This is a genomic window from Acinetobacter sp. 197 (genome assembly GCF_048148385.1).
Classification (GTDB): domain Bacteria; phylum Pseudomonadota; class Gammaproteobacteria; order Pseudomonadales; family Moraxellaceae; genus Acinetobacter; species Acinetobacter pecorum.
In genome coordinates this window covers 1-57,671 of the sequence record NZ_JAYWZK010000004.1, presented here as the reverse complement: position 1 = coordinate 57,671, position 57,671 = coordinate 1, and the positions used below count along the sequence as shown (strand labels likewise).

At 44.2% G+C, this 57,671-nt stretch carries 54 protein-coding genes (1 of these 54 running past the window's edge); 29 read left to right on the top strand and 25 right to left on the bottom strand.

The window, feature by feature from the left end:
- From VXQ11_RS05480 to VXQ11_RS05470, 3 genes are all read right to left on the bottom strand, one after another.
- A protein-coding gene (locus VXQ11_RS05480) for a DcaP family trimeric outer membrane transporter (RefSeq protein ID WP_416705591.1) crosses the window boundary here: on the bottom strand, positions 1–361 show its 5' end (the start). It extends 962 nt beyond the left edge of the window; only the first 361 of its 1,323 coding nucleotides appear in the window; the start codon lies at positions 359–361; its stop codon lies beyond the left edge, outside the window.
- A 108-nt stretch (positions 362–469) separates the two neighbouring features.
- Positions 470–1,843 carry an MFS transporter gene (locus VXQ11_RS05475; protein ID WP_064102900.1) on the bottom strand — a complete coding sequence of 458 codons (1,374 nt, stop codon included), beginning with the start codon at positions 1,841–1,843 and terminating at the stop codon, positions 470–472.
- A 219-nt stretch (positions 1,844–2,062) separates the two neighbouring features.
- Entirely contained in the window at positions 2,063–2,977 is a 915-nt protein-coding gene (locus VXQ11_RS05470; RefSeq protein ID WP_064096722.1) for a LysR family transcriptional regulator, read from the bottom strand.
- A gap of 115 nt (positions 2,978–3,092) precedes the next feature.
- On the opposite strand from VXQ11_RS05470, the gene VXQ11_RS05465 reads away from it, so the two are divergent.
- The 12 genes from VXQ11_RS05465 to pcaD all read left to right on the top strand — a co-directional run bounded on the left by VXQ11_RS05465 (position 3,093) and on the right by pcaD (position 14,329).
- Positions 3,093–4,202 (top strand): muconate/chloromuconate family cycloisomerase, encoded by a 1,110-nt coding sequence (locus VXQ11_RS05465; protein WP_064102901.1) that lies wholly within the window; start codon positions 3,093–3,095, stop codon positions 4,200–4,202.
- 13 nt (positions 4,203–4,215) lie between these two features.
- Positions 4,216–4,506 carry a muconolactone Delta-isomerase gene (gene catC, locus VXQ11_RS05460; protein ID WP_064096720.1) on the top strand — a complete coding sequence of 97 codons (291 nt, stop codon included), beginning with the start codon at positions 4,216–4,218 and terminating at the stop codon, positions 4,504–4,506.
- Positions 4,507–4,659: 153 nt separating this feature from the next.
- A complete protein-coding gene (gene catA / locus VXQ11_RS05455; RefSeq protein WP_064102902.1) occupies positions 4,660–5,580 on the top strand; it encodes a catechol 1,2-dioxygenase in 921 nt (306 codons plus the stop codon).
- Positions 5,581–5,652: 72 nt separating this feature from the next.
- The gene (gene benA, locus VXQ11_RS05450) at positions 5,653–7,041 is read left to right on the top strand and encodes a benzoate 1,2-dioxygenase large subunit (protein WP_064096718.1); all 1,389 of its coding nucleotides are present in this window, start codon (positions 5,653–5,655) and stop codon (positions 7,039–7,041) included.
- Complete coding sequence (gene benB / locus VXQ11_RS05445; protein ID WP_416705590.1) at positions 7,038–7,529, top strand: benzoate 1,2-dioxygenase small subunit; 492 nt, start codon at positions 7,038–7,040, stop codon at positions 7,527–7,529. The genes benA and benB overlap by 4 nt, the downstream gene beginning before the upstream one ends.
- 90 nt (positions 7,530–7,619) lie before the next feature.
- Entirely contained in the window at positions 7,620–8,636 is a 1,017-nt protein-coding gene (benC, locus tag VXQ11_RS05440; RefSeq protein WP_416705589.1) for a benzoate 1,2-dioxygenase electron transfer component BenC, read from the top strand.
- A gap of 18 nt (positions 8,637–8,654) precedes the next feature.
- Positions 8,655–9,440 (top strand): benzoate diol dehydrogenase BenD, encoded by a 786-nt coding sequence (gene benD / locus VXQ11_RS05435; protein WP_262737472.1) that lies wholly within the window; start codon positions 8,655–8,657, stop codon positions 9,438–9,440.
- Between the two features lie 58 nt (positions 9,441–9,498).
- Positions 9,499–10,719 carry a benzoate/H(+) symporter BenE gene (gene benE / locus VXQ11_RS05430; protein ID WP_064096714.1) on the top strand — a complete coding sequence of 407 codons (1,221 nt, stop codon included), beginning with the start codon at positions 9,499–9,501 and terminating at the stop codon, positions 10,717–10,719.
- Between the two features lie 37 nt (positions 10,720–10,756).
- Positions 10,757–11,428 carry a 3-oxoacid CoA-transferase subunit A gene (locus VXQ11_RS05425; protein WP_086044785.1) on the top strand — a complete coding sequence of 224 codons (672 nt, stop codon included), beginning with the start codon at positions 10,757–10,759 and terminating at the stop codon, positions 11,426–11,428.
- 21 nt (positions 11,429–11,449) lie between these two features.
- Complete coding sequence (locus tag VXQ11_RS05420) at positions 11,450–12,106, top strand: 3-oxoacid CoA-transferase subunit B (RefSeq protein ID WP_416705588.1); 657 nt, start codon at positions 11,450–11,452, stop codon at positions 12,104–12,106.
- A gap of 136 nt (positions 12,107–12,242) precedes the next feature.
- The gene (gene pcaF, locus VXQ11_RS05415) at positions 12,243–13,448 is read left to right on the top strand and encodes a 3-oxoadipyl-CoA thiolase (RefSeq protein WP_416705587.1); all 1,206 of its coding nucleotides are present in this window, start codon (positions 12,243–12,245) and stop codon (positions 13,446–13,448) included.
- Between the two features lie 101 nt (positions 13,449–13,549).
- On the top strand, positions 13,550–14,329 hold the full coding sequence (gene pcaD, locus VXQ11_RS05410) for a 3-oxoadipate enol-lactonase (RefSeq protein WP_064102910.1): 780 nt from the start codon (positions 13,550–13,552) through the stop codon (positions 14,327–14,329).
- 75 nt (positions 14,330–14,404) lie between these two features.
- Here the strand turns inward: pcaD and VXQ11_RS05405 are convergent, their stop codons facing one another.
- Positions 14,405–15,292: a DMT family transporter gene (locus VXQ11_RS05405; RefSeq protein ID WP_064096709.1), complete on the bottom strand. Its 888-nt coding sequence runs from the start codon at positions 15,290–15,292 to the stop codon at positions 14,405–14,407.
- A gap of 378 nt (positions 15,293–15,670) precedes the next feature.
- Between VXQ11_RS05405 and VXQ11_RS05400 the strand changes: the two genes are divergently transcribed.
- Together VXQ11_RS05400 and VXQ11_RS05395 are read left to right on the top strand one after the other, a co-directional pair.
- A complete protein-coding gene (locus VXQ11_RS05400; RefSeq protein ID WP_081408825.1) occupies positions 15,671–17,152 on the top strand; it encodes a PAS domain S-box protein in 1,482 nt (493 codons plus the stop codon).
- Entirely contained in the window at positions 17,143–17,790 is a 648-nt protein-coding gene (locus VXQ11_RS05395; protein WP_416705586.1) for a response regulator transcription factor, read from the top strand. The genes VXQ11_RS05400 and VXQ11_RS05395 overlap by 10 nt, the downstream gene beginning before the upstream one ends.
- Positions 17,791–17,820: 30 nt before the next feature.
- On the opposite strand, the gene VXQ11_RS05390 is transcribed toward VXQ11_RS05395, so the two are convergent.
- The 11 genes from VXQ11_RS05390 to VXQ11_RS05340 all read right to left on the bottom strand — a co-directional run bounded on the left by VXQ11_RS05390 (position 17,821) and on the right by VXQ11_RS05340 (position 26,880).
- Entirely contained in the window at positions 17,821–18,813 is a 993-nt protein-coding gene (locus tag VXQ11_RS05390; protein WP_416705585.1) for a 2Fe-2S iron-sulfur cluster-binding protein, read from the bottom strand.
- Positions 18,814–18,819: 6 nt separating this feature from the next.
- A complete protein-coding gene (locus tag VXQ11_RS05385; RefSeq protein ID WP_416705584.1) occupies positions 18,820–19,152 on the bottom strand; it encodes a non-heme iron oxygenase ferredoxin subunit in 333 nt (110 codons plus the stop codon).
- Entirely contained in the window at positions 19,149–19,919 is a 771-nt protein-coding gene (locus VXQ11_RS05380) for an SDR family oxidoreductase (RefSeq protein WP_416705583.1), read from the bottom strand. Before VXQ11_RS05380 ends, VXQ11_RS05385 begins: the two co-directional genes overlap by 4 nt.
- Complete coding sequence (locus VXQ11_RS05375; protein ID WP_416680287.1) at positions 19,916–20,440, bottom strand: flavin reductase family protein; 525 nt, start codon at positions 20,438–20,440, stop codon at positions 19,916–19,918. The genes VXQ11_RS05380 and VXQ11_RS05375 overlap by 4 nt, the downstream gene beginning before the upstream one ends.
- Positions 20,427–21,698, bottom strand: a complete 1,272-nt coding sequence (locus tag VXQ11_RS05370; protein ID WP_416705582.1) for a styrene monooxygenase/indole monooxygenase family protein — start codon at positions 21,696–21,698, stop codon at positions 20,427–20,429. Before VXQ11_RS05370 ends, VXQ11_RS05375 begins: the two co-directional genes overlap by 14 nt.
- A 56-nt stretch (positions 21,699–21,754) precedes the next feature.
- A complete protein-coding gene (locus VXQ11_RS05365; RefSeq protein ID WP_416705581.1) occupies positions 21,755–22,216 on the bottom strand; it encodes a nuclear transport factor 2 family protein in 462 nt (153 codons plus the stop codon).
- An 11-nt stretch (positions 22,217–22,227) separates the two neighbouring features.
- The gene (locus VXQ11_RS05360; RefSeq protein ID WP_416705580.1) at positions 22,228–22,581 is read right to left on the bottom strand and encodes a hypothetical protein; all 354 of its coding nucleotides are present in this window, start codon (positions 22,579–22,581) and stop codon (positions 22,228–22,230) included.
- A gap of 11 nt (positions 22,582–22,592) precedes the next feature.
- Entirely contained in the window at positions 22,593–23,795 is a 1,203-nt protein-coding gene (locus VXQ11_RS05355; RefSeq protein WP_064096700.1) for an aromatic ring-hydroxylating oxygenase subunit alpha, read from the bottom strand.
- 88 nt (positions 23,796–23,883) lie between these two features.
- Positions 23,884–25,218, bottom strand: coding sequence for an acetamidase/formamidase family protein (locus tag VXQ11_RS05350; protein ID WP_416705579.1), 1,335 nt, complete (start codon positions 25,216–25,218; stop codon positions 23,884–23,886).
- Positions 25,219–25,252: 34 nt separating this feature from the next.
- Positions 25,253–26,137: a SphA family protein gene (locus tag VXQ11_RS05345; RefSeq protein WP_416680294.1), complete on the bottom strand. Its 885-nt coding sequence runs from the start codon at positions 26,135–26,137 to the stop codon at positions 25,253–25,255.
- A 299-nt stretch (positions 26,138–26,436) separates the two neighbouring features.
- Positions 26,437–26,880, bottom strand: a complete 444-nt coding sequence (locus tag VXQ11_RS05340) for a GNAT family N-acetyltransferase (protein WP_416705578.1) — start codon at positions 26,878–26,880, stop codon at positions 26,437–26,439.
- A gap of 403 nt (positions 26,881–27,283) precedes the next feature.
- Between VXQ11_RS05340 and VXQ11_RS05335 the strand changes: the two genes are divergently transcribed.
- Positions 27,284–28,351: a zinc-binding metallopeptidase family protein gene (locus tag VXQ11_RS05335; protein ID WP_312209466.1), complete on the top strand. Its 1,068-nt coding sequence runs from the start codon at positions 27,284–27,286 to the stop codon at positions 28,349–28,351.
- Between the two features lie 106 nt (positions 28,352–28,457).
- Here the strand turns inward: VXQ11_RS05335 and VXQ11_RS05330 are convergent, their stop codons facing one another.
- The 3 genes from VXQ11_RS05330 to VXQ11_RS05320 all read right to left on the bottom strand — a co-directional run bounded on the left by VXQ11_RS05330 (position 28,458) and on the right by VXQ11_RS05320 (position 33,115).
- Positions 28,458–29,954 (bottom strand): succinate CoA transferase, encoded by a 1,497-nt coding sequence (locus tag VXQ11_RS05330; protein WP_416705577.1) that lies wholly within the window; start codon positions 29,952–29,954, stop codon positions 28,458–28,460.
- Between the two features lie 125 nt (positions 29,955–30,079).
- Positions 30,080–31,255, bottom strand: a complete 1,176-nt coding sequence (locus VXQ11_RS05325; protein WP_416705678.1) for a thiolase family protein — start codon at positions 31,253–31,255, stop codon at positions 30,080–30,082.
- Positions 31,256–31,333: 78 nt separating this feature from the next.
- Positions 31,334–33,115: an acyl-CoA dehydrogenase C-terminal domain-containing protein gene (locus VXQ11_RS05320; RefSeq protein WP_416705576.1), complete on the bottom strand. Its 1,782-nt coding sequence runs from the start codon at positions 33,113–33,115 to the stop codon at positions 31,334–31,336.
- A 498-nt stretch (positions 33,116–33,613) separates the two neighbouring features.
- Between VXQ11_RS05320 and VXQ11_RS05315 the strand changes: the two genes are divergently transcribed.
- On the top strand, positions 33,614–34,219 hold the full coding sequence (locus VXQ11_RS05315; RefSeq protein WP_064096693.1) for a TetR/AcrR family transcriptional regulator: 606 nt from the start codon (positions 33,614–33,616) through the stop codon (positions 34,217–34,219).
- A 94-nt stretch (positions 34,220–34,313) separates the two neighbouring features.
- Here VXQ11_RS05315 and VXQ11_RS05310 read toward each other — a convergent pair whose 3' ends face one another.
- The 4 genes from VXQ11_RS05310 to cysK all read right to left on the bottom strand — a co-directional run bounded on the left by VXQ11_RS05310 (position 34,314) and on the right by cysK (position 38,841).
- Positions 34,314–34,508 (bottom strand): heavy-metal-associated domain-containing protein, encoded by a 195-nt coding sequence (locus VXQ11_RS05310; RefSeq protein WP_144724668.1) that lies wholly within the window; start codon positions 34,506–34,508, stop codon positions 34,314–34,316.
- Between the two features lie 49 nt (positions 34,509–34,557).
- Positions 34,558–34,965: a Cu(I)-responsive transcriptional regulator gene (gene cueR, locus VXQ11_RS05305; protein WP_064096691.1), complete on the bottom strand. Its 408-nt coding sequence runs from the start codon at positions 34,963–34,965 to the stop codon at positions 34,558–34,560.
- Positions 34,965–37,658, bottom strand: coding sequence for a heavy metal translocating P-type ATPase (locus tag VXQ11_RS05300; RefSeq protein ID WP_416705575.1), 2,694 nt, complete (start codon positions 37,656–37,658; stop codon positions 34,965–34,967). Before VXQ11_RS05300 ends, cueR begins: the two co-directional genes overlap by 1 nt.
- A 184-nt stretch (positions 37,659–37,842) precedes the next feature.
- Complete coding sequence (cysK, locus tag VXQ11_RS05295) at positions 37,843–38,841, bottom strand: cysteine synthase A (RefSeq protein WP_416705574.1); 999 nt, start codon at positions 38,839–38,841, stop codon at positions 37,843–37,845.
- 281 nt (positions 38,842–39,122) lie between these two features.
- On the opposite strand from cysK, the gene VXQ11_RS05290 reads away from it, so the two are divergent.
- From VXQ11_RS05290 to VXQ11_RS05270, 5 genes are all read left to right on the top strand, one after another.
- Entirely contained in the window at positions 39,123–39,440 is a 318-nt protein-coding gene (locus tag VXQ11_RS05290; protein ID WP_064096688.1) for an ArsR/SmtB family transcription factor, read from the top strand.
- Positions 39,441–39,623: 183 nt separating this feature from the next.
- The gene (locus VXQ11_RS05285) at positions 39,624–41,372 is read left to right on the top strand and encodes a SulP family inorganic anion transporter (protein ID WP_416705573.1); all 1,749 of its coding nucleotides are present in this window, start codon (positions 39,624–39,626) and stop codon (positions 41,370–41,372) included.
- 328 nt (positions 41,373–41,700) lie between these two features.
- Positions 41,701–42,897, top strand: coding sequence for a serine/threonine transporter SstT (sstT, locus tag VXQ11_RS05280; protein WP_064096686.1), 1,197 nt, complete (start codon positions 41,701–41,703; stop codon positions 42,895–42,897).
- 42 nt (positions 42,898–42,939) lie between these two features.
- Positions 42,940–43,617, top strand: coding sequence for a YoaK family protein (locus VXQ11_RS05275; RefSeq protein ID WP_064102923.1), 678 nt, complete (start codon positions 42,940–42,942; stop codon positions 43,615–43,617).
- A gap of 12 nt (positions 43,618–43,629) precedes the next feature.
- Positions 43,630–44,166, top strand: coding sequence for a DUF2058 domain-containing protein (locus tag VXQ11_RS05270; protein WP_064102924.1), 537 nt, complete (start codon positions 43,630–43,632; stop codon positions 44,164–44,166).
- Between the two features lie 200 nt (positions 44,167–44,366).
- Here the strand turns inward: VXQ11_RS05270 and VXQ11_RS05265 are convergent, their stop codons facing one another.
- Positions 44,367–46,160: an NAD-dependent malic enzyme gene (locus VXQ11_RS05265; protein ID WP_416705572.1), complete on the bottom strand. Its 1,794-nt coding sequence runs from the start codon at positions 46,158–46,160 to the stop codon at positions 44,367–44,369.
- A gap of 523 nt (positions 46,161–46,683) precedes the next feature.
- On the opposite strand from VXQ11_RS05265, the gene VXQ11_RS05260 reads away from it, so the two are divergent.
- A complete protein-coding gene (locus VXQ11_RS05260) occupies positions 46,684–47,937 on the top strand; it encodes a mechanosensitive ion channel family protein (RefSeq protein WP_416705571.1) in 1,254 nt (417 codons plus the stop codon).
- 113 nt (positions 47,938–48,050) lie between these two features.
- Here the strand turns inward: VXQ11_RS05260 and VXQ11_RS05255 are convergent, their stop codons facing one another.
- Entirely contained in the window at positions 48,051–48,704 is a 654-nt protein-coding gene (locus VXQ11_RS05255) for a hypothetical protein (RefSeq protein WP_416705570.1), read from the bottom strand.
- 206 nt (positions 48,705–48,910) lie between these two features.
- Between VXQ11_RS05255 and VXQ11_RS05250 the strand changes: the two genes are divergently transcribed.
- From VXQ11_RS05250 to VXQ11_RS05235, 4 genes are all read left to right on the top strand, one after another.
- Positions 48,911–50,764, top strand: coding sequence for an ABC transporter ATP-binding protein (locus VXQ11_RS05250; RefSeq protein WP_144724844.1), 1,854 nt, complete (start codon positions 48,911–48,913; stop codon positions 50,762–50,764).
- Between the two features lie 464 nt (positions 50,765–51,228).
- Positions 51,229–52,257, top strand: a complete 1,029-nt coding sequence (locus tag VXQ11_RS05245; protein WP_064102928.1) for an AraC family transcriptional regulator — start codon at positions 51,229–51,231, stop codon at positions 52,255–52,257.
- Positions 52,258–52,339: 82 nt separating this feature from the next.
- Positions 52,340–52,714, top strand: a complete 375-nt coding sequence (gene gcvH, locus VXQ11_RS05240; RefSeq protein WP_004280423.1) for a glycine cleavage system protein GcvH — start codon at positions 52,340–52,342, stop codon at positions 52,712–52,714.
- Between the two features lie 213 nt (positions 52,715–52,927).
- Positions 52,928–54,130 (top strand): MFS transporter, encoded by a 1,203-nt coding sequence (locus tag VXQ11_RS05235; protein WP_416705569.1) that lies wholly within the window; start codon positions 52,928–52,930, stop codon positions 54,128–54,130.
- Positions 54,131–54,210: 80 nt separating this feature from the next.
- Here VXQ11_RS05235 and VXQ11_RS05230 read toward each other — a convergent pair whose 3' ends face one another.
- The gene (locus VXQ11_RS05230) at positions 54,211–55,410 is read right to left on the bottom strand and encodes a PilT/PilU family type 4a pilus ATPase (RefSeq protein ID WP_005246179.1); all 1,200 of its coding nucleotides are present in this window, start codon (positions 55,408–55,410) and stop codon (positions 54,211–54,213) included.
- Between the two features lie 600 nt (positions 55,411–56,010).
- Here VXQ11_RS05230 and VXQ11_RS05225 point away from each other — a divergent pair.
- From VXQ11_RS05225 to VXQ11_RS05215, 3 genes are all read left to right on the top strand, one after another.
- Positions 56,011–56,868 carry a hypothetical protein gene (locus VXQ11_RS05225; RefSeq protein WP_064102929.1) on the top strand — a complete coding sequence of 286 codons (858 nt, stop codon included), beginning with the start codon at positions 56,011–56,013 and terminating at the stop codon, positions 56,866–56,868.
- Positions 56,869–56,968: 100 nt separating this feature from the next.
- Positions 56,969–57,271 (top strand): type II toxin-antitoxin system RelE/ParE family toxin, encoded by a 303-nt coding sequence (locus VXQ11_RS05220; RefSeq protein ID WP_000286964.1) that lies wholly within the window; start codon positions 56,969–56,971, stop codon positions 57,269–57,271.
- A complete protein-coding gene (locus VXQ11_RS05215; protein ID WP_000985610.1) occupies positions 57,272–57,553 on the top strand; it encodes an addiction module antidote protein in 282 nt (93 codons plus the stop codon).
- The last annotated feature ends 118 nt before the right edge of the window (positions 57,554–57,671 follow it).

The following is a 57,671-nucleotide window of genomic DNA, read 5'->3' as shown; positions in this document are numbered from 1 at the left end:
TGCGGGTAGCTGAACCACCTTCAGCCTGATAAGAGGCATCCGCGCGGATATTACCGTATAAATTGAACTCGGCCCCACTGGCAATTTTCATGACCGGTTTAGTTGCAGGCGTACTTACTGGTACTGGTGCTATTGCCACTGGGGCAATTACCGTGGCTGTCTGAGCTTGCTGCTGTTCAACCAGTGCGCGTAAGGCCTGAACTTCCTGACGAAGTTGTTCAATTTCCTGCTGGTTCGACTGGGCTGGGGTTTGCGCTTGAGATGACAAACTGATGCCCCCTAAGCTCATTGCCATCATGCTCATCAGCACTGTGCGTTTGAATGTGATTTGTGGTTGATTAAATAATTGTGTCGTGTTCATCCTAAACTCGCTTTTTATTATGCGTCTCGATTCTAGCAACAGATCACCACTGGTTACGATGGCGATCTATATCATTGGGAATATTATCTTTATTGATTGAAATCTAACTTAATGTATCGCTTCTTTTGTCAATGGACTTGGCTTTACGCTAGACGTTGCAAGGACTTGGCCATCTACGGAAGTTTTTAAGTTCACCAGGAAAATTGCCAGCGCAGCGATCACGCCAGGAATCGCAATTGCAAAGAAGTTCATTTGATGCGGTAAATTCATGGTCAATAATGCGCCAGTAAGTACCGGACCCACAATCGCACCAATACGTCCAATGCCTGATGCCCAGCCCATGCCGGTAGAACGTACCGTCGATGGATAATACTGTGCTACAAAGGTATAGAGCAGGATTTGTGAACCAATCGTTGCAGCACCTGCCACAGCAATCAGGGTATACAGCACGAATTGCGGACTGTTAAAGCCAAGAAGAATCAATGCCATAGCACCACACAGGAACATAATGGTCAGTACTTTTTTGATATGGAATCTATCCGCAAGATAGCCGCCACCAATCGCACCCACCATTCCACCAATATTCAGGGCAAACAGGAAGATCATACTTGCGCCCAGCGAGTAGCCTGCCTGGATCATCAGTTTTGGTAACCAGCTGCCCAGTGCATAAACCATCAACAGGCACATAAAGAATGCCAGCCAGAACATGAAGGTACTGAAGCTACGGCCTTGTTGAAACAGTGCTTTTAATGGTGCTTCATCCCCTTTTTGCACTTCATTCAGTACAAACTGGGTATCACTGGTAATGACCTGTGTTGGAGAAATCTTTTGAATAATATGATGTGCTTGAGCCGTTTGCTGCTTGTTAGTCAGATACATCAATGATTCTGGCAAGTATTTCCAAATCAATGGTAAAAGGAGCAGTGGAATACCGGCAAGCAGGAACATAATTTTCCAGCCAAATTGTGGCACCAGCCATGCACCCAGTAACGCAGAAGTCATCCCGCCAATCGCATAACCACTAAACATCAGGGCAACCAGCGTACTGCGAATACGTTTAGGAGCATATTCGGTCATCAATGCCACCACATTAGGCATCACACCGCCAATGCCAAGACCAGCCAGAAAACGTAAAATTCCAAATTCCACTGGAGATGTGGCGAAAGCCCCGATGAAGGTAAAACCGCTAAAAATCGCCACACAGATCATGATGGTCTTTTTACGGCCTAACTTGTCGGATAGCGTTCCGAAGGTCATGGCACCGAACATCATCCCGAATAAGGCGGTACTGGCCAGCAGTCCGGCTTGCACTGCGCTGAGCGACCATTCTTGCATCAGCAATGGTAATGCTACGCCATAAATGACTAGGTCATAACCGTCAAAAATAATGATCAGTAAACACCAGATCAGTACCCCCCAGTGAAAGGGGGTAAACTTCGCCTCGTCAATCAGCGTATTTATATTAACTTTATTTGTAGACATCTCCACCTCCAAATTGTGAAGTTCAATTTATGAATGCCACAATGGAGAAAATGCGAAAGAATGTCCAAAACTGAATAGGCATGCTTCTATACCTATAAAGTCTGGCTGCAGTTAAGTTGCTAAATTTATTATAAAATATATTATAATAATCTTAACTTAGCCTGTGCTTACATGAATTTATCCGCTGTGCAGGATTGATTACGCTTCTAGATTGAACTATTAAAATACTGAACGATCGTACCTAATTGCTTCCAGATCATAGACTTGATAGACCGCATCAAACAGATAACGAATGTATTCACTTTCATCCATGTTACGGATGGCCATGAATACTGGACTGACAGCGAACTCATCTAGAAGTGGAATGAAGTTCAGGTGGGCCAGTTTAATATTTTGTGCACTTTCCGGCACGATACAAATCCCTTCTCCGGCAGCTACAAAGCCGAGTGCCAACTGTAATTCACGTACGATACGGATATTTTTGGGTTCTAAACCATACTCAGAAAAAATACCGCGGACCTGGGTGGCAAAATTCGCCTTGCCGCTATTGGGATATAAAAACAGTTGCTGATCAACCAGTTCAGAAAGATTTAAACCTTCTACCCGTTGCGCCATGCTATGACTGGAGTGTGCAGCGACCATCAGCCGTTCCTCACGCAGCAACACCCGTTTTACTGCCGGATCTGAAATTCTCAGACGCCCGAAACCTACATCAATCCGCCCTTCTTTCAGCGCCTGAATCTGTTCATGGGTATTCATCTCCATCATCTCGATCTTGAGATGTGGATGCTGCTGTTTGAATAAAAACAGAATGCGCGACAGCAAGCCAAACAATAAAGAGCCAACAAAACCGATGGTTATGGTCCGATCCGTAATGCCAATTCGCTTGGTCATTGACTTGATCTCTTCCGCATTAGACAAAAGTTTAACAGCGTGCTGGTAAAAGAATTGACCGGCTTCAGTAGTTTTTAGCGGGCGGCTACCACGCTCAAAGAGCTGAATATCGAGCTCTTGCTCCAGATTTTGGATCTGTCGGCTCAAAGGTGGTTGAGCAATAAACAGTTTTTCTGCCGCTTTGGTAAAACTTTGTTCTTCGACGACGGCAACGAAGTAACGTAAATGTCTGAGTTCCATGGCACTGAATACCTTTAAAGTATAAAAAAATGCTAAATCGATCTTAGACCAATCAACATTATTCTTTTAAGGTATATCAAGTCAAAGCATTAAAGCAAGAATGTGAACCCGTATTATGTATAAGTCAGTTGAAACCTTGCTGGTAGAAATTCCAACCATTCGCCCTCACAAGATGGCAGTGGCAACGATGCAAACCCAGACCCTGGTATTGGTCAAAATCACCACTGAAGATGGTTACATCGGCTGGGGGGAAGCTACGACTATCGGTGGCTTGGGTTATGGTGATGAAAGCCCGGAAAGCGTCAAAGTTAATATCGAAACTTATTTCGCCCCACTTTTAAAAACATTATCCGGTTTAAATGTTGCACAGACATTACAAACAATCAAAAAGAACATTAATGGCAACCGTTTTGCCAAATGTGCAATGCAAACAGCACTTCTGGATATACAGGCACAACGTTTAGGTTTGCCATTAAGCGAAATCCTCGGTGGCCGCTTGCGTGACAGTATTCCGGTTCTTTGGGTATTGGCTTCGGGTAATACCGAAAAAGATATTGCTGAAGCAGAGAAAATGATTGCGGCAAAACGTCACAACATTTTCAAACTTAAAATCGGTTCTCGTCCGGTTGAAGAAGATGTTGAACATGTGCTTGCAATCAAAAAAGCCCTGGGTAAAGACATTTCGATCCGTGTTGATGTCAACCGTGCCTGGTCAGAACTGGAAGCCATTAAAGGAATTCAATTATTGCAAGATGGTGGTGTTGATTTAATAGAACAGCCATGTGCAATTGATAACCTGGACGCCATGCGCCGTCTGACCCGACGTTTTGATGTTGCCATCATGGCAGACGAATCATTAATGGGTCCGCACTCAGCGTATGAGATTGCCAAACAAAATGGTTCATCTGTTTTTGCAGTCAAAGTCGCCCAGTCAGGTGGCCTGATTGAAGGTTGCGAAGTAGGCAAGATTGCCAAACTTGCAGGTATTGACCTGTATGGCGGCACCATGCTGGAAGGCCCTGTAGGCACGATTGCTTCGGCACATGTGTTCTCTACTTTTGAAAGTCTGGCATTTGGTACCGAGCTGTTTGGTCCTCTACTGCTGACTGAAGATATTTTGAAAACCCCACTCAACTATCAAAACTTTGAACTGGAGATTCCGAAAGGGCCAGGTCTGGGGATTGAGTTGGATGAAAACAAGATTGACAACTTGCGTCGTCAGTAATTAGGAGAAACCCATGCTTTTTCAGGTACGTATGGATGTAAACATTCCACGTGATCTGCCAGTTGAACAGGCAAATGAAATTAAGGCTGTTGAAAAAGCCTATTCGCAGGAATTGCAGCGTCAAGGCAAATGGCGTCATATCTGGCGCATCACGGGCCAGTACTCAAACATCAGTATTTTCGATGTTGAAAGCAATGAAGAGTTGCACGACCTGTTACAAGGCTTGCCTCTCTATCCTTACATGAATATTGAAGTGATGGCATTAAACCGTCACCCGTCTTCAGTTCGAGATGACGACAGTTAATTGAATGAGCGGATTGGGAGTCACCGGATTCCCCTTCCAAATCGAAAACAGAGGGTATTTCAACAAGGATTGTGGCCAGCCAGATTTAGCCAGCCAATAAAAGCTAAAAAGTGCGCCACGAAAAGATGAAAAACATACTTTAGGAGCAATAGTATGAATCGCCAAGAAATTGATGCATTAGTTAAGCAAATGAACGTTGATACAGCGACAGGTCCTGTAGATGAACGTGTACAGCAAGTCGTTGTGCGTTTATTGGGTGATCTTTTCCAGGCTATCGAAGATCTTGATATTTCTCAGTCAGAATTATGGAAAGGCCTGGAATACTTTACTGATGCCGGTCAAGCGAATGAATTAGGTTTATTGGCTGCAGGCTTGGGGCTGGAACATTACTTAGACTTACGTGCTGATGAAGCAGATGCTAAAGCAGGTATTACTGGCGGTACGCCACGTACGATTGAAGGTCCGTTATATGTAGCTGGCGCACCTGAAACTGTAAGCTTTGCCCGTATGGATGATGGTTCTGAAGAAGGCAAAATCCCAACTTTAATCATTGAAGGTACAGTGACGGATACTAATGGCAATCTCGTTGAAGGTGCCAAGGTTGAAATCTGGCATGCGAACAGCTTGGGCAATTACTCATTTTTTGACAAGTCACAGTCTGATTTTAACCTACGTCGCAGCATCATTACTGATAGCGATGGTCAATATACTGCATTAACGACAATGCCAGTGGGTTATGGCTGTCCTCCAGAAGGTACCACCCAGTTCGTGCTGGACAAATTAGGCCGTCATGGTAACCGTCCATCACACGTCCATTACTTTGTGTCTGCACCGGGTTACCGCAAGCTGACCACTCAATTCAACATTGAAGGCGACCAATACCTGTGGGATGACTTTGCATTCGCTACCCGTGAAGGTCTGGTAGCAACTGCTGTAGACGTAACTGATGAAGCTGAAATTGCAAAACGTGGCCTGAAAGGTCCTTTCAAATACATTCAATTCGATATTGAACTTGTGAAAGAGAAAACAGACGCACCTTCTACTGAAGTTGATCGTCGCCGCGCTAGCGCTTAATACACTTGAGAAGCGGGATATGCATCGAGATATATCCCGCTGACTTCCCCCTTGGAAAGTCGGAGAAAGGACATGCCTCGTATTCCCGTAATTAACACCAGCCATTTAGACCGTATTGATGAATTACTGGTTGATGATTTTGAATCTGGTGAATTTAAACTGCACCGTTCGGTATTTACAGACCAGGCGCTGTTTGACCTCGAGATGAAATACATCTTTGAAGGTAACTGGGTTTATCTGGCGCATGAAAGCCAGATCCCAAACAATAACGACTTTTATACTACCTATATTGGCCGTCAGCCGATCATCATTGCACGTAACCGTCAAGGTGAACTGAATGCCATGATCAATGCCTGTTCGCATCGCGGTGCACAGTTATGCCGTAACAAGAAAGGCAATAAAGCAACCTATACTTGCCCGTTCCATGGCTGGACCTTCAATAACTCAGGTAAGTTATTAAAAGTTAAAGATCCGGCTGATGCGGGTTATTCAGACTGTTTTAACCAAGACGGCTCGCATGACCTGAAAAAAGTAGCACGTTTTGAAAACTACAAAGGCTTCCTGTTTGGCAGCTTGAATCCGGATGTCCCAGCGCTGGAAGAATATCTGGGCGAAGCGACCAAAATCATTGACATGATCGTAGGTCAGTCTGAACAGGGTCTGGAAGTATTACGCGGTTCTTCGACTTATACCTATGAAGGTAACTGGAAGCTGACTGCAGAAAACGGTGCCGATGGTTACCACGTGTCTGCCGTTCACTGGAACTATGCTGCAACGACTCAACAGCGTAAAGAAAAAGAAGCTGGCGATAACATCCGTGCCATGAGCGCAGGTTCATGGGGCAAGCAAGGCGGTGGTTCTTACGGTTTTGAACACGGTCACATGCTGCTTTGGACTCAATGGGCTAACCCTGAAGACCGTCCTAACTTTGCCAAGAAAGATGAATACACCGAGAAATACGGTGAAGCTATGGCGAAATGGATGATCGAGCGCTCACGTAACCTGTGTATCTATCCAAATGTTTACTTTATGGATCAGTTCGGTTCACAAATCCGTGTACTGCGTCCGATCTCTGTCGATAAGACGGAAGTCACCATTTACTGTATCGGCCCTGTAGGTGAAGAACCTGAAGCCCGTACCCGCCGTATCCGCCAGTATGAAGATTTCTTTAATGCTTCAGGTATGGCTACACCAGACGATCTGGAAGAATTCCGTGCCTGTCAGGCAGGTTATGCCGGTATCGCGCTGGAATGGAATGACATGTGCCGTGGTTCCAAGCACTGGATCCATGGCCCTGATGATGCTGCCAATGAAATTGGTTTAAAACCAAAACTGTCTGGTATTAAAACCGAAGATGAAGGTTTATACCTGGCTCAGCACCAGTACTGGTTAGAACTGATGAAAAAAGGTATTGCGACCGAGAAAGAGATTGCAGCATCAACTGAAGGAGAAAACGCATGAGCGACATCACTTTAGAAAATATTGCTCAGTTCCTATATCAGGAAGCACGCTTTCTGGATGATGAACAATGGGATGACTGGTTAACTTGTTATGCCCCTACTGCTTCTTTCTGGATGCCAGCCTGGGATGATGATGACAAGCTGACCACAGATCCACAGTCTGAAATCTCCCTGATTTATTACCCGGACCGTCAAGGTTTAGAAGACCGCGTGTTCCGGATCAAGACTGAACGTTCATCTGCCACCATGCCGGATACACGTACCAGCCATAACCTCAGCAATATTGAAATTGTTGAACGTGATGGCGACAAAGTGACTGTACGTTTTAACTGGAATACTTTGAGCTTCCGTTACAAAAACAGCTACAGCTACTTTGGTATGTCACGTTATGAAATCGATTTTTCAGGCGATAAACCACAAATTTTAAGCAAATACGTGGTACTGAAAAACGATTACATCAACCAGGTTATCGACATTTATCACCTCTAAGACTGTTTTTACAGCTAGGTTATGCCTTTCGGTCAGATGGAAAATTGGCTGAAGGGTCCAGTTACAAAGATTTATATAGGATATTCAGCCATGTCAAACCACAATGTTGCACTTCAATTTGAAGATGGCGTTACACGTTTTATTTCTGTTGCTCAGGGCGAGACCCTGTCTGATGCAGCTTACCGTCAAAAGATCAATATTCCTTTGGACTGCCGTGATGGTGCTTGTGGAACGTGTCGTGCGTTTTGTGAATCAGGTTCATTTGACATGCCTGAAGAAACTTATATTGAAGATGCACTAACACCTGAAGAAGCCGCTGAAGGTTATATTCTGGCTTGTCAATGTAAGCCAACGTCAGATGCAGTGTTCCAGATTCAGGCGTCTTCAGAAGTGTGTAAAACCGAAATTCATACTTTCCAGGGTGCGCTGGCGCGTGTAGAAAACCTGTCTGATTCAACTATTACTTTTGATATCCAGTTAGACGAAGGTCAACCAGACATTCACTTTCTGGCAGGTCAATATGTCAATGTTAGTATTCCAGGCACCACAGAAACCCGTTCTTATTCATTCAGCTCAAAACCGGGTAATCGCCTGACTGGTTTCGTAATACGTAATGTACCGAACGGCAAAATGAGTGAATTCTTAAGTAAAAATGCCAAAGCTGGCGATAAAATGACCTTTACCGGTCCGTTTGGTAGCTTCTACCTGCGCCCTGTGACCCGCCCTGTCTTGATGCTGGCGGGTGGTACAGGTATTGCACCATTCATGTCGATGTTGCAAGTGCTGGAAGAAAAAGGTTCAGAGCATCCAGTGCGTCTGGTATTTGGTGTGACCAATGATTTTGATCTGGTGGCCATTGAAAAACTGAATGAACTACAAGATAAATTCCCGTGGTTCGAATACCGTACTGTAGTGGCAAACCCGGAATCTGCACATGAACGTAAAGGCTATGTCACTGGCCATATTGAAAATGAATGGCTAAATGCTGGTGAGGTTGATATCTACCTGTGTGGCCCGGTACCAATGGTTGAAGCGGTTCGCGGCTGGCTAGAAGCAGAAGGCGTAAAACCTGCAAGCTTCCTGTTTGAAAAATTCTCTGCAAACTAACTAGAGGGAATTTATTCAATGTCTAATCGTCAAAGATTTGAAAATAAAGTTGTAATCGTGACCGGTGCCGCTCAGGGCATCGGGCGCGGTGTCGCGCTGCAAGTGGCGAGCGAAGGCGCTCAAGTCGTCATGGCTGATCTTTCCCCTTATGTGGAAGAAGTGTTGGCTGAAATTGAAGCGACTGGCGGTGATGCGATTACCGTCAAAGCCAATCTGGAAACGTTTGCCGGTGCTCAGTCAGTCGTTGAAAAAGCGCTAGAAACCTATGGTCGTGTCGATGCGCTCATCAATAACGTCGGTGGCGCGATCTGGATGAAACCTTTCGAGGAATTTTCTGAAGAGGAAATTATCAAGGAAGTGAACCGTTCGCTGTTTCCAACGCTGTGGTGTTGCCGTGCAGTTTTACCAGAAATGATTAAAAATCAGAAGGGTACCATTGTAAACGTATCTTCTATTGCCACACGCGGCATTAACCGTGTGCCATATTCGGCATCGAAAGGTGGCGTAAATGGCCTGACGGCTTCCCTTGCCTTTGAACATGCCAAAGATGGTATTCGCGTTAATGCAGTTGCAACGGGTGGCACCGAAGCACCTCCCCGTAAAGTACCACGCAATGCCAATCCACTGACTGAATCTGAACAAGAATGGATGCAGCAAGTGGTAGATCAGACCATTGACCGTACGTTTATGGGTCGCTACGGCACAATTCAGGAGCAAGTAAATGCCATTCTATTCCTGGCTTCCGATGAATCATCTTATATGACAGGTACCGTAGTACCGGTCGGTGGTGGAGATCAAGGCTAGTCCTGATCATCACGATTTTTGACAGGCTCATGGTTCGACGCAAGGAGGCACATTACCAATGAACACCCTGTTTCAGACATTAAAAAATGACTGGTCAATTTCAGCGACTGTTGCAGGATTTCTAGCAGTGCTGATTTCCTATTCAGGACCACTGATCATTTTTTTCCAGGCAGCGCAGCAAGCCCAGGTTTCCCCAGACATGATGATTTCATGGATTTGGGGAATTTCTATTGGTGCGGCGCTCGCAGGTATCTTTTTATCGATTAAATACAAAATACCTGTTGTCACCGCCTGGTCTGCGCCCGGAACGGCACTATTGGTCACGCTGTTTCCCGATATTTCGCTCAATGAAGCGGTTGCGGCCTATATCACCTCTGCTGTGGTGATTTTTCTCATTGGGATTACCGGTTATTTCGACAAATTGCTGTCCTGGATTCCCCAGGAAGTCGCTGCCGGAATGATGGCCGGAATTTTACTGCAGTTTGGTTTAGGACTGTTCACCGCGACCGATACCATGCCCTATATCGTCTTTGGCATGCTGGCGGTGTTTTTGCTGGCCAAGCGTTTCAGTCCACGTTATGCCATGGTCTGGGTGCTGGTTGCCGGTGTGATTTTAAGCATGCTGCTGGGCAAGATTAATCCGGTCACGGCAGATTTCAGTCTGGCAATTCCGCAATTTATTGCACCGGAATGGACTTGGAGTTCCACCCTGAATCTGGCCCTCCCGCTTATTCTGGTCAGTCTGTCGGGCCAGTTCTTACCAGGAATGGCCATTATCAAGATCAGTGGATATGACATGCCTGCCAAGCCAATTATCAGTGCAACCAGTATTGCCTCGCTCGCAGTAGCCTGTGTGGGGGGGATTACTATTGTATTGGCCTCTATTACGGCCGCATTGTGTTTAGGCAAAGACGCGCACGAGCTGAAAGAAAAGCGTTATATCGCGGGTGTGGCGAACGGGCTTTTTTATATTTTAGGCGGCCTGTTTGCCGGCAGCATTGTCATGCTGTTTAGCCTGATGCCGAAGGAATTAATTGCAGCTTTGGCAGGACTGGCCTTACTCGGAGCAATTGCCACTAACATCTCTATGGCGATGGGCAAAGAGTCGCAACGTGATGCCGCACTGATCACCTTTTTAGCAACTGCTTCCGGCATGCATTTCTTGGGGCTGAGTTCAGTCTTTTGGGGGATTTGTATTGGCCTGGTCGCACATTTTCTGCTGTCACAGAAAGACCGTAATGCTGTTCCGGTTGCAACATCAGATTCAAAACGAATTTAAAGACATCCATTAGTTTAGGGTATGTAAGGACCAGATTATGATAGATAAAAGTTCATTATCATTGAAAGAAGCACTCTCCCAGATCAAGGATGGTTCTACCATTATGATCGGCGGATTTGGGACAGCGGGTCAGCCTGCTGAACTGATTGATGGTCTGATCGAATTGGGAATCAAGGATCTTATTATTGTCAATAATAATGCTGGTAATGGCGACTATGGTCTGGCGAAACTGCTTAAAGCGGGCGCTGTGCGTAAAATTATCTGCTCTTTCCCGCGTCAGTCTGATTCCTGGGTATTTGACGAACTCTATCGTGCAGGCAAGATCGAACTGGAACTGGTGCCGCAAGGTAATCTGGCTTGCCGTATTCAGGCAGCAGGTATGGGCTTAGGTCCAATCTATACCCCAACCGGTTTTGGTACCTTGCTGGCTGAAGGCAAACCAACCTTGAACTATGAAGGCAAAGATTTTGTCCTGGAAAATCCGATTAAAGCTGACTTTGCTTTAATTAAGGCCCATCAGGGCGACCGTTGGGGCAATCTGGTCTACCGTAAATCTGCCCGTAACTTTGGCCCGATTATGGCGATGGCAGCTGATGTAACCATTGCACAGGTTTCTGAGGTGGTTGAACTGGGTGCACTGGATCCAGAGCACATCATTACCCCAGGAATTTTTGTTCAACACGTTGTTCAAGTTAAACCTGCACAGTAATCACGGATAAGGAGAAGATTCATGAGCTATAACAAACTGACCCGTGACCAGATCGCTGAACGTGTGGCACAAGACATTCCTGATGGTGCTTATGTGAACCTCGGTATTGGTTTACCAACCAAGATTTCAAGCTACCTGCCAAGCGACAAAGACGTATTCCTGCACTCTGAAAATGGCCTGCTGGCTTTCGGTCCTCCTCCTGCTGAAGAAGACCGCGATCCTGAGCTGATTAATGCCGGTAAAGAATTCGTGACCTTGCTCGAAGGTGGTTCTTTCTTCCATCATGGTGATTCATTCGCGATGATGCGTGGCGGTCACTTAGACATCGCGGTACTGGGCGCGTTCCAGGTGGCTGAAAATGGTGATTTGGCCAACTGGCATACTGGTGCTCCGGATGCGATTCCAGCAGTCGGCGGTGCGATGGATCTGGCTGTTGGTGCGAAAAAAGTCTTTATTACCACAGATCACGTGACCAAAAAAGGCGAGCCCAAAATCGTGGCTGAACTGTCTTATCCTGCGACTGGCCTGAAATGTGTCGACCGTATTTATACCGATCTTTGTGTGATTGATGTGACGCCTGAAGGTATGAAAGTGATTGAAAAAGTCGAAGGTCTGTCATTTGAAGAATTGCAGTCAATGACTGGTGCCAAACTGATTGATGCGACTCAATCAAATTAAGGGGAAGTCCCTCCTTTATTAAAGGAGGGATTTAGGGAGGATTTTTTGAAGAATAAAATTACTTCATTAAATCCCTCCCAACCTCCCTTTAAAAAGGGAGGAGTTTTCTTCTTTTAAATATGTGAGCAAATACACAATGAAAAACGCATATATTATCGATGCCATCCGTACTCCATTCGGTCGTTATGCCGGTGGCCTCGCGCCTGTCCGTGCAGATGACTTAGGTGCGCTGCCAATTAAAGCGTTGATGGAGCGCAATCCAAGTGTGAACTGGGAACAGGTCGATGACGTGATCTATGGCTGTGCCAATCAGGCCGGTGAAGACAACCGTAACGTCGGTCGTATGTCTTCTCTGCTTGCAGGCCTGCCTTATCAGGTGCCGGCAACGACCGTGAACCGCCTGTGTGGTTCATCGATGGATGCAGTTGCGATGGCAGCACGTGCGATTAAAGCGGGTGAAGCTAATCTGATTATTGCCGGTGGTGTAGAAAGCATGTCGCGTGCCCCATTCGTGATGGGCAAGTCAGAAACAGCGTATGGCCGTAGCCAGAAGATTGAAGACACCACCATGGGCTGGCGTTTTATCAATCCGAAACTGAAAGAAATGTACGGCGTAGAAACCATGCCGCAAACTGCTGAAAATCTGGCAGAACAGTTCAATATCAACCGTGAAGATCAGGACAAGTTTGCTCTGACCAGCCAGCAACGTACCGCAGCAGCGCAGGCCAATGGTTTCTTTGCCAAGGAAATCATTCCTGTGGTGATTCCGCAGCGTAAAGGCGATCCGATCGTTGTCGATACTGATGAACATCCGCGTGCCTCTACCACAGCAGAAGCTCTGGCGAAACTGAAACCTGTGGTGAAAGCAGAGGGGACTGTAACGGCGGGTAATGCTTCTGGTATTAACGATGGTGCGGCTGCCCTGCTGATTGCATCTGATGAAGCTGTTGCTCAGCATGGCTTAAAACCACGTGCCAAAATTATTGGCTCAACCGTTGTAGGTGTTGAACCACGAATCATGGGTTTTGGTCCAGCACCTGCCATCAAGAAATTACTGGTACAAACCGGTCTGACTTTAGAGCAGATGGATGTGATTGAGCTGAATGAAGCTTTTGCTGCTCAGGCACTGGCATGTACCCGTGACTTGGGTATCGAAGACGGTTCAGAGAAAGTCAATCCAAATGGTGGTGCGATTGCTTTGGGTCATCCACTCGGTGCTTCAGGTGCGCGTTTAGTGACGACTGCACTCAACCAGCTGGAACACACCGGTGGTCAATATGCGCTATGTTCAATGTGTATCGGTGTCGGTCAAGGCATCGCGTTGATTATTGAACGTGTTTAATCCTCATTAAAAGTCCCCCTTCTTGCACTTCAGCTTAAAGCAATGCTTAAGCCTTGCTCAGGGGGATTTAGGGGGATTTATAAGATTAAGGACTTAAAAAAATGCCAACATTTACATCCAACGATGCCCAGATCAATTACCAGACTTTTGGTGATGCCAGCAAACCCGCCCTGGTTTTTTCTAACTCATTGGGTACCAAATTCAGCATGTGGCAGCCACAAATTGAATTTTTCCAGCAAGACTATTTTGTCGTGTGTTATGACACTCGTGGTCATGGGGCTTCTTCTGCACCGCAAGGTCCGTATAGCCTGGAACAGTTAGGTCAGGATGTGGTCAATCTACTGGATCATCTGAATATCCAGAAAGCCGCTTTCTGTGGTATCTCGATGGGTGGGTTAACCGGGCAATGGTTAGCGATTAACAAACCTGAACGTTTTAACCACGTGATTATCTGCAATACTGCTGCCAAGATCGGTCAGGAACAGGCCTGGCTGGAACGTGCCGCACTGGTGCGTGAACAAGGCTTGGCTCCGATTGCATCGACTGCAGCATCACGCTGGTTTACCGGTCCCTTTATCAAGAGCAACGCAGCGAAAGTTGCAGAACTTTCAAACGACCTTGGAGCTGGCAGCCCGGAAGGTTATGCAAGTTGTTGCGAAGCTTTGGCTAAGGCGGATTTACGTGAACAGATCAAAACCATTTCTGTGCCGGTACTGATTGTGGCCGGTCAGCAAGATCCAGTGACGACAGTTGCAGATGGTCAAGCCATGCAAGCTGAAATTTCACAAAGCCAGCTGTTTGAAATCAATGCCTCGCACATTTCCAGTGTGGAGCAACCAGAAGTCTTTAATCAGGCAGTTCAGAAATTTATTGCAGCTTAAATAATAGATGCAAAGAAAAAGCCACTGTTGATCAGTGGCTTTTTTATGCTTAGATTTTGAAAAACTGGTTCAGCATCAAGCCCAGATCACTAAAATCGCTGCAATCACCACTAAGCCCAAACCCCAATGCTCGGTACGTGCCAGTTTTTCTTTAAAGAAATATGCCGAAATCAGCATACTAAACAGAATCTCAATTTGTCCCAAAGTTTTGACGACCGGCACACTCATCATGCTCATGGCAGTAAACCAGCCGAGTGATGCCATAAAACTGCACACACTCACTTTAAAAGTTAAGCCCAGACGTTGCCACATGGCCACTAAAGTCTGGCGACTGAATATGCTGAGATAGATCAGCATACTGATACACTGAAAACCGATCACCATTAACAACACCCAGGCCGCACGATGCAAGGTTGGCAAATTGCTTAATTCCAGACTGGCTTCGCGTACCAGAATTGAGGTAATGGCAAAACTTAAACCGCTGCCGATCCCGATCGCCAATGTTCTGGCTGAAAACCCGCTGACCTGTTGGCCTTTACTCAATAAAAATACCGCATATCCACCCAGCACCACACCGATCCAGGCCAGAAATGACAAATGATCCGCTAAAAAGGTCACGCCAATAATAGCTGCCAGAATGGCTTCACTTTTCGCCAACCCCACCCCCACCGCGTAATTTTTTTGCTTGAACAATTGTACCATCAGCGCCGTAGCTAAAATCTGACTGCAACCCGCAATTACTACATAGACCCAAAACCTGGGCGTGAAGTGAACCACACTTTCAACTGGCTTGAAATAATACAAGCTGCTCAGGTACAGCGCAGCAAATGGCAAGCCAAAAATAAAGCGTGCCAAGGTGACTCCCCACACATCAACCGTGGTACTGAGCTGTTTTTGAAAGGCGTTACGCCAAGCCTGCATAAATGCAGCCATTAAAGTGAAAAAAATCCAGCTGAATGCCATCTACTGATCGCTATTACCTCAAAAGTAAATTAATTCTATGCCTTAGTAAAAGCGCTGACTAATTAAAAATAGGATACTGGCCGATAGCGGAAAGTTTGGCTTATATTAAGGAACGAGTCGGCTAAATGAATACAATATGATCTGATAGCGATCTAAAAACGTGAAAATGGTACTAATTTTGCTTATCAAACCTAACCAGGCTGATAGATGTCATGTGGATTTATTTTATATGTTTAAAGTATGCAATCAGACCTAAAGTGCAATTGAACTCTTTTTTACTTTGCTCCAATATGAAATACAAAATAACAAGTATTCATCATTGAAGGCGAATACCCCCTGTACCAGATCGCCGGATGCTATCTCAGGTAAGGAATGAGAATGACCAGTTTAAATTATTATCAAACCATCTTTGATAAGGCGGGTGATGCTATTTTTGTGCATGATATCGGCAGTGTCGAATTCATGGACGTCAATGAAGCAGCTGAAAACCTCACCGGTTACAGCAAATCTGAATTAACCAGCATGAGTGTAGAAAAAATCAGTGCGCATAGCCATGGTTTTGATTTTTACCATGCCTTAAAAAAGGTGCAACAAGCTGCCAGTCATGAAGCAATTACATTTGAATGGATCATTCAGGCGCAGAATCAACGGCAGATTCCTGTTGAGGTTTGCCTGAAAACGGTCGAAATTGAGCATCAGCCCAAGCTACTGGCTTTGGTTCGCAACATTAGTGAAATCAAGAAATATCAGTATCAGCTGCAGTCTAAAGATCAGTATTTCAAGATGCTGCTGGAAAACTCGGGCGATGGCATCGCGATTCTGGACCTGCAAGGCAAACTACTGTATGCCAGCCCTTCTCTACAACGTATTTTGGGTTATCGTGACCGCTTTGTTTTAAATAAAAATGTGCTGAGTGTCATTCATCCGGATGACCGGATTAAAGTCCGGCAACTGTTATTTAAAAAACCGGCTGAACAGTCGATTGGAGTGCTGCATTACAAAATTATGCACCATAATGGTAAGTGGCGGCACCATGAAGCAACCTATCGCAACCTGCTCGACCATCCGGATATTCAGGGAATCCTGATCAATTACCGCGATATTAGCGAACGGATTGAAGCAGAAGAAATGGCGCGGGCTCGGGAACGTCAGTTAGGCCATATGTCACGCTGCAAAACCATGGGTGAACTTGCGACCGCACTGGCACATGAACTGAATCAGCCCTTAGCTGCACTCAATAATTATGTCGGTGGCAGCATTATCCGTATTCAAAACGGCCTAGCCAATACCACTGAAACGCTGGATGCCATGAATGCCGCACTGGATCAGACCAAAAGGGTCAACCAGATTATTCACAGTATGCGCAGCTTTTTGCGCAAAGGCGAAGCCAATTTTCAGGTACATTCCCTCAATAAATTGATTCAGGACCTGCATCCCCTGATTGGACTGAAAGCCGATCAGGGCGGCTGTACCATTCATTATGAGCTGAGTGTGACACCGGTTTCTATCTCTGCTGATGAAACCCTGTTTAGCCAGGTCATCATTAATCTGGTCTTTAATGCGGTGGATGCGTTACAACGCAATCCTGAAGGTCAACGTGATATCTATATCCGGACCTGGCAGCACAACCAGCATGCCCGAATTGCCATTGCAGACAATGGTCCGGGACTGCAAGGACAAAATCCGGAACAGCTGTTCGAGTCTTTTTATTCGAGCAAGAAAGACAGCATGGGGATCGGATTGACTTTATCGCGTAGCATTATTGAAAACCATCAGGGTTATTTATGGGTCTGCCAGGGTGAATCCGGCGCAATTTTTAATATTTCATTATCTGCACAGGAGCGTGCTAAATGTATTTAAATAATTCTCATGTTCCCGAGCCTATTGTCTACGTCATTGATGACGATCAGGATATCCGAAACTCGCTGACCTGGTTGCTGGACTCCGTACAGTTAGAAACTAAAACATTTAGCAGTGCGACCGAATTTTTAAATTATCCACGGCCGAATACTCCAGCCTGCCTGATTCTGGATATCCGCATGCGTGGCATGAGTGGATTACAATTACAGCAACAGCTCAATCAGCAGAAAGCCTATATTCCGATCATTTTCATGACCGGTCATGGTGATATTCCGATGTCGGTAAATGCCATGAAAGCCGGCGCTTTTGATTTTCTGGAAAAACCGTTTAATCCGCAGCATATGCTGAACCAGATTCAAGCCTGCCTGCAACAGGCAGAACAGGACTTTGTCGCAGGTGAAAATCGCAAACAGCAATTGCTGAAACTGAAATCCTTGTCACCACGAGAAAACGAAATTATCAATTTGCTGGTCGATGGCCTGTCCAGTAAACATATCGCGCAGATGCTGAATATCAGTCATAAGACAGTTGAAATTCATCGCACTCATATCCGTCAGAAACTGGGGACAGAGTCGATTGCCCAGATTGTCAATATGGTGCTGATGTGCCGGGAAAAAAGCATGCAGGCGATGGGTTAACCATCGCCTGATCATTTTATTCAGCTTAACTTAGAAAAAGCGGTCGAAGTGAATCTGTTGTTGTGGAATACCCGCCTGATGCGCCATCTGTTCAATGGATTTTACCATCGGCGGTGGCCCGGCACAGTAAATCTCATGCTCAGGTAATTGCTCGCCCAGCACATCATTAATTACATCATGAATGAAACCGGAACGGATGCCGTCTATCAGTTCTGCAGACGTGGCAGGCACGTAATTGAGACGCTCACCTAATTCGGTCCAGTCCCTGAGCTGATTTTCGGTCAACAAATCGCGCTGTTCACGTCCACCGTGGAAGAACCAGACCTTATGATGTTGCAAGCGCGGATTGGCCGCCACACCACGCGCAATCGCCAGCATTGGCGCAAGACCCGAACCACCTGCAACACAGACAATCGGACGTGGCTGTTCCTGCAAATGCGCCAGACCATAAGGCCCATCAATCTGAATCACGGCATCTTGTCGTTGTTGCTCATCAAACAGCAAATTGGTCATCTTGCCATCCGGCACACGGCGAATCTGGAACACCCACAGCCCTTCGTCATTAGGCAAGTTCGACATCGAATAGGCACGCAGCAATTCCTGATTTACCCAGAGCAGCGCATATTGCCCTGGAATAAATTGGGCTGGTTCATCCGACTGTAAATGAATTTCTAAAATATCATGGGTAATCGCTTGCACATGCTTGAGCTTCACGGCTTGCTGTTTTGGCAAAATTTTAGGCGTGCATTGTTCGTCTAAACGAACCTTGATCACACAGTCCGATTTTGGCCGACACTGGCAAGCCAATACACGTCCCTTACGTTTATCGCGATCAGACAACCCAGGTGCGTCTGCCCACAGATTTTCCACCTCACCTGACAACACTTCAATTTTACAGGTGCCGCAGCCACCGGCATTGCATTCATAAGGCAAGCCTAAACCTTCACGCAAACCGCCGCGCAGCAGAACATCGTCTGCTGCACATTGAAATTGACCCTGTCCTTCAATCTGGATTCTATACATAGCACGTTACTCCACCAAATAGACCTGACCATCACGTATAAATGAGGTGTAGGTTTTAAGCGGAATACTGCAGGGTGCACCACACGGCTCACCGGTCTTGATATCGAAGGCGCCGGCATGGAACGGACATTCCACTTCGCAGCCATCAACTTCACCATCAGCCAAAGATGCATCCCCATGGGTACAGGTATCATCGGTAACATAGAATCCACCATCTTCCAGATGAAACACCGCGAGTGGTGGATAACCGTCGATAATGACCTGTAAGCCTTCCCCCTGTTCAATATCCGAGGTGAGGCAAAGAAATTTTTCAGCAATATTGTTCACTTGAATATTCATGCGCTCAACTCCTCAATCGGCGAATCTGTCGCTTCAGGCCCCAAGGTGTGATAACCGCCATCGGCATGGATGGTGCTACCGGTAAGCAATTTGGCTTTGGGACTGCATAACAGGCTTAAAGCTTCTGCCACCTCTTCGGCATCGGCAATACGACCTAGCACATGGAAACGACCCGCAACACGATCGGTTTTCGGACGGTCATTGCCTGAAATCATCTGCATTGGCACAGACCAGGTCCAGCCCAAAGACAAGGCATGCACGCGGATACCATCAGTGGCTAAATCGAGTGCCATACTTTTGGTTAGCTGTTCCAGTGTGGCCTTTGATGCCGGATAAACCCAGCGCTCTTTTTGGGCAATACGGGCACTGACACTACTGATATTGATCACTGCAGCATCTGAACTCGCTTTCAGTAATGGGCGGCAGGCCTGTACCAAGGCAGCATGACCAAATACCGTGACATTGAAGGTATTTTGCCAATCTTGACGTGTCGATTGTGAACCATGATCTTCATACAGACAGGCCAGATTCACCAGAATATCCACTTGTGTCAGCTTGCCCACCAACGCCTGAATGCTGTCATCACTGGCCAGATCCAGATATTCATAGCGACTTTGGGTTTCATTCGAGACCTGTTGGCCTTGTTCGTGATTAATATCAGCAATAATGACGTTGGCACCTAGGCCTTTTAATTCTTTAACCACTGCTTGACCAATGTGAGTCGCCCCCCCAGTGACCAGAACCACTTTATTGTTCAGATCGGTCATGAAGCCTCCTTATATTGTGGCCATTCACTAAACTGTCCTTTGCAGAACAGCAATGGACGCTGATTGCTGTGACGGCATTGCTCAATTTTTCCAAGGAAAATCTGGTGATCGCCGGCTTCAATCTGCTTTTCATTTTTGCAAACAAACTGCACCACACACCCTTCCAATACGGGCGCTTTAGACTGTTCAATATTCCACACACCGTGCTGGAATTTATCGGCAATCGGCTTGGCAAAGTTCAGACCAACGTCCTGCTGGTCTGCTCCCAGAATATTGATGGCAAAGTATTCTGCATTTTCAAAAACCGTACGACTTGGTGAATGATTCACCAGACTCCATAGCACCAGCGCAGGATCTAATGACACGGAACTAAATGAATTAATAGTCAGTCCGACAGGTTGTTGCTGTTGATCCAGACAGGTGACAATCGCAACACCGGTGGCAAAACCGCCGAAGGCCTGCCGAAGCGCTTTCGCTTCAGCCAGGTCAACTTCCTGCCACAGTACTTCAGGCAGCTGCATAATTAAACTCCTTACGTGACAGATATCTTTTTGCGCCTTCCGCACCATCGACTGCTGGCCAGAAACCACGTGGATGGTTGAAGTGTCCCATGAAATCATCGGCAATAGCCCGGTTTTGAGATGCAGCACCCAAGACCTGAAGCAGGCTTTCACTTGGCGGATTCAGCAACAGGTTGGTAAATTCAGTGGTATAGCGACCTGAATATTCCCAGAATTCATCAAAGACTTGCGTCATCCATTCGGCAGTAAAGGCTTCATCGCCATGCGCCAGAATGGCCTGCAGATAATGCTCGACCATACGGGTGGCATTATTGGCGCCCTGACCAGCAATCGGGTCATTGACCATTACTGTGTCGCCAATACCCCAAATCGGAGCACCATTTTCTAAAGTTGCAACCGGATAACGAACTTCTGGACGGAATGCGCCTTTCAGCCAGGCATTCGGATCACTCAGTTCCATGTTATCGACCATACGGAAGCTCTGGTCTGGCGTCACTTTGGCTACTGCTTCTTTCATACGTTGCAGCATTTCGTCACCGCTAGTCACATCATCAAAAATGTCCATTGGGCCGTTTGGCACGCATTCAAACAGGAAGCTACGGCATGGGCCATGAGTATGACTATAGAACGGCATACTGAAATATTCACCTGCACCGGCAACAAAGTTGAAGTGTAAGGTTTGCGAGGGCTGGCCCTGCCAGCTATCTGGACCACATAGATCATCACCGACCACCAAAGCTGCTGCCAATTTACGTGGCGGTGCCTGATGCACTGAACGTTCTTCATTGCGTTTAAATAGACTGGTGATATTGCCCTTGCCCGCCGCAAGAATCGTTAAATCATTTTCAGCAGAGATGATTTCCAAATCTTCAGGTGTCACATTCTGGATTACTAGTTTGCCGCCACGGCGTGGATATTCTTCTAGCCAGCGGTGGTATTTGGTACGCTGGTCCATGGCAATGCCTTTATTTTCATGCAGGAAACCGGTCAAAGGCAATGCAACCGTACCATCTGGCGCACGGAAGTCGACATGAATCGCCTCTCCATGATGTGCCTTGCCATCCCAGAAATTCAGGCCCAGTTTGCGTTCCACTTCCAAGGTATTGGCGAAGAACATGGTAGTACTGACCATACGGCCATGTAACAGTTCTTCAGCTGGACGATCGACATATACAGTAACGTCATATTTTTTTTCTAGTAATGAGAATGCCAGTAATAAACCTGCCTGCCCACCACCAATAATTGCGATTTTTCTCATCTCTTGAATTCCTCTTTAGGCCGTGTCTGATGCAGCAGCTATCGTTATATTTGCGCTTATGTTGTCGGATACGGCTGATTAAAAGTCAGGTTTAATTCCACCCGGTCAAATTTCCACTCACCTTCTTCATCACAGTGAACAGTGGCTTGATAAAATCCGCCTAGGCAGCTGGTAGTGGCCTGCTGACCTTTCTCGGACAGATTACAAACTTCCCAGAGCATCCAGCTGACATTGGCATGATGCTGATCCAGCACTTCGATATCCGGCATGGCCATAATGTGCAGGCTCCACAGCACCTGCGCTTCAGCAATGCCAGACAGCGCATCCAGAATGTTTTGCCGACCTTGATATTCGCCAAAACCATTCGCACACCAGACCGCATCGTCATGAAACAGATGCTGCATAATGGCTGGGTTGTTTCGCTGGTCCGCTGCGGTTGCATAGCGGCCGACCAGGCTGCGAATGGCTTCGCAGCTTTCCAGGTAGTGCAAACGGGTTTCCAGATTGTGCTGGCTCATATTCAATTCCTTTAAACGTTGACCACGTCACCAGTTTCATAGACAAAGCGGGTTTCTTCAAAGGCATATGGCACACCAACTGAACCTTTATATAGTTCGATATGCGGCGCGATTTCTGCAAAGCTCAGGCTGAGCCAGTACAGCTTGTGCAGCTCTTCCGGCAATGAGCCCAATGGATATTGATCTAATGCCGCCAGCAGGTTACGCATTTCCGGCAGAATCGCATCATAAAATGCCTGCAGCTCTTCTTTGGTGGAGTTCAGACGGGCTAGATGACGCTGTTTAGAGGTTCCAAGTGCCCACTTCGCGACAAAAGGTTCCAGAGCAGCAAAGTCAGCCGGCAATTGTGAAATGATATTTGACATGTGCATTCTCCTTATGCGCGATTCAGGTATTGTTCAAGAACGTGGTAGCCATGACGAATCAGGATTTCTTCATCCTGTAAATGCATGACTTTCTTGGCTTTAGATTCCAGTGCTTCCTGGGTGTCTTCCATGGTTGCAGTATCTTCTAACCAGGCATTACGCTGCAGTACCTGAGCAAATTCCTGTGCCCAGCGCTCTGAATAAGTTTTCGCTTTAGGCAGGTAGTAACGGCCTTCCCAACGGGTTTTGTTGTGACCGACTGGCCAGAACTGGTGGGTAAACCATACGCCTTCTGTCACATGCACCAGAATGTTCGGGAAAATGACAGAAAGCTCGAATGAAAAATCATCACGGTCATTTGGATTCACTGACTTCGGTAACTGCGTACGTTCGTAGTGATTGACCAGTGATGCTCCGGTAATTTCCCCGGAAAGCGCCGCAGCCGGTTTCGGATTGGCATTTTTGGTGAGGCAGACCGCACAGGTACGGTGATCGCCAAACAGTTGTACTTCTTGCAGGCCAGAGGCAAAGACATTCGGGAATGAACCGGCATGAATGGTGGCTACGTGATAAGCCTCCGCAAAGGCATCATGCGCGACTTTCCAGTTACAGTTCAGTACCGTGTTATAGGCAAAGCATTCTTCCATTTCATGGAAGGGATAACCGCCTAAATGTGTACCCATGCCGCCCAGGAATTCTTCTACACCTTGAGTGCCTTCATTATCCAGATTCACAAAGATAAAGCCTTCCCAGACTTCAGTACGTACGGGTGCCAGACCGTTATGGCCTTTGTCAAAGCAGGAGGTAAATTTTTCTTCTTCTGGTACGCTGACCAGATCACCTTTGGCATCATAGACCCAGCCATGGAAACGGCAGGTCACAACTGCAGCTTTGTTTGACCCGAAAGTTTCGTTGTCGGTTTCTACTACAACCTTGTTGCCCCGATGCGAACAGATGTTGTGAAAGCCGCGGATTTCGCCGTCTTTGCCATGCATAAGAATCACGGAAGTTTTAGCAAAATCCAAACGTTTGACCTTGTAATCGCCTTTCTTTGGAATTTCTTCGACACGACCGACTTTTAGCCAGACTTTAGAAAATACCTTGTCGATTTCTTCCTGATAGATTTCCGGTGAAATACATGGCTCGGTTGGAATAGGTTCAATACCGAGTTCAGGATAAAGTTCGCCCCAACGGAGTTTAGAATTACTGTTCATATGACATTCCTGTTCAAGTTTCTAAGTTATTTATTTTCAACAGGCAGTGGCGTGGCGCCACTGCAGCTGTTGTTAAATCCAGTTTTGATTAAAGTTGATAGTGTTCGCGCACCAGATCTGCGATGCCGAGCTTTTCCAGAATTGGCATTGGACACAGGAACGTGGCGCGTACCATACCCGGCAGACGGCTGATTTCAATCGAACCGGTAATGGTGCAGCGGTTCATCACTTCGTCATAGCTCAGACCCGTAGTTTTAGCCGCGCGATTCAGTGCATTTTCAGTCGCATCATTCAGGTTTTTACCGGTACCCATAAAGGTGATTGGACCGCTTTCTTCAATTTCGGTCTGGCCCCAGCGTTCGCCGAGTGCTTTCACTTTCTCTTTTTCTTCTTTGGTAAATGGACGGGCCATCGGTGGAAGATCATCTGCTGCCTGTAGCAGGATTGGACCATCAATGGTCAGACCTTTAATTACTTCAACTTGCAGTTCTGTTTCACCAGACACGTCCGTGGCATGACCGGCAATTTCGCCATTGCCTTGCTGTGCATGCATGTCGCCCATGTACACACCGGCGCCTGGCACTTTAACCGGACAGATCAAGATACAACCCGGACGGATTGAGTTGGTATCCATATGGCCATCGGTTTTTGCTGCAAGCAGTTCTTCTTCCGTCATGCCAAATTTGTGCGGTGCATTAATCAGGTACTGACCAAAGTCATGACAGTTATGTGAGTCAGGTAGATCACGTGATGGCGTGGTTCCGATGTTGCCAAGGAATGGACGCATATGCGCTGCGACTCCCGGCATATCGGCACGAGCAAGCGACAGGATTGAGTGTTGAGCTGCATGTTCAGGTAGTGCAGACAGTTCATTGGCATTGCCGGCAAGTTTGTTGGCAATCTCCTGATTGACCGTCAAACTCACTTTGTTTTCTTCATCCAGCACGATCACATAACCGTGTGAAAACTCAAAAGCACTGACTTCTGCATCACAGTTTTTGCAACGGATGGCATCTTCACCAATGCCTTCAACATAGCTTGCCGGCTGTTCTGTACCACATGCGCTACAGTATTTCGCCACAAACGGGTCGCCGTGGTAACGTCCTTCAACGAAGCTCATCACCCCTGAAGATGTCGCAATCGAAGTCACTTTCATTTTTTTGATTTTAAGTGCAACCGCATCACCGACTTCTGCACCTTTAATAAACACAGGCAATGTCACTTCATGACCACCCTGGAATGCAGGGGTAATCATTGGACCCCAACAGCCCGGAGGCGTACCGGTTTTTAAGGTTCCGCCATTTTTCAGTGGGCCAAGCATGCGTTGGCTTGGACCGACAATACCGCCCGAAAATTCATTGACCAGCAGATAGTCCACTGCGTTGGTGCTGCCTGCTGCATAGTCTTGGTTTTCAATCTTCATCGTATTACCCCTATAGTTTTAAATAACTGTCTGTTTAAAATGGAACTGTGATATCAAGTGCGAATTTCTGACCTTCTGGTCGGTTTTCTACATCAAATTCTTTCTGGTATTTGGCGGCAACTGCGACACCTTTAGAAAATTGGTAGCGCACTTGCGGACCGATACTGGCTGCTTTTGCCTTGAAATCGCCTAGCACGGCCCCTTCACCGGAGTCACCTTCAAGCTGGCGATGTACATAACCACCTAGACCGACCGCTAATGGTCCCATGTGCTTGGCAACGATATAATCCACATGCAAGGCATTACCTGACTCATAACTGGTGTCTTTGTTTTCAAAGTTGATGTCATACATCCACTTAGTGCTGACTTCGATGCCTTGCTGGTTCAGATAAGTTGCGGAAACAATCGGTTGAATGGTGTAGTAGTTACGCCCAATATTGGCGAGGCGGTTTTTGTTATATGAACCGATTGGGATATAGAAATCGACACCCGTTGCCACATGCCAGTCACCTTTGTGCCAGCCCAGCAGGAATGGATCGATAATCACATCACCCAGTGCAGTTTTTTCATCTTGTCCACCGCCCAAAGTGATGTCCGCATTGGCATAAACCAGAAATGCATGCATACCCCACGTTGCACCTAGAAAGGTCTTGTCGCTGACATACACACCACGCGCGACGGTGGCAAAGGTATCCAGTTTGAAATCATCAAATACCGGATGATCATTTTTGAATTTGTCTGCTGAATAGAACTGGTTGTAGCTCACTAAGTAAGTACCTGGAGGTGGCATTGCACCCCCTAGGAAACTTTCTGTGCCATCTGGATAGGCACTACCACCATTTTCAGCTGCAAATGCGAACGGTGCACAGCTGATCAGGCTTGTGGTGAATACCACTGATTTCAGATATTTGCTTAGCATTTACAGCTTTCCCCTAGTCTTCAAAGTTTATTTGCAGGGCTTTTGAAGCCTCAAGCGTATGACTTAATCTAGACCTGAAACATGGCAGGGAAATATAAGGACGAATCTGTGTTTAGATAGGTAAAACCTGAAGATGGCTAGCTGAAACTGCGCAATACTCTAGGTGTTTGTCTGGAGAAAATTTAGCTAAATGGCACATTGCTATAGGTGAAACCACCTATAAAACAGTCAGAAAATGGCCATTCTTTGGGAAAAATTTTGGAATATAAAAATGTGCCTGATGGCCTTTCATTCCGCTTTTAACAATCCGGATAATCCTTTCGCATCGGGATAAAATGGATTCCATGTTCTTCCGTGTATTTTCCCGTTTCCACAAAACCAAAGCACTTGTAAATATCCAAGGCATAAAGACTGGATTTTACCGTAATACTTGAATGGCCTTGACAGCGGATTTTGCTTTCTAAAAAGCGCCACATTTGCCGGCCATAACCCTGCCCCTGATAGGCTTGGTTCAGGAAAAAATGCATGAAGTGTGCAGGTTCCATATAAGCAACGACACCTATCACCTGATGATCGATTTCTGCCACAAAATAATGAATGTCCGGACGCTCAAAAATGGTCTGGATCATCTCAGGCTGAAAGCGCTGGCGACCCTCTTCTGAACTGATTACGGCATCGACAAAGGGTGCAATCACATCGACAATGGCACAAGTATCCTGAATAGTGGCTTTTCTGATTTTCATGTTTTTTTAAATTCCTCTTTATTAGCTTGTCCACATTAAAAAGTTTTTATTCTTAAAAGTTAGCTGCTATGGCTGTTCTTGAATGGACTTCCCCAAATTTAAAAACCGGTCTGAATATTCGGTAATATCCTTCTCTGCGCCTTGTCCGTATTTTCAAGACGGCAACTCACTCTATTTAAAAATCCATTTATTTAAAAGCTTGTTTAACTATACTTTTCTGATTAAAACCAAGCTTCATTTAATATCAGGCAGCCTGTCTTTACAATTCATCCATATAGAATTTTCGATGAAATTTTTATGATATTTCTTTATCAGGAAGAAATTTAGGTAGGCATTCTGAACTTTTCTTGGTGTTCATCAAAGATAAACATTTGAGGTCGTTCGCTTCCCTGCAGGGAGTTTAATGAAACATTTTGAATGTGCTGTCTGCAAGCAACAGCTGTTTTTTTACAAATCAGTTTGTGATCATTGTCTGTCACCGATCGGTTATGTTGCTTCGGAAAAAGATCTGTGTGCCTTCGAAAAACAGAGTGCTGAACGATGGGTGCCAATTGCCAAGAACTACCAGCATACCAGCTATAAACCCTGTCATAATTACGTTCAATATCAAGTATGTAACTGGATGATTCCCAGCGATGAGGACGAGGAGTTTTGTGAATCCTGTCAGCTCACCCATGTCATTCCTGATCTGGAAAATTCCGAGAACCTGATTTACTGGTTTCGGCTGGAAGAAGCCAAACGCCGTTTCCTGTATTTGGCTCAGCGCATGAACATGATGCCACGGCCTAAAAAGTCAGAGGATGATCCATTTGGTCTGCGATTTGATTTCCTGCTTCCTCAGGAAGACCAACCTGTTTTAATTGGTCATGCCAACGGGATCATTACCTTAAATGCAATTGAGGCTGATGTGGTTTATCGGGAAACTACACGCGTGAATATGGGTGAAAACTACCGGACGCTATTAGGTCATTTTCGTCATGAAAGCGGACATTATTATTTTGCCATCATGCAGCATATGCACCCAGAGCTGCTCGATGAATTCCGCCATTATTTTGGGGATGAACGGCAAAACTATGGCAAAGCACTTGAACGCCATTATAACAAAGGTGCGCCGATCAACTGGCAGGAAAAGTACATCAGTGCTTATGCTACAGCCCATCCCTGGGAAGACTGGGCAGAAACCTGGGCGCATTATCTGCATATGATGGAAACCCTGGAAACTGCCTATTATGGTGGTCTTCGTGTTGAGGGCAATGGCAGTTATCTGGCCAGCATGAATTTTAAAGAATGCCCGATTGGTGGGCAGGACTTTGAACATATCCTTAAAAACTGGATTACCCTGACTTTTAATCTGAATGCCTTAAACCGTTGTATGGGCCTGGAAGATGCCTACCCGTTCAAGTTGAACGAAACAGTTAAAGACAAGCTACGATTTATTCACCGGCATGTGCTGGAAAAAGTCTTCAAATAGCCTGACCACATACCTGTAAACCTAAATTTTTCGTTCCATATAACTCATATTACAAAGCCCGTAGTAAATGACGGGCTTTGTTTTGAAATCACTATAATTAAACCAATTAAGCCGTTTTCATTGAACCGGTTTCTTCAAACTGGGCATGCCAGGACAAAGCTTCATTTAACAAATGCGGTGTTTGCCCACCATGCGCACAGGCGCGCTCAAAGTAATCATTCAGACTTTTACGATAATCGGGATGAGCACAAATATCGATAATCTTGCGGGCACGTTCACGTGGTGCCAATCCGCGCAGATCGGCCAAACCTTGCTCTGTTACCAGAATATCCACGTCATGGTCAGTATGATCTGTATGGCTCACCAGTGGAACCACAGACGAAATCGCACCACCTTTGGCATAGGATTTAGTCACAAAGATCGCAATATGTGCATGACGGGTAAAATCACCTGAGCCGCCAATACCATTCATCATCTTGGTGCCAGCGACATGGGTTGAATTCACATTCCCGTAAATATCAAACTCCAGTGCGGTATTGATTGCAATTATACCCAGACGGCGAATCAGCTCAGGATTATTGGATAATTCCTGTGGACGTAACACAATTTTATCTTTGTACTGATCAAAATTCTTCATCACCCGTGCCGCACACTCATCGCTCAGGGTCATGGAACAACCAGAAGCAAAGGTCATTTTTCCTGAATCGATAAGCTGGAAAGTACAGTCTTGCAGGACTTCAGAATACATTTCCAGATGGTTGAAATTAGAATGTTCAAAACCTGCAAATACGGCATTTGCCACGGAACCTACTCCGGACTGCAGCGGCCCCAGATTTTCAGGTAACCGCCCTGCGGCGACTTCATTTTCAAAGAATTGAATTAAGTGGCTGGCAATCGCCAGTGTTTCTTCATCCGGCTCATCCATTGCGAAAGAAGTATCCGGAATCTCATTAATGACAATCGCAGCAATTTTTTCAGGTGCAACATGGATTCCGATTGTACCTATCTTGTCACTGGCTTGCGTCAAAGGAATCGGACCACGGTTTGGACGGGTTTTAGGCAAATAAATATCATGTACGCCTTCTAGCACCGGATTAACTGTTGTATCAATTTCAACAATGACCCGATCTGCCATTTCGATGAAATTCGCCGAGTTTCCACAAGAACCGGTCGGAATAATCTGGCCATCTTCAGTAATGGCCGTTGCGGCAATTATAGCTACATTAATCGCCGGCAGGTTTTTATGACGGATATTGTCTGCCAGTTCAGAAAGATGCTGATCAATATACATCACTTCACCATTATTGATGGCCTGACGTAAAGAAGGATCAGCCTGATAAGGATAACGGCGGGTTATAACGTTGGCTTCATTCAGTTTCCCATCAATCCGGTTCCCCAGACTTGCACCTGTCGCCAAGGTAATACGGATCGGATGCTGCCGGGCATATTCAGCCAATGCCAAAGGCACAGTTTTCGCTTCACCGGCGCCGCCAAACCCGCTCAAACCAATTACATCACCATCTTGAATCAATTGTAGTGCTTTTTCTACAGGAACTACTTTATCTTGTAATGCGAGCAAACGAATACGCTCTAAACCGTTCATAAAAATTCTCAAAAATTAAAAATAAAGAGACACCTGCTCCTGGCGTACCAGAAGCATTGTGGTCTAATTCAAAAAATATTTAAGTTTGCTACTTTGAGCATATGATCATGCAATTATGAAAAGACTTAAATCAGTTCTACTGCAATCGCTGTTGCTTCCCCACCGCCAATACACAGTGCTGCAATGCCTTTCTTGCCACCAGTACGCATTAAGGCATGAATCAAGCTCACAATAATTCGGGAACCGGAAGAACCTAGGGGATGACCAAGCGCACAGGCACCGCCATTGACGTTCACTTTTGCTGGATCAAGTTTAAAAGCATCTATTGCTAACATGGTCACCATGGCAAAAGCTTCATTGATTTCCCAAAGATCAACCTCCTGAGCATCCCAACCCGTTTTTTTCAGGACTTTTTCAATCGCACCCACTGGTGCAATGGTGAATTCTGATGGATGCTGCGAATGGCTGGCATAGGCCACAATATTAGCCAGCGGCTTTAAGTTGCGCTGCGCGGCAATTTCACTCGAGGTAATCACCAGTGCCGAAGCACCATCAGAAATGGAGCTGGCATTTGCCGCAGTAATTGTTCCATCCTTTTTGAAAGCTGGACGTAAGGTTGGAATTTTGTCAGCCTTGGCATTTAAAGGCTGTTCATCCTGTTCTACCACGACATCGCCTTTACGGCTACTGACAGTGACCGGTACGATTTCATCTTTAAAGAAACCTTGCTGCACCGCTGTCACGGCTTTATTTAATGAGCCAATCGCATAGGCATCCTGCTGCTCACGGGTATAGCCCTTTTTATCTGCCATTTCCTGAGCAAGGATTCCCATCGACAGACCTGTTTCCGCATCTTCCAGACCTTCCTGGAACATATGGTCAATGACTTTTCCATGCCCCATACGGAATCCGGCCCGTGCCTTGTCCATTAAATAGGGTGCGTTTGACATGGATTCCATACCACCTGCAACCACAATCTCTGCTGAACCGGCCTTGATTGCGTCTGCTGCTTGCATCACCGCCTTCATGCCTGAACCACAAATTTTATTAATCGTGGTCGCCCCGGTGGAATCCGGTAGACCCGCCTGACGCATGGCCTGACGTGCCGGACCCTGTTTTAAACCGGCAGGAAGAACGCAGCCCATAATCACTTCATCAATATCATTGGCTGCCAGACCTGCACGCGCTACCGCTTCCTTGATCGCTACAGCACCCAAATCTGGTGCCGTACAGCTTGAAAGTGAGCCTTGAAAACCGCCCATTGCGGTACGTACAGCTTCTACAATTACAATCATTCTAATCTCATCCTTTAACATCATTGTTATCAACACTGCAAAGTAATAGCTCTACAGTGTTCGTCCTTCGCAATATTTGCGGGTTTAGGCCTGTGCAGTGAAATATTCTTCTGGCAATTGCATCACCAGCTCCGCACCTGCCTGAATACGTTGAATTCTCGCACTCAAATCCGGGAGTACTTTAGCAATATAGTAATTTGCCAGTACCAGCTTGTTCTTGAAATAGCTTTCTTCTTTGGTAACCGCCGCTTTGCTGATACGTGCATACATATAGACAAAGCTCAGCAGACCTACAGCATGCAGATAATCAACAGCAATGGAGTTGGCGAAATCAGGATTCTGCTGAGACTGCTCGACGATAAATCTGGTGATGTCTTCAAGTTGCTGGCAGGTTTCCAAGGTGGCAGCTTTAACTGCTAATGCATCATCCAGGCCTTGGGCAAATTCACGGATTTCAGCAATATATTCTGCGATATAAGCCCCATTACATTTGGTGGTTTTACGGCCAATCAGGTCAATTGCCTGCACGCCATTGGTGCCTTCATAAATCTGTGAAATACGCAGGTCACGAATACACTGTTCCATGCCCCATTCACGGATATAGCCATGACCACCAAAGCACATTTGTGATTCCAGTGCAGAATCCAAGGCCTTGTCGGTCAAATAAGCTTTGGCGATTGGCGTTAATAGCGCCACACGGTCAGTTGCTTTACGCACCGCTTCAGGATCGGTTGAGTATTTGGTGATATCCAGCTGTTGACCTACATACACCGCGAAAGCACGTGAAGCTTCATTGTTAGCACGTACATTGAGCAGCATACGGCGTACATCGCCATGGACCAGAATTGAATCGGCTGGTTTTTCTGGAGATTTTGCACCAGTTGATGCACGGCCCTGTAAACGGTCCGTCGCATATTGTGCCGCATTCTGGTAGGCAAATTCTGCTGCACCAATGCCCTGAATTCCCATAGATAAACGTTCGTAGTTCATCATCACGAACATGCCGGCCAGACCTTCATTTTCATTGCCAACCATATAGCCTTTGGCGCCGTCAAAGTTCATGACGCAGGTCGCCGAGCCTTTAATTCCCATTTTATGTTCGATTGAACCGGCAGATACTGCATTACGCGCACCCAGTGATCCATCTGCATTGACCAGGAATTTCGGTACAATAAACAGGGAAATACCACGTGAACCTGCTGGTGCATTCGGAGTTTTTGCCAGCACCAGATGAATGATATTTTCACTCAGATCATGCTCACCGCTGGTAATAAAAATTTTGGTGCCGGTAATATTGTATGAACCATCTTCATTCGGTTCAGCTTTAGTCTTGATAATGCCAAGATCTGTGCCGGAATGTGGTTCAGTCAGGCACATGGTGCCCGACCATTCACCCGTATAGAATTTTGGTAAATAGGTTTCTTTCTGTTCCTGGGATGCACGGTCATTGATGGCCATACCTGCACCCACCGTTAATAGCGGGTAAAGCATGAAAGATGGATTGGTGCTCCAGATCATTTCATCCGCCAGAACCGTGAGCATCTTCGGCATGTTTTGTCCGCCCCATTCTTCAGGAGCACCCAAGCCTACCCAGCCACCTTCGGCAAACTGTCTGAACGCTTCTTTAAAACCTTTGGGTGTCGTCACCACCCCATTGTTAAACTGAGCACCACCCTCTTCATCTGCAGGACGATTCAGATCCAGAATGACATTTTTTGAAAATTTTGCCATTTCTTCCAGAACCGCATTTGCAGTCGCCATATCGAGATGTGCAAGATTTTCGTTACCTTGCCAAAATTGTTCAGCCTGAAATACATCATTTAAAATAAATTCCATGTCTTTCAGCGGCGCATTATAAATCGGCATTTTCAACTTCCTAAAATGGTGATACTCAATCCTGTTGCCAGGTATTTTCTGATTTTGATTAGATTTACTGCAGACAATTGCAAAATCCTGATATCAAATTCATTCAACAGTGAATAATAAAGTGACTCATAAAACTGCTTTGAAACTCACATCTTCTTGTCCAGTATAATCTACTGAATATGTCAGCTTAATATTGCTCTGTATTCTGCGCAAAACCCTGATGAATGCGGGCTTAATACCGTCAAAGGATTTAGCTTGGTGCGCTGAAACAATAAAATAAATATACTGGAAATGGAATTTTATTTAGCAAAGTTGATCTCTAGGGTTCAATTTTCTTGACAATATTTTGAGCTTGTCACCCTGCCTATTTTTATTTGCCAGCAGTTGCTGCATAAATATACAAAATAAGATAAATATCACGACCTTAGTTTTATAGTAATCACGTGCAAAATTGCATATTCTTGGAAGGTTGTTTTTCAAAAAGTATGGACCAAGAAGATGATGACTGTAAGACAGCAGAACTTCCTTCTTCGTAAAGAGAAGATCCTGAACATGGCAGAGAGTTTGCTGCTTGACAATAATCAGGACATCACCTTGAGTGAACTCGCCAGTGAACTGGATATTGCCAAAGGAACCATCTACAAGCATTTTAAAAGCAAGAACCAGTTATATTTAGAATTAATTATTCTTAATGAAAAAAGAATTCTTGAAATATCAGAAAAGCATAATAATGATATTAAAAATTATGTTTCACAATATATGCTCTATCACATGCTTAATTCCAACCGGACCATTCTGTTGCATGTCATTGAAGAGCGTTTAACCAATAATGAAAAGAATCTGAAAGATTTATTTCAGGAGCTTTATCGTATTCGTGAAGAACGGATTCTCCGGATTAAAGACATCACTCATGATTATCTGGTTGCTTTAGAAAGTGCCATGTCGATTCGGGATTATTTATCTTATATCTGGACTGTGACCTATGGCGCCTCACTGTTATTAAATTCAAGCAATTATCAAAAAGCAATTGGTTCACGCGAACGTCTGATCAAGCTGTATATTAATCAGGCACTCATGACCCCGGATAAAATTTCGTCGGTATAATGATCTGAATAAAAAATGCCTGATTTACTCAGGCATTTTTTATTCAAGAGTATGAGTCTATAAAAATATTTTATGTCATCTCATCTGATCAACATCAGGCTGCCACAGGTGGAAAACCATCTTCAGTTAAAGCTGCAACAATCTCGGATTCGCTCACACTCGATTCAACCTCGACCAGCTTGCTGGCCACGTCAATATTTACTGTGGCATTTTCATCCAGATCTTTAATTGTGGCAGTGACACTGCGTGCGCAGCCACCACAAGTCATGTTTTCAATACGGAATTTCATGTTTAGCTCCATAGGATCGATTTAAAAATTGATGTGAATACAGCGCATGTCATTGCTGCTCAGTTCTGACACCTTGTTCAATCTGTTTTAAAATCTGGCAATCGGACTGTTCATTGCCGGCACACTGCTCCACCGATTGCTGTAATATCATCAGCATATGCTGCATATCGGCAATTTTCTGTTGTAAAAACTGGATATGCTTTTGAGCCAGCTGTTTGACCTCGCTGCTCTGGCGTGAGCTGTTCAGCCACAGGCCCAGCAGTTCTTTCATCTGCTCCGATGAAAATCCCAGTTCACGTGCATGCTGAATAAAACTTAAGGTTTTAATGTCCGCATCAGTATAAACCCGATAGCCTGCATCGCTTCGTTTCGGAGCGGGCAACAAGCCAATTTCTTCATAATATCGGATCATTTTTGCAGAGATGCCTGAGCGTTTTGCGGCTTGGCCAATATTCATCACGCTGACTCCTTAAACTGCACCGGTTGATAAGCCTTTAATCTCAAGGCATTGCTAACGACAAACACGGAGGACAATGCCATTGCGCCTGCGGCAAACATTGGCGATAACAGAATACCCCAAAACGGATACAGCACACCTGCGGCAATCGGAATTAAGGCAATATTATAGACAAAGGCCCAAAACAGATTCTGTTTGATATTGCGCATAGTGGCCTGACTCAAGCCGATGCCTGTCGCCACATGCTGTAAATTGCCTGACATCAATACGACATCGGCCGCCTCAATCGCGACATCGGTGCCGGTACCAATCGCCATACCAACATCGGCCTGGGCCAGTGCCGGTGCATCATTGATTCCATCTCCAACAAAAGTGAGCACACCATATTGCTGCTGGAGTTGACGTACTGCATCGACTTTTTCATGCGGCAAGACTTCGGCAATCACCTGATCGATTTTCAGCTGTTTGGCGATCGCCTGCGCGGTATGCTGATTATCACCCGTAATCATCGCTACTTTGAGGCCTTGGTCATGCAAGGCCTGAATCGCACTATAAGTAGTTGGTTTAATCGGATCGGCGACGGCAATAATCGCAGCCAGTTTCTGATCAATTGCCACATATAATGGACTGCGGCCCTGATCACCGAGTTTTTGTGCAGCAGACTTAAACAGATCGACATTTAGACCCAAGTCCTGCATCAGACGTTCTGCACCGATATGCAGCTGCTGACCGGCAACCTGTGCTTTGACCCCTGCACCAGTGATCGAATCAAAATCGGTTACTTCACTCAGTTCAAGTTCTTGCTTGCGGGCAGCCTGAACGATGGCATGAGCAATCGGATGTTCAGATTTAGCCTCCACTGAAGCGACGAGTTGCAATACCTCCTGCTGATTAAAATCTGCCGTAACTTCAAAGTCGGTCAGCAGCGGTTTTCCCTCAGTTAAGGTTCCAGTTTTGTCCAGTGCGACGACTTTGGTTTGCTGCAATAACTGCAATGCTTCGCCCTTACGAAACAGCACGCCCAGTTCTGCTGCACGTCCAGTTCCGACCATAATCGAGGTAGGAGTCGCCAGTCCCATCGCACATGGACAGGCAATAATCAGTACAGCAACTGCATTTACCAATGCGTAGGTCAGATTCGGCTCAGGCCCAAACAGGAACCATACCATAAAGGTCAAGGCCGCTAGCGCCATGACCGCAGGTACAAACCATAAGGTTACTTTATCGACCACGGCCTGAATCGGCAATTTTGAGCCTTGCGCCTGTTCTACCATTTGAATAATCTGTGCCAGCACCGAATCCTGTCCGACCGCAGTGGCCTTGATTTGCAGGGTTCCGTTCTGGTTTACCGTACCCCCCACGACCTGATCGCCAACCTGTTTGGCCACAGGTAAAGGTTCACCACTAATCATGGCTTCATCGATATAACTTTGCCCGCTAACAACCTCACCATCGACAGCAACTTTTTCACCCGGACGGATTTCAATCAGCATACCTTGCTGCACATCAGCAATTGCCAGATCAACCCAGTGATTATTTTGTCGTACTCGGGCTGTCTTCGGCTGCAAACCGACCAGATACTGAATCGCTTCCGAAGTTTTCCCTTTGGCTTTGGCCTCCAGATAACGCCCCAGTAAGATCAGCGTAACAATGACGGCAGCCGCTTCGAAATACACATGCACGGTGGACTGCGGTAACAGTTGCGGGAAAAAAGTCGCAATACAGGAAAATCCGTAAGCTGCAATGGTTCCGACTGCGACCAGAGAATTCATATCTGGTGCCAGACGTAATAATGCCGGAATCCCATGCTGATAAAAACGTCGTCCTGGAATCAGCAGTACCAGGGTGGTCAATACAAACTGGATGTACCAGCTGTTTTGTGTTCCCAGTGTATGGGTAATCCAGTGATGAAAAGCTGGTATCAGATGTGAACCCATTTCCAGAATAAATACGGGAATTGCCAGAACAAGTGCCAACCATAAATCGCGTTTCAGCTGTGCAGTTTCATTGGCTTTCTTTTCCTGAAAAGCCACATGATTCTCGGCTGAGAGATCGGTACCGGATTTTAGTGTGGCTTGATAACCAGCTTTCTCCACAGCAGCAATCAATGCCGGAATCTGGGATTGTGAGGCTTTCACCCAGGCAGTTTCGGTGGCCAGATTGACCTGCGCCTCGCTGACGCCTTCTACTTTCAATAAGGCTTTTTCGACTCGTGCCACACATGAAGCACAAGTCATACCTTCAATTGCCAGTTCAATCCGGTCAGTCTGAATATCAAAACCGGCTTTTTGTACTGCCTGAGTTAGTTTAAATAATGGCACAGAATTGATCGCACTCACATGCGCCTTTTCAGTGGCCAGATTGACCTGTGCATCCAGCACACCCTCTACTTTTTTGAGTGCTTTTTCTACGCGAGCCACACAGGATGCACAGGTCATGCCTTCAATATTCAAATCAAACTGTTGCGTCGGCACATCGAAACCGGATTTTTCAATTGCTTGAACCAGCGCAGCGGCAGCAATCGGCTGCTGGCTTTTAATAAAAGCTTTTTCAGTCGACAGGTTGACAGATGCCTCGACCACGCCTTCAATTTTTTTTAAGGCTTTTTCCACCCGAGCTACACAGGAGGCACAGGTCATACCGCTAATCTGCACCTGTTGTTCATGCAACTGGGGAGTCGCTGATATATTCATTCCGTGTTCTCCATTCGCCCATTCACTACCTATCCCATAGCTTAAACATTACCATTATGGTAAGGTCAAGGTTTTGGGATAAATTCTTTATTTCTCCTTATATGAAGGCATGTAGCTCAATAAAAAGCCCGAACATAACGTCGGGCTTTGATGGCGATACTTTTGATCTAAAATGTACCGGACTCTAGTCAGCCGAAATATCTTCAAACAGGATTGAAGACAGGTAGCGTTCACCGCCGTCTGGCAAAATCACCACAATATTCTTGCCGGCATTTTCAGGACGAGCAGCCACCTGGGCCGCTGCTGCCATCGCTGCACCACATGAAATTCCCACAAGGATACCTTCTTGAGCGGCAGTTTTACGTGCCCATTCAACTGCTTCTGCGCTATTAATGGCAATCACTTCATCGACTAGGTCCAGCTCCAGATTACCTGGAATGAAGTTGGCGCCGATACCCTGAATTTTGTGTGGTCCAGGGGTTAGGGTTTCACTACGCTTCGCCTGACCAATAATTGCAGATTCAGCAGGTTCCACCGCCACTGAATATAAAGGCTTGTTTTTCACTTTTTCAAAATAACGTGAAACCCCAGTAATGGTACCGCCGGTGCCTACACCAGCAACTAGAATGTCCACATTACCACCGGTTGCTTCCCAGATTTCTGGTCCTGTGGTTTCTTCGTGAATTTTTGGATTGGCCGGGTTTTCAAACTGCTGTGGCAGGTAGTACAGTTCAGGGTTCTCATTAACTAGACGTTGTGCTTCTTCTACTGCCCCTTTCATGCCTTTAGCCGGATCTGTCAGTACCAGATTAGCACCTAGCGCTTTGACCACTTTACGGCGCTCAATACTCATGCTCGATGGCATGGTCAAAGTAATATCATAGCCTTTGGCTGCAGCAACGAAAGCCAGTGCAATCCCAGTGTTGCCACTGGTTGGCTCCACAATATGCATCCCCGGCTTGAGTTTGCCTGACTTTTCTGCATCAGCAACTAGTGCTGCACCCACACGACACTTTACTGAAAATGCAGGATTACGGCTCTCAATTTTTGCAAGTACATTGGCTGGACCTGAAATCACACGATTAATGCGAACAAGTGGTGTATTTCCAATCGCCTCTGCATTATTACTATAAACCGCTATACCTAGATTACTCGGTACTGGAAAAGCTGAATCTGTACTCATGATGATATCCCTGATGTTATTGGTTCAAGTCATTTAAACATCATACAAGCATTTTTGTGCTTTGTAGATGTTTGATGAAACTTGCACTTCATTGCACGAATGAGAACTAAAATGCTTCTCACATGCTGCAATAAATTTATCTTATCTATCAATATTTAAAATATAATTTTAATTGATAATTCAATTCATTAAAAACCATAAAACTTAACTGTTTTTAGCAATGTATTAAGGACCCAGCCCCGTATAATTGACTGGCTGTAACTTTATAATGGATATATTGAATGAAAACCGATTTTGAAATCACGACCATGCGCAATTCAGCAGAACAGGTCGTCGGCATTTTAAAATCTCTGGCCAATACTGACCGTCTTCTCATTTTATGCCATCTGTCACAAGCGGAACTGAATGTTTCAGAAATCGAGCAAATGACTGAAATCAAACAGCCTACGCTCTCCCAGCAGCTGATGATGCTGCGTAAAAGTGATGTAGTCCATACCCGGCGTAATGGCAAACAGATTTATTATTCAATTAAAGACCAAAATTTGATTGTCGTCTTAAATACACTTTACCAATTATATTGCAGCAATAAGGTAAATTAATGGTTATTTAAATTTTAGACATTAAGGGTGTTTTACATTATAAAAATCAGAATTCCAGATTTTTAGATGCAATGTGACTTGTTCCGATGATTCTAAATATGAATCATCACATATTTAGAACAGCTAAGACTTCTTAGCAGAATTTGTGCATAATATATCTATATTTGTGATTTAGACCTTTTTATGCCAAATTCCAAGTCTAAAATTCTGCATAAACTCCCTGCCTGGGCCTGGTTAAGCCACTATACGCCAGTCAAATTTAAATCCGATGTACTGGCTGCCCTGATTGTAGTGGCGATGCTGGTGCCCCAAGGGATGGCCTATGCCATGCTTGCAGGCTTGCCACCGATCATGGGTTTGTATGCCAGCATTCTGCCGATGATCATTTATGCTTTGCTCGGTGGTAGTTCGACTTTGTCAATCGGCCCGGTGGCTATCATTTCCATGATGACCTTCGCCACGCTTAATCCCTTGTTTGAAGTGGGTTCCCCGGTCTATATCGAAGCTGCAATGTTATTGGCACTGATGGTTGGCATTATCTCCCTGCTTTTAGGCGTATTCCGTTTTGGATTTCTGATCCAGCTAATCAGCCATCCCGTGATTCAAAGTTTTATCATTGCATCAGCATTGCTCATTGCTTTTGGCCAGTTAAAGTTTTTGGTTGATCTCCCCCTAAAAGCCAATAATATTCCGGAGTTTGTCAGTAGCTTGTTGCAATACTTCCCGCTATTGCACCTCCCTAGCCTGATTTTCGGCCTGCTGTCTATCAGTCTGCTGATCTATCTGCCCAAGTTATTAAAATCCCAGGCTGTACAAAGCCGGATTGGTCCTACAGATTTTCTGGTCCGGGCGGTACCCCTGATTCTGGTGTGTCTGGGCATTGCTGCAATTGTATTTCTGGATTTAAAGGTTTATGGCATTAAAACCGTCGGTGCAATTCCATCCGGTTTTCCGCCTTTATCCTTCCCGCACTGGAACTGGGAACTGGTCATGACCTTGTTGCCTGGTGCCAGCATGATCGCCATGATCAGCTTTGTAGAATCACTTTCGATTGCGCAAGCCACTGCATTGCAGCAGCGCAGCCATCTAGATAGTAATCAGGAACTGATCGCGCTCGGCCTGGCCAATATCAGTGCAGGCGTAAGCTCAGCCTTTCCGGTAACGGGCAGCCTGTCACGGACTGTGGTGAATGCTGATGCCGGTGCTAAATCACCTATGGCTGGTGTTTTATCTTCAATTCTGATTATTTTTGTCAGCCTGTTCTTTACCGGATTTTTTGAAGATCTGCCCCTGACGATTCTGGCCGCCACAATTATTGTATCAATCTGGAAACTGGTTAACTTTCAGCCATTCGTTGATGCCTGGCGTTATTCCAAAGCAGATGGTCTTGCCATGTGGATTACTTTTCTGGGCGTGGTCCTGATTGATATTTCCACTGGTTTGATTATTGGGATCGTTTCGACCTTTGTGCTGATGCTATGGCGAATCAGCCGGCCGCATATTGCGGTTGTCGGTCTGGTCGAAGGAACCCAGCATTTTCGCAATATTCAGCGTCATCAGGTCAGTACCTCCGATCGGGTGCTGTCACTGCGGATTGATGAGAATCTGACGTTTCTGAATGCCAATAGCTTCAAAGGTTATCTGATCAATGAGATCAGCCTGAATGACCAGCTACAACATGTGATTATCAACTGTTCCAGCATCAGTGCGATTGATCTGAGTGCCTTGGAAATGCTGGAAGATTTAAATGCCGAACTGGCCAAACTGGATATTCGCCTGCATTTTGCCGAAGTCAAAGGTCCGGTTATGGACAAGCTGCAAGCTTCTAAATTGATGACGCATCTGAGCGGGCTCATTTATCTGACCCATTTTCAGGCGATTCGGGATCTGGCACCCGAAATCTTTGAGCAGCATAAAGATTATATGATTTAAAATAGCAGATATTTGAACTTATGGCCGGAGATTCCGACCGGTCATAAGTACCGTCTTTTCTGAATTTTCAAATATAATTTGAATTTATCTATTTAACTTTGATATTTATTTCATGAATACAATTTTAAAAGTGGTGATTTATTCATCATTTTAAGAAGTTTTTCTTCAATATAAGCAATGTTTTAAACCCGTTAAGTTTAGAATACATCAATAATATCAATATCTTGGTTTTTATATGAAAATATATTTTAAGCCTTGTTTAAATTAAGTATAAAATAGCGCAACTTTTTCCCAAATTTAGCCCTCGTAATTTTCACAAGGCAACCTTATGTTTTCTGCCCTTACGCGCATGAGCTTAGTCTCTCGAATCATCATCGCCATTATTTTAGGCGTGGCTGTGGCTGTGGTATTTCCCGAAGTTGCTCCCTCATTAAGCCTACTAGGCGACCTGTTTATTAAAGCCTTGAAATCTGTTGCACCGATTCTGGTTTTCATTTTAGTGTTAGCTTCTATCGCGAATTTTAAGGTGGGTCAGTCTAACTCTGCTATCAGGCCGATTATGATAATGTATGCGGTTGGTATGTTCCTTGCTGCACTCAGCGCTGTGGTTGCGAGTATTTTATTCCCAAGTACACTGTTCCTGGATATCGCTACACAAACTGACTTGCAGCCACCTGGCAGTCTGGTAGAAATTCTGAAAAATTTGCTGCTCAGTTTTGTCGCTAATCCGGTGGTTGCCATTGCTGAAGCTAACTTTATTGGTATCCTGGCCTGGTCAGTAGCCTTAGGTATTGCTTTCCGTCATGCATCAGATACAACCAAGACACTTTTGAATGATGCAGCCTTTGCGGTGAATTATGTCATTCGTCTTGTTATCAGTTTTGCGCCTGTAGGTATTTTTGGTCTGGTTGCAGTGACTTTTGCTGAGTCTGGCCTCGAAACGCTGACCAGTTACGTGCATTTACTTGCCGTGTTGCTCGGAACCATGGTCTTTGTGGCTCTGGTCATTAATCCGCTTCTGGTTGCCTTAATCACGCGTAATAACCCATATCCACTGGTGTTCACTTGTTTGCGAGAAAGTGGTATTACTGCTTTCTTTACCCGTAGTTCGGCAGCCAATATTCCAGTAAACCTGGATCTGGCAAAACGTTTAGGTGTCAAAGAATCGACTGCAAGTATTGCAATACCTCTCGGTGCTGCAATCAACATGGCTGGTGCTTCTGTCACTATTACCGTATTGTCATTGGCTGCCGTGAATACTTTGGGAATTAATGTCGATTTTACCACCATGCTGATTCTTTCGGTGGTGGCTGCAATCTCGGCATGTGGTGCTTCTGGTGTTGCCGGTGGTTCATTGCTATTGATTCCGGTCGCATGTGGCCTGTTTGGTATTTCTTCAGACATTGCCATGCAAGTTGTTGCAATTGGCATGGTAATCAGTGTATTACAGGATTCTACTGAAACCGCGCTAAACTCATCGACTGACGTTTTGTTCACTACAGCAGTAGACCGCGCATCAAATTGATTTTATATTAATTAAACAATATGTTTAGCCATTGATGTTGTTATGCCATTACAGCGTTTACCCATCTGGATTCATCTGGGTGCATTTTTTCTTGCCGTGAATGCCGGCATGATTAATGTACTCGGTCTGATTACTGTCCTGCACCAATCCGTTTCCCATATGACCGGTAATATCAGTATGCTGGCCATGGCGCTGGTGAATTGGGAACCGCAGCATATCGTGTATCTGTTTCTGGTAACGCTATGTTATGTCATTGGCTCAATGTATAGCGGTCTTATTCTGGGTAACAGTCACTTTCAGTTAGGACGTCTTTATGGCTATCCGCTCAGCCTGGTGGCTTTGTTTATTCTGCTAAGCTGGATATTGCTCCCTTATTTTCCTCGCTATGGCCTGCTCTGGGCCTGTACAGCAATGGGCGTACAAAATGCCATGGTCAGCCATTATAAGGGCGCAATTATTCGCACCACGCATTTATCTGGCGTACTGACCGATCTTGGTCTGGCCTTAGGCTACCGTATACGCGGATTGGATGTGGAACCACGCCGGGTGATTTTACATGTTCTGATTTTACTCGGTTTTTTCGGTGGTGGTCTTCTTGCCAGTTGGGTTTACCCTTATTTAAAATTAAACTCATTCCTGATCCCGGTCGTATTGAGTCTGACCCTCAGCCTCACCTACTGGGTGATTTATATACGTTATCGACATCAATTCGACTCATAACTGGACATTCTTATGGTTAAAAACGCATTACAGGCACAATTGTTAAAGGCAGGTCTGGTCGATAATAAGAAAGCAAAAAAACTGTCAAAACAGGCCGTTCACGAAAAGCGCACTGGCGATAGCAGTGATGCTGAAATCAAGGCTAAAATTGAACAGGCCAAACAGGAAAAGCTGGCAAAAGATCAGGCGATTGAACGAGAGAAAAAAGCAGCGCTGCAAGAAAAAGAGCTCAAAGCTGCTATCATGCAAATGATCAATCAGCATAAAATTCGTGACACTGACGGTGAAATTGCCTATCAGTTTATTGATGATTCTAAAATCAAGAAAGTCTATCTGAATCAGCAAATTTATAATGCCTTGGTCGCAGGAAGCCTGGTGATCGCCCGCGAAAATGAAAGTTATGCTTTCCTGCCTAAAGCGCTGGCGGATCGTATCAATGCCAAAATGCAAGGCTTTATCATCGTGAATAATTCAGAGAAAAATGAAGAAACGACTGATGAAGAAGATCCGTATGCAGATTATGTCATTCCAGATGATTTGATGTGGTAAGCCTATTCTTATCTAATAAATAAAACCGGCTCAGGCCGGTTTTATTAAATTATATATTCAAGATCTTAGTTCAAATAATTAAAAATTGACTTAAGCTGGTATTTGAACACCTTTGCATCTATAACAAGATGAAATGTATTTTTAGAATAAAAAGATGCAGCTTAACCCGGCTCCTCTATATCCTCATTTTTAAGCTGAAACTAGATAGCTTCTACAGGTACATATACGGGCCACCAAGCAGCCTGACGAATCACCTCAACATCAGACTCTTCTGTTTTAAGCTCAGAAATTCCTTGGTCCCGTGCAGTACGAAGCACTTCTAAGGCAACAACACTGGAAGTTACTCTCAGATCGGCATTTGATGGTAATAACGAGGCACCTTCAGAACCTAAATTTGCCTGACTGGCCACGGCCTGGGCGGCGGCAAAGATCATTTCATCCGTGATTTTTTGAGCTTTGGCAACAATTGCACCAAAACCCAAACCTGGATAAAGTGCCGCATTATTGGCCTGGCCAATTTTATAACGCACATTGTGATAAATCACATCATCAAATGGTGCTCCGGTTGCCACAAATACTTTCCCATTCGTCCACTCAATCAGCTGTTGCGGTGTTGCTTCATGTAGTAATGTTGGATTGGACAATGGAAAGATGATGGGACGTTCAACATAATTGACCATATTTTTTACAATCTGTTCTGTAAATTGACCCGGTGTGGTAGACGTTCCTATTAAAATAGTGGGTCTTACTTGTGCAACAGTTTCTGCAAGATCAATAATCCCTTTATTTTGATTAGCTTTTGCTTGTAATGCTGCCATATGGGGCCAACGTGTTCTTGCCTCTATCGCAGTATGATTAACTACCCGATTAAAACCAGCAACTTCAGCATTTTTACGCACATAGGTTTTTTGGAAATATAGAAGACCATCATTCATATCTTCAGTTAATAAGCCGGGCAAATCGACTAACCAGATTCGGGAAATGGCTTGTTCTTTTGTCAGGCCGCTACGAATCATTTGAGCACAGATTTGATCTGCAATACCACAGCCTGCTGTGCCTGCACCAAAGATCACTACCCGCTGTTCAGTCCACGGTGTTTGACTTAATTTAACTGCATTTAACAGGCCAGACATCACAATAGCACCTGTGCCCTGAATATCGTCGTTAAAGGTTGGAAGGGTTTCTCGGTAACGGTCTAAAATCCGCCGGGCATTGGTCGAACCAAAATCCTCCCAATGCAAAACAGCTTGTGGAAATAACTTTCTTGCAGCTTTTATATAGGCATCTATAAAATCATCATAAACTTTGCCCTGAATACGTTCATGCCGGTTCCCGACATAAGACGGATCATTTAATAATTTTTCATTATTGGTGCCTACATCCAGAATAACAGGGATAACCCGGTGTGGATCTATTCCCGCAGCTGCGGTATAAACCGCCAGCTTACCGATGGAAATATCTACCCCGTTTGAACCCCAGTCTCCAATTCCCAGAATTTCCTCAGCATCGGAAGCGACTATCAGATCAATATCCCCAGATTCAGCACCATAGGATCGAAGCTTTTCTTCAATACTTTCAGGTTCATTAATACTCAAGAAAATACCACGTGGACGTGTCATGATTTCACTATAATTTTCAATTGCCTCCCCCACAATCGGGTCATAAACCACAGGCAACATTTCCAGCATATGACGCTGTAATAATGCATAAAACAATGTCACATTATTATCATGCAGACGCCACATATAAATATGCTTATCCAAATCACTGTTACAGGCTTGGTAAGCCTGATAGGCGCGATTTAATTGCAGTTCCATATCAGTCGTTACCACGGGTGGTAAAATCCCGGTTAAATCCAAAGCTTTTCTTTCTTCTATGCTAAATGAAGTCCCTTTATTTAAGGCAGGATCACGCAAAACTTCATAGCCACGTGCAGTAGTTTTAAATTTACGCTGGTTATTTTCAACAACCACTTTAGCTTGACGAGTATACATATTCATACCTTTTAAAATAATTATAGGATGTTGAGAAAGTATCTGGATTAAATATCAGCTCAGCCGAGCATCTTTTTAGAATCAACACTTGTTAAAATATTATTCGCATATTTTCTTTATGCACTGCGAGTTTTTTTGAAATCATTATTTTTTTAAATTCTGTGTTAATAATTATTCTACCTTTAGGCATTAATATTAAATGAGATAATTAAAAAATTGATTTCAATTTAATTCTTCTTGTATTAAATGATATTAGTTATTAATAAAAGTAAAAATCTATATTTTGTAACTTCAAATATTATATATTGAAAAATAAAACTTATTTCTCATAAAAAATATTCAGTAGCAAATCTATTGAATATGAAACTTGAAACCAAGCTAGAGCTGTATTTTCAGGCCTTTTTAACCGTTTGATAGTAAACAGCATATGAGGAAATGTATTAAAAGTTTATTTAAAATTAAAAAATTCATGCTAAAGCTATAAACTCTATAACTATTTTTTAATTGAATGAGAAAAGATAACTTGGAACAGTTTAAGGTGATCGAGAATATACAGGTCTGGGCAGATCAGTATCCATGGCTGGAAATGCTGTCTTCACTCAGTATTGTGATTTTACTGGCCATTCTTGCCAATCTATTTGCCAAACAGGTTGTGGTACGTGGAATTCGTAAAATGATTTCCAAAATGCCTTTTGCACATAATGAAATCATTGCCGAGCATAGCGTGATTCGTCGCATTGCCAATATCGTGCCCGCAATTGTAATTATGAACGGGATTACCACCGTTCCGCATTTATCTGACAAGGTTGAGACCTTCATCCAGATGGGTGCACAAGCCTTCATCTTCCTGACCATTGCTCTGGCAATTGGTGAACTGCTAAATATTTTCAACCTGATTTATCAACGCAATCCTAAGTCGCGTAACAAGCCAATCAAGGGTTATTTACAGCTGGTCAAACTGATTATCTTCATCGTTTGTGGTCTGATGATTCTGGGAACTTTCCTGAAAAAAGATGTCTTTACCTTGCTGGCCGGTTTTGGTGCCATGGCTGCGGTACTGATGCTGGTGTTCCAAAATACCATCCTATCGCTGGTGGCTTCGGTACAGATTTCCTCTTATGACATGGTGCGTATTGGTGACTGGATTGAAATGCCATCTTTAAATGCGGACGGCGATGTCATTGATATGTCATTACACACCATTACCGTGCAGAACTTTGATAAAACAGTCACCACCATTCCGACCAATAAACTGGTGACGGATACCTTTAAAAACTGGCGTGGCATGCAGGAAGCCGGTGCGCGCCGGATTAAACGTTCCATTCATGTCGATCAGAGCAGCGTGCATTTCATGTCAGCTGAGGAACAGAACAAGCTGAAAAATTTTATTCTGCTGGATCAGTACCTAAATACCAAATCAGAAGAGCTGGAACAATTTAACCTGCAACTGAGCCATCATTCACAGTACAACCAGCGCCGTCTCACCAATCTTGGTACCTTCCGTGCCTATGTAGAGTTCTATCTGCAACAGCATCCGGGAATTAGCAAAAATCACTCCCTGATGGTGCGTCAGTTACAACCGACCAGTGAAGGTCTACCACTAGAAATATATGCCTTTACCAATACCACGGTTTGGGCCGAATATGAAAATATCCAGTCTGATATTTTTGATCATCTATTGGCGATTATTCCTGAATTTGGTTTAAAAGTGTACCAAGCCCCTTCAGGTCTTGATTTAAAAGAAGCATTTAGTCAACCTTCTTCCATTATTAGTTAATTATAAGTTCCGACAATTTTTTAAGCCTGAAATACTGTCCTATTTCAGGCTTTTAACTATTCTGTTTTGATAAAAAATCAATAATTTAAAATATAAATTTAATCTTTGGGCGGTCAGCCTGAAATTTTAGAGGATTTTTCCTGCATAAGCTCCTGCAGCATTTTATAAAAATCAGGCTCTAAATTGATCTGATCGTCACAGATACTTGCACCATTTAATAATAAATTCTGGTTTCCTTGATGCTCATAAATTACTGTATTCAGAAACTGCGTACCGGGAATATTCTTGAGCAGGTTCTGTGTCTGCTTCATTTCCGCAAGCTGCTGTTCAGGAACCTTATTTAATACAGTATAAACTTTTAATTGAGTATTATATTGTGCAATCCCAATCGCCAATTGCACCAGTTCGGTTTCAAGCTGACTATCTTCTGGATTAATGGAACTTGGAATAATCAGTTTATCTGCATGTTTCAGGACTGAACGTAAGGCAGGTGTATCCTGCCCATCAATATCAACAATAATATAGCTGAACTGCTGTTTCAGCATATCCAGCCGGTGATCCAGACTATGACTGTCATGTTTTAAGACATCCAGATGCTCGAAAGAAAATTTTTCATTTTTCAGATTTGCCCATTCAAAACCCTGCGGCTCCAGATTGGCATCAAGCAATAACGTAGGACTTTGCCCACGTAATAACTCAGTGATATGCATGGCAATCATGGTTTTTCCTGAGCCTCGTTTACGGCTAGCTACTATCCAAATACTCATATCTTACTGCTCTCGTTTAGGATTGTTTTGAGTGTAAAAAATTGATTAAAATTTAATATAATTATGGATTTAGAATTACGTATCCATATTGAAAAGTAAAGTCTGACTTTTAAATAATTTTGTGGCAATTTCACCCAATTACGGGCTTAAAAAAACAGAATCCTTTATAATTCTCGAAAAGCAAAATGCATGATAAGAGTACGATAATGTTTCGATGGCTTGAAAGACTGGTTGACCCCTATCCCACCAAAAATCTCAACCAACCTTTACCAACCAGGTTTTTTCCATTTGTCTGGCAGGCAGCCTATGGCGTACGCCGTTATTTGCTGATTCTGGTACTGTGTACTGCTGGTGCAGCCAGCTTCGAAGCCTTACTTTACTCAAAAATTGGTGACCTGGTGAACTGGCTGAGTAAAAGCCAGCCGGATACTTTTCTGGAGCAACATGCCAGTAATTTAACCTTACTGAGTATTGTTCTTCTGGCCAATATTTTTTTCGCCAGTGCACAATCGCTGATCAAGCACCAGATTTTGTACAGTAATTTCCCAATGCGTTTACGCTGGCGCTTTCATAATCTGCTGATGAAACAAAGCCTGGATTTTTTCCACAATGATTTTGCCGGACGCTTATCGGCCAAGGTCATGCAAACGGCGTTGGCAGTACGCGAGTTCTGGGTAATTCTGGGTGACATGCTGGCTTATGTGCTGATTTATTTCATCACCATCAATATTGTTTTGGGTGCAATTTCCCCCTTGCTGATCATTCCACTGATGGTCTGGCTAGCCTTGTTCATCTGTGCAGCTTGTTACTTTATTCCTCGTTTGAGCCGAATTTCCAATGCCCAGGCGGATGCCCGTGCGGTCATGACCGGCCGTATCACGGATGCCTATACCAATATCCAGACCGTGAAGCTTTTTGCCCATGCCGGCCGCGAAAGCCAGTATGCCAAAACTTCGATGCAGGAATTTATGGTCACGGTATATAAACAGATGCGTCTGGGTGCGCAATACGAAATCAGTATTTTACTGCTGAGTGTGGTGTTGTACGGTGGCGTACTGGGTACCGCGATCTGGCTGTGGATGGAAGGTCAGGCCGAGCTGGGAATTATTGCCGCAACTACGGCAATGGTACTGAAACTGAACAGTATTGCCGAATTTATGATGTGGCAGACCTCCGCCCTGTTTGAAAATGTGGGTACCATCCAAGATGGCATGAAGACCTTAGGCCGTAAAATTACCATTGAAGATAAACCAGGTGCCAAAGAACTGCAGCTAAAGCATGGTGAAATTAAATTTGAAAATGTCAGCTTTGCCTATAATGATAAAAACGTCATTGATCAGTTTAATCTCACCATTCATCCAGGTGAAAAAATTGGTATTGTCGGCCGTTCAGGTGCAGGGAAATCCACCCTGATTCAGCTGTTGCTGCATTTTTATCATCTCAACCAGGGCCGTATCTTGATCGATGGTCAGGATATTGATGAGGTCACTCAGGACAGTTTGCGCAAGAATATTGCTTTAGTGACCCAAGATACTTCACTGCTGCATCGCACGGTCGCGGAAAACATTAAATATGGCCGTCCTGATGCCAGCGATGAAGAAATGTATGAAGCTGTGCGTAAAGCCAAAGCAGAAGAATTTATTCCAAATCTGACTGATCTACGCGGCAAAAAAGGCTATGAAGCCTATGTAGGCGAACGTGGCGTGAAGCTTTCCGGTGGTCAGCGTCAACGGATTGCAATTGCACGTGTATTCCTGAAAGATGCGCCGATTCTGATTCTGGATGAAGCCACCAGTGCACTGGATTCTGAAGTAGAAGCTGCCATTCAGAACAGCCTGGATGAACTGATGAAAGGTAAAACCGTAATTGCCATTGCGCATCGCCTTTCGACCATTGCGCAGATGGATCGTCTGATTGTAATGGATCAGGGTCGAATTGCCGAACAAGGCACGCATGATGAACTGGTGGCATTAAATGGTATCTATGCCCAGCTTTGGCAGCGTCAAACTGGCGGCATGCTGATTGAGCAACAAATCAAAGCATCAAAAGATCATGAATAATATGATCTCTAGAAGATTTCAAAACTTCTGATGATTTGATCGGCTTCAATACTGAACAGGTCTGGGACAAAAGAAAACTTTGCCCAGACCTTTCTTTTTAAAATCTTCTCTACAGATGAACCTTGAGTTGCCATCTATCCGATATTTTTTACTGAAATTCCCCAGCATATGGGCATTGAAAGTACCCTCATGAAGCATGTTTCAATTTTAATTTACACTTACGCCGTATTCTCAGATTTTGGGCTAGCCCATGCAGAAATACGACAGGTTCAATAAAATAATTCTAATTTCATCAACAAAATTATGTGGTTTAATTGATTTTAAGGCTGAATTCAGGCTAATCTGCCAGAGGCACAGTCACAATCGCCAAAATTTTGTCCAACAATTTTAATGAAAAATTTGGTGGCTTCATGCCAATATCTATTCATAAATAAAAAAATTTGAATGAGTGCAACGGATCGCGCATGAAAACAATTGCTCCACGCCAAGACCAAGGAATTCCAGGTGTTTACGGTCTCCTGCTTCTCGATGTCATTTCCCGCTGGGGTTATAATAATGAGTCGCTTTTCAAACCTTTTGGCCTGACCAGTGAACAGTTGGCAGATCCTGATTTTCGTATTCCAACCCCTGTCGCCAATGAACTGGTCAAATATGCCCTGAAACTGACCGGAGAACCGACCTTGGGCTATCATCTCGGCACACAGATGCGGATCTCGATTCATGGCTTTATTGGCTATGCCATTATGACGGCGAATAATATTACTGATGCGCTGGTACTGGCGAATCGATTTATTCAACTTCGCTTACCCTTTCTGCAACTATTTTTCTCGACTTTTGGTGCTAAAGCCACGGTACAACTGCAAACCGATATTCAGCTTGAACCGCTGCGCACCGAAATTTCCATTGCCTTGATGATTGGTCTGATCAGTATGGCCAAAGCGATTACAGGCGTTAACGATGCAACGGGAGAAATCGACTTCGATTTTAAGAAGCCGGAAGGTTTTGAACGCTTTATGGCAAAGTTCCCTACTCATCAGTTCCGCTTTGAACAGCCGCATTTAATTCTGAGTTTTGATAAAAGCTACCTGATGAACAAGCTGGTACATGCCGATCCGATTGCCAGCCAGATTGCGATTAACCAGTGTGAAACAGAACTTTCTGCCTTGGGCGAACGGCACCGGATTGCCATGCGTGTCCGGGATATCTTGACCCATGCCGAGCAACACTATCTCAGTATTGAAAGTGTGGCTGATCGCTTGCATATGTCTGACCGTACCTTAAAACGTCAACTTGCCGCCGAAGGCACCTCCTTTTCTACCCTGGTCGATGAAGTGCGTTACCGGCATGCTACCTCGTTATTATCCCGGACAGATTTTACCTTGGAACAGATTGCCGATGAACTGGGTTATAGCGATGTCGCCAATTTTAGCCGGGCGTTTAAACGCTGGAGTGGTCGCAGCCCGAGCAACTGGCGCAAAGATCCTTATTTATAAGGAAGTATAAGCCTTTTGTTTTGCTTAAAAAGAATGTATAAAACATGTCAAAAATGATCTTAAGATTTTTAAGGAGTTATCAATGAATCATCCTGCAGAATTAAAGTACGCAAGTACACATGAATGGGTGCGCATTGAGGGTGATCTTGTTGTGACCGGTATTTCCGACCATGCACAGGATGCATTAGGCGATCTGGTCTATGTCGAAGCACCAGATCTTGATTCACATATCACTGCGGGCGAACAGGCCGGTGTAGTTGAATCTGTCAAAACTGCTTCCGATATTCATGCACCGGTGTCTGGTGTAGTGGTTGAAATTAATCCTGATCTTGAAGATGATCCTGATTTTATTAATGATGATCCATATGGCAAAGGCTGGATCTATAAAATCAAGCCGGACAATATGGCCGATGTCGAAAAACTGCTCTCCAACACAGAATATGAAGCTGGACTCTAAGCTGGTCCAAGATTCAGATAATCAGCCTCCGGGCTGATTTTTTTATAGAAAAGACAAACTTTTTACTTATTTTTCCCGATTAAACTCAAGGTGTTTCTGTCGGAAACTTATTGCACTTTTCACATATATTTCTTAAAGTGATTAAGGTACTTGCTTTGCAGCCCATCTGTCGTGCTTGCTTATAAAAATAATACTCATGTGCAGTCTCAGCGCTTGTCGCACATATTATTCAGGATCCTCATGAACGACAATACTTCACTTCTTTGGACCAAGTCATTTGTACTTTGTCTGTCCAATAACCTGTTTTTATTTATTTTCTATTTTGCACAAACTACAATTTTGCCAATTTACATCTTGAAAGAGTTAGGCGGTAATCTAACCCAGGCCGGTCTGGCCATGACTTTATTTATGGTTTCTGCCATTGCAGTGCGTCCTTTTAGCGGCTTAATTATCGAAAGATTCGGTATACGCAAAACCTTAATTGTCTCAGAAATATTTTTCAATATTTTTTCCTTAGCTTACCTGTTCGCTGATCAGCTCACGATTCTGTTTATCATCCGTTTCTTGCATGGTATCTGGTTTAGTATCTTGACCACAGTTTGTGTGCCTGTCGTAAACCAGTTTATTCCGGAACAGCGTAAAGGCGAAGGTATGGGCTATTTTGTCATGTCGGTTAATCTGGGGATTGTTTTAGGGCCATTTATAGGTCTGAGCCTGATGGAATACTGGTCTTATTTTCAGGTCAGCATACTGCTGGTTGCCCTGGTCTTTATCGGATTTACCTTCTGTTTTCTGATTCCGGTCAAAGAACCTGAAAAAATAATTGAAAATTCTAACAAGAAAACATCACTTGAGCTGACAGATTTTGTAGAAAAGACGGTATTACCTGTTGCGGTACTGGCCATGCTGATTTCTTTTTCTTATGCCAGCATTATGTCCTTTATTGCTCCCTTTGCAGCCAGCAAAGGTTTAATGGCTTATGCTGGTTTGTTCTTTGTGGTTTTTGCAATTTCCATGATGAGCTTACGGCCGATCACCGGAAAAATTTATGATCGTAAAGGTCCACAATATGTGATTTATCCGGCATTGGTGGCTTTTAGTTTGGGCCTATTTTTACTGAGCCAGATCCAGAGCTTATGGGGATTCATGCTTGCTGCAGTCATGATTGGAGTAGGTTTTGGCAGTGTGCAGCCCTGTATTCAAACCTTGGCGATTCAACGTGCCCCCAAGCATCGGATTGGCTATGCAACCTCAACTTTTTATACATTCTATGATTTGGGTATTGCCATCGGTTCATTGCTCATTGGCGCCATCATTGCCGCTTATAGTTATCAGTTGGCTTTTATTTTGTGTGGTCTTTTAACGCTGAGCAACATTGTTTATTTTAAGCTGCTGGTACAACGCAAAACTGACTAATTTTATGGATTGGATTGAATAATAAATAATATAAGTCAAAACAGGCAGAAAATTCTGCCTGTGATGTTTTGAGTAAAGGTTTATTCTGACACCGAAGTATTCTCTGCTTCTTTCTCATCCGCTTTTGGATCTTGCATCATGGTGAATTGGGTTGCTTCACTAGCTGGTGCAGTACTGTCCTGACGATTGCTTTTCAGCTTGATCTGCAGACGTAACTCATTGGTAGAATCGGCATTACGCAAAGCTTCTTCATAGGAAATGGCGCCTTGGTTATACAGGTCAAATAAGGCTTGGTCAAAAGTCTGCATGCCCAGTTCACGGGATTTAGCCATAATGGCTTTCAGCTCATGAAACTCGCCTTTCAGGATCAGGTCGGAAATCAAAGGTGTATTCAGCATGATTTCAATCGCTGCCCGACGGCCTTTACCATCTTGAGTCCGAATCAGACGCTGTGAAATAATCGCCTTCATATTTGAAGACAAATCCATCAATAACTGATTCCGGCGTTCTTCAGGGAAGAAGTTGATAATCCGGTCCAAAGTCTGGTTGGCATTATTGGAATGCAGAGTTCCCAAACACAAATGGCCAGTTTCCGCAAAAGCAATCGCATGTTCCATAGTTTCAGTATCGCGAATTTCCCCGATCAGAATTACATCCGGAGCCTGACGCAAGGTATTTTTCAGCGCATTATGCCAAGAATGGCAGTCCACTCCGACTTCACGATGAGTAATCATGGATTTTTTATGTTTATGCACATATTCAACCGGATCTTCTACGGTAATGATATGCCCTGCTGAATTTTCATTTCGGTAGTCAATCATGGCTGCGAGTGAAGTTGATTTACCTGAACCCGTTCCTCCGACTACCAGTACCAGTCCACGTTTTTCCATAATCACATGTTTCAGGGATTCCGGTAATTTCAGTTTCTGGAAATTTGGAATTTCTGCAGTAATGGTACGAATCACCATGCCCACATTAAGTTGTTGCTGGAACACATTGACCCGGAAACGGGAGACGCCCGGTACAGTAATGGCAAAGTTACATTCAAGTTCAGTTTCAAATTCTTTACGCTGTTTATCATTCATCAGACTGTAGGCAAACAGTTTGGTTTTTTCAGCTGTAAGTTCCTGTTGTCCAAAAGGTTTCATTAAGCCTTGATGTTTGATGCTCGGTGGAAAATCAGCCGTAATAAATAAATCTGAGCCACCATATTCCACTACTTTAGTCAGCATGTGATGCATGAATTTTTTTGCTTCGTCCAACAGTTCTGCCGTGAACATTTTCTTTCCCCCGGAAATGCACAACTGCACAAATCTTGATCTTAGATTTATGCCAATATATTTTGATTTCATTGTGCAGCGTTTTATAAATATGCTCAAATATATTTGATTTATAAAGAAAATATTTTTTAATATTTGTGTGATGTACTTCAATAAAAATTAAATTAAGTAGAAGTATTCAAGCTTTTTAAAGTAACTCTGCCAAAAAAATAGGATTGTAATTTTAAAGGTTGAATTCTCGTAGATGACTCATTATTTATGATTTACAATAAATAAAGTTTCTTTGAACGGCGCATTTAATATCTATCAAAGACATAACATATTTTCGTTTCTTATGATTACCCAACTTACTCGCTTCTATAAATCCAATTTGAGTTTCCGCATATGGAATAATAACTCATTAAAAAACTGGATATTATTTATTAAAACTCAATAGAACCATGGAACATTGATTGCTAAATGACCGTGGAACATGAAAAATCCATAAAAACATGATTTATAAGAAATAAAAAATTGAATTTCGTATAAGGTGTATTATGTTAATTGTAGAAAAATAAATTATTTAAAATCTTTTTAATCCTCATTGTAGGTAAAATTGATATGAAAAAAATTTGGGCTTTTAGCCTTGTTGCTATATCACTAGTGGGATGTAATCTAAATGATGAATCAGAGAGTATAGAATTTCAAACACCACGAGACCAATATGGGGTACGCTATAATATAGGTGACTTAGGCGGTAAACCTGTGCACTTAGGAAGAGAGGCACCATGGGTTGAATATGAAGATAATGTAGGAGTCAATACGAAGAAGAAATATAAAAGAAAAGTAAGAACTTATGAATCTAAGATACAAGCATTTGGATTTGAAATGCGCTATACAGATGGATTGGTTCTGGTTATTTATCATAAAGCACCACCTTATTCTGAAAAGCAGTACAAAGCAGAAATTAATCTACCTGATAATCAATGGATACGTGCTACTGTATATGCAGACCAATCTTATAATGGTGACTTAACGACTCGGTTAAGAAATAATACTTTAAAAAATAAAGATATACAAAGAAAGGACTTGGAACAATTTAACTATAAGTATATATATTTACCGACACGCGACTATGTTTATGCGTTGCAAAAATATGTACCACATCCCCAGTGGATAGAAGAAAATAAAAGACTAATAATGAATATAGGAAGAAGTACTTCCTTATATGATATAAAAGACCTCTATGTGGAAAAGGATGAAACAGGCAAAGTAATGACCCTGATAAAATGTAGTCATTCTGAATATCCTAAAGCACGTAGGTGTGAACAAGAGTTTGTGCTAGAACCAGAAATGAAGGCGAGAATTTCAGTTGTTTTTCACAGCGTTCATTTAAAAGATTGGCAGTTCATTCAACAACAAGTACAAAAAGTCGTACTAGATTTCATCGTAGAATCAAAAGTTCAAAAAAATAAATAATGTATTTAACATAATGGGCGTTATACGAAATTCTGTTATAAGCCCCATACATTCAAGTTTATTTCTTGCATGAATGTATCCTATAGGATACATTACTCTTATGTACTCAATATATACCACTGAAGTCTTTGATGACTGGTTTACTAAGTTAAAAGACCAGCAGGCAAAAAGGCGTATACAAGTCCGAATTGATCGGGTTGAAGATGGAAACTTTGGAGATACTGAGCCAGTCGGTGAAGGTGTCTCTGAATTACGTTTCTTCTTTGGACCTGGCTACAGGATCTATTACTGTAAGCAAGGGCAAAGGGTCGTTATTCTTTTAGCAGGCGGAGACAAGTCTACGCAAAGTAAAGATATAAAACTTGCCCTACAACTAGCACAAGATTTAGAGGAGGAGCTGTAAATGGCTATCAAACTTCGTAAATGGGACAGTGCTGAACATCTTAAAACAGAAGAAGATATGCAAGCTTACCTACAAGCCTGTATAGATGAATCTAATGGTGATGCGGCATTCATTGCAAAAGCTTTAGGTAATATTGCTAAAGCTAAAGGAATGGCTCAATTATCAAGAGACACAGGTTTAGGCCGAGAAAGTCTTTATAAAGCACTTTCTGGCGATGTAAATCCAAGCTTTGATACTGTCATTAAAGTGGTAAAAGCACTGAATTTACGCTTAGCAATTTAAAAAAAACTAGTAAAAAAGGGAGCCTAAAGCTCCCTTTTTCGTGTTATTCACCAATTAAAATGTCTATGCGATAAACCATTTAAAATGTCCTGTTTTTAACCACAAGAGTCAAGCACAG

Coding starts and splice junctions, on each gene's coding strand:
- VXQ11_RS05475 (WP_064102900.1), bottom strand. CDS start 1,843: ATGTCTACAAATAAAGTTAATATAAATACGCTGATTGACGAGGCGAAG.
- VXQ11_RS05470 (WP_064096722.1), bottom strand. CDS start 2,977: ATGGAACTCAGACATTTACGTTACTTCGTTGCCGTCGTCGAAGAACAA.
- VXQ11_RS05465 (WP_064102901.1), top strand. CDS start 3,093: ATGTATAAGTCAGTTGAAACCTTGCTGGTAGAAATTCCAACCATTCGC.
- catC (WP_064096720.1), top strand. CDS start 4,216: ATGCTTTTTCAGGTACGTATGGATGTAAACATTCCACGTGATCTGCCA.
- catA (WP_064102902.1), top strand. CDS start 4,660: ATGAATCGCCAAGAAATTGATGCATTAGTTAAGCAAATGAACGTTGAT.
- benA (WP_064096718.1), top strand. CDS start 5,653: ATGCCTCGTATTCCCGTAATTAACACCAGCCATTTAGACCGTATTGAT.
- benB (WP_416705590.1), top strand. CDS start 7,038: ATGAGCGACATCACTTTAGAAAATATTGCTCAGTTCCTATATCAGGAA.
- benC (WP_416705589.1), top strand. CDS start 7,620: ATGTCAAACCACAATGTTGCACTTCAATTTGAAGATGGCGTTACACGT.
- benD (WP_262737472.1), top strand. CDS start 8,655: ATGTCTAATCGTCAAAGATTTGAAAATAAAGTTGTAATCGTGACCGGT.
- benE (WP_064096714.1), top strand. CDS start 9,499: ATGAACACCCTGTTTCAGACATTAAAAAATGACTGGTCAATTTCAGCG.
- VXQ11_RS05425 (WP_086044785.1), top strand. CDS start 10,757: ATGATAGATAAAAGTTCATTATCATTGAAAGAAGCACTCTCCCAGATC.
- VXQ11_RS05420 (WP_416705588.1), top strand. CDS start 11,450: ATGAGCTATAACAAACTGACCCGTGACCAGATCGCTGAACGTGTGGCA.
- pcaF (WP_416705587.1), top strand. CDS start 12,243: ATGAAAAACGCATATATTATCGATGCCATCCGTACTCCATTCGGTCGT.
- pcaD (WP_064102910.1), top strand. CDS start 13,550: ATGCCAACATTTACATCCAACGATGCCCAGATCAATTACCAGACTTTT.
- VXQ11_RS05405 (WP_064096709.1), bottom strand. CDS start 15,292: ATGGCATTCAGCTGGATTTTTTTCACTTTAATGGCTGCATTTATGCAG.
- VXQ11_RS05400 (WP_081408825.1), top strand. CDS start 15,671: ATGACCAGTTTAAATTATTATCAAACCATCTTTGATAAGGCGGGTGAT.
- VXQ11_RS05395 (WP_416705586.1), top strand. CDS start 17,143: ATGTATTTAAATAATTCTCATGTTCCCGAGCCTATTGTCTACGTCATT.
- VXQ11_RS05390 (WP_416705585.1), bottom strand. CDS start 18,813: ATGTATAGAATCCAGATTGAAGGACAGGGTCAATTTCAATGTGCAGCA.
- VXQ11_RS05385 (WP_416705584.1), bottom strand. CDS start 19,152: ATGAATATTCAAGTGAACAATATTGCTGAAAAATTTCTTTGCCTCACC.
- VXQ11_RS05380 (WP_416705583.1), bottom strand. CDS start 19,919: ATGACCGATCTGAACAATAAAGTGGTTCTGGTCACTGGGGGGGCGACT.
- VXQ11_RS05375 (WP_416680287.1), bottom strand. CDS start 20,440: ATGCAGCTGCCTGAAGTACTGTGGCAGGAAGTTGACCTGGCTGAAGCG.
- VXQ11_RS05370 (WP_416705582.1), bottom strand. CDS start 21,698: ATGAGAAAAATCGCAATTATTGGTGGTGGGCAGGCAGGTTTATTACTG.
- VXQ11_RS05365 (WP_416705581.1), bottom strand. CDS start 22,216: ATGAGCCAGCACAATCTGGAAACCCGTTTGCACTACCTGGAAAGCTGC.
- VXQ11_RS05360 (WP_416705580.1), bottom strand. CDS start 22,581: ATGTCAAATATCATTTCACAATTGCCGGCTGACTTTGCTGCTCTGGAA.
- VXQ11_RS05355 (WP_064096700.1), bottom strand. CDS start 23,795: ATGAACAGTAATTCTAAACTCCGTTGGGGCGAACTTTATCCTGAACTC.
- VXQ11_RS05350 (WP_416705579.1), bottom strand. CDS start 25,218: ATGAAGATTGAAAACCAAGACTATGCAGCAGGCAGCACCAACGCAGTG.
- VXQ11_RS05345 (WP_416680294.1), bottom strand. CDS start 26,137: ATGCTAAGCAAATATCTGAAATCAGTGGTATTCACCACAAGCCTGATC.
- VXQ11_RS05340 (WP_416705578.1), bottom strand. CDS start 26,880: ATGAAAATCAGAAAAGCCACTATTCAGGATACTTGTGCCATTGTCGAT.
- VXQ11_RS05335 (WP_312209466.1), top strand. CDS start 27,284: ATGAAACATTTTGAATGTGCTGTCTGCAAGCAACAGCTGTTTTTTTAC.
- VXQ11_RS05330 (WP_416705577.1), bottom strand. CDS start 29,954: ATGAACGGTTTAGAGCGTATTCGTTTGCTCGCATTACAAGATAAAGTA.
- VXQ11_RS05320 (WP_416705576.1), bottom strand. CDS start 33,115: ATGCCGATTTATAATGCGCCGCTGAAAGACATGGAATTTATTTTAAAT.
- VXQ11_RS05315 (WP_064096693.1), top strand. CDS start 33,614: ATGATGACTGTAAGACAGCAGAACTTCCTTCTTCGTAAAGAGAAGATC.
- VXQ11_RS05310 (WP_144724668.1), bottom strand. CDS start 34,508: ATGAAATTCCGTATTGAAAACATGACTTGTGGTGGCTGCGCACGCAGT.
- cueR (WP_064096691.1), bottom strand. CDS start 34,965: ATGAATATTGGCCAAGCCGCAAAACGCTCAGGCATCTCTGCAAAAATG.
- VXQ11_RS05300 (WP_416705575.1), bottom strand. CDS start 37,658: ATGAATATATCAGCGACTCCCCAGTTGCATGAACAACAGGTGCAGATT.
- cysK (WP_416705574.1), bottom strand. CDS start 38,841: ATGAGTACAGATTCAGCTTTTCCAGTACCGAGTAATCTAGGTATAGCG.
- VXQ11_RS05290 (WP_064096688.1), top strand. CDS start 39,123: ATGAAAACCGATTTTGAAATCACGACCATGCGCAATTCAGCAGAACAG.
- VXQ11_RS05285 (WP_416705573.1), top strand. CDS start 39,624: ATGCCAAATTCCAAGTCTAAAATTCTGCATAAACTCCCTGCCTGGGCC.
- sstT (WP_064096686.1), top strand. CDS start 41,701: ATGTTTTCTGCCCTTACGCGCATGAGCTTAGTCTCTCGAATCATCATC.
- VXQ11_RS05275 (WP_064102923.1), top strand. CDS start 42,940: ATGCCATTACAGCGTTTACCCATCTGGATTCATCTGGGTGCATTTTTT.
- VXQ11_RS05270 (WP_064102924.1), top strand. CDS start 43,630: ATGGTTAAAAACGCATTACAGGCACAATTGTTAAAGGCAGGTCTGGTC.
- VXQ11_RS05265 (WP_416705572.1), bottom strand. CDS start 46,160: ATGTATACTCGTCAAGCTAAAGTGGTTGTTGAAAATAACCAGCGTAAA.
- VXQ11_RS05255 (WP_416705570.1), bottom strand. CDS start 48,704: ATGAGTATTTGGATAGTAGCTAGCCGTAAACGAGGCTCAGGAAAAACC.
- VXQ11_RS05250 (WP_144724844.1), top strand. CDS start 48,911: ATGTTTCGATGGCTTGAAAGACTGGTTGACCCCTATCCCACCAAAAAT.
- VXQ11_RS05245 (WP_064102928.1), top strand. CDS start 51,229: ATGAAAACAATTGCTCCACGCCAAGACCAAGGAATTCCAGGTGTTTAC.
- gcvH (WP_004280423.1), top strand. CDS start 52,340: ATGAATCATCCTGCAGAATTAAAGTACGCAAGTACACATGAATGGGTG.
- VXQ11_RS05230 (WP_005246179.1), bottom strand. CDS start 55,410: ATGTTCACGGCAGAACTGTTGGACGAAGCAAAAAAATTCATGCATCAC.
- VXQ11_RS05225 (WP_064102929.1), top strand. CDS start 56,011: ATGAAAAAAATTTGGGCTTTTAGCCTTGTTGCTATATCACTAGTGGGA.
- VXQ11_RS05220 (WP_000286964.1), top strand. CDS start 56,969: ATGTACTCAATATATACCACTGAAGTCTTTGATGACTGGTTTACTAAG.
- VXQ11_RS05215 (WP_000985610.1), top strand. CDS start 57,272: ATGGCTATCAAACTTCGTAAATGGGACAGTGCTGAACATCTTAAAACA.